The following is a 57,671-nucleotide window of genomic DNA, read 5'->3' as shown; positions in this document are numbered from 1 at the left end:
GCTCGGAAAAAACTTGCTGCGATACAAGGTAATCTAATAATGCGGCTTTATTTGCTTTGAGGTAGTCAACCCATTGTTGGCTGAGTCCTTGCTCACCATGGACAACCTTAAGTTTGTCGCCGTTGGCCCAAAGCGCAATGTTATCCTTTGCAAGTGATTGGCATAAATTCAACATGGTTTAAATCTCTAATTCTTGTGTTTTTTCAGACTGAGTCGTGGTGTGTTCTAGTTGTGTTTCACTTAACTGGGATTGCAGTGCAGCTAGTTGCTCCTGAGAAAGCGAGCCCGCGCCAAAATCGCTAGGGGTGCTTACACCACCGCGCTTTTTCGCCTCAAGCGCCGTATCCAATACATCATGCAGCGCTTGTGTTAAGTGATTAGCGAAGGCATCGGTAAGATTGCCATCTAGTAATGAATCCACTTTGATCCTGAGTTGCTCGCCCTGAACCAGCGCATTGATATCGAGGATCAGATCCGAGCCGTTTTGTGCGGAACTTGTTTCGGTTTGCAGTTGGTTGTCTATTTGCCAAAGCGCATCGCTTTGTCCGCCCATTTGGCCTAGGTAGTTAAAGCTGATATTTGGCAACGTTAAGCTGGTGTCTTGCAGTTGTGCGCTACCAAAACCAAGACCTTTATTCGGGATCTGACGGAGCGCTTCTTTGGCATCAATAATGGTGTCGCTTAGTGTCGTTTGTTGAGTCAGGCGTAGCGGGTACAAGCAAGTGAACCAGCCAAGAGTTTGGTTAATATCAACATCATCACGCCACATTTCACGACCATGACTTTCCAGCGTGATGGCATGTTGAGTTTGCTTAAACGTTTTACTCAATGCTTGGCACAAAGCAGCCAGTAGCAACTCTTCACCTTGCGTATTGAAGCCCGCATTCGCGTCACGTATTAAGCGGGCCGTGGTTTGCGCGTCTAACTCTAACCAAGCGGTTGACGGTGTTGCAGCCATGCAAGGTGGATAGCTTGGTAAGTTGGTTGCTAAACGCTGCCAAAATGCCATTTCTTGCGGGTGTGCTGCTGGGTACGCCTGCATCATTTCTACCCATTGACGATAGCTGGTACGTTTACTCAGTAACTCTCCTTGGGCTAAAAGGGTTTGCAGATCTTGCGCGATGATCCGCCAAGAAACCGCATCGATGATTAAGTGGTGAAGCGCAAAGTGAAGCAGGTCATAGTCTTCACAAAATGCTTCGATATGCGTAACTTGCCAAAGTGGGCCAGTACAAATATCGAACTGGCTTTGTCGCGCGTTGAGCTCAGCTAGTACATCGTGCGACTTGCCGTTAAGGACGTTGAGTGGCGCCATCGTACTAACATCGTTGTATTCTTGCGTAATATGGCCTTCAAATTCCATAAAGGTTGTGCGCAACATATCATGTTGCTCACTTAAACTGTGTAGCGCCTCTTGTAATTGAGTTTGGCTATAGCCGCTTGGGATCCTGATTGCAAATGCTTGATTCCAATGGTTCTCCTCCGCTAGTGCTTTATTGAAAAACCATTGCTGAATTGGCAGAAGGTCAAAACGTCCGCTCAGCAGGCCTTGCTCTTGTATTATCTCTCGTTGAGTCGCTTGTACGCTAATAATGCGTTGACTCAACGCCGCTGCAGTTGGATAGTCAAAGATATCTTTTACTTGTAGTTCAATGCCTTGCTTTCTGAGCAAAGCAACGAGTTGAATCGTGAGAATAGAATCGCCACCGATAGCAAAGAAATCATCTTTGGTACTCACTTGCTCAACACCAAGCAAAGTTTTAAATGCTTCACACAGTTGCGCTTCAGTTTCGTCTTGCGGCGCCACATATTCGCTTTGGCTTACCAGCTCAGGCTCTGGTAACGCTTTACGGTCTAATTTACCATTGCCAGTCAAAGGTATTTCCGCAAGCTCAGTCCACGTTTTTGGCTGCATATAACTGGGCAGCGCTTGACCTACTTGGGCTTTAACTTGGGCAGTTTGGCCATGATGTTCTGGTTTAAACTTGATATAAGCGGCTAGGTAGGGAACATTTTGTAAGGTACGGTCGATAACCACCGCTTGAGCAACTTCTGGCAATTGGTTGATCACGCTCTCGATTTCACCCAGTTCAATACGGTAGCCACGGATCTTCACCTGATTATCGTTACGGCCGATATATTCCAACTCACCATCCGGCAGGCGTCTTGCCAAGTCACCGGTTTTATACAGTCTGGCTCGTCCTTGTTGAATATCTTGTTCGCTTGCATATGGACTGCTAATAAAGCGTTCTTGACTGAGCGCTTCGCGGTTTAAATAACCACGAGCAAGACCTGCACCACCAATATATAGCTCACCGCAAGCTCCAGGTTCGACCAACTGCAATTTGGAATTTAGCACGTACGCTTTCATATCTAATATGGGTCTACCGATATGAGAGGCTTTAGAACTTGATTGTTGCGTGAGTGCTTTATAGGTGACATGCACCGTGGTTTCTGTGATCCCGTACATATTGACCAGCAGCGGTTGCTCATCTCCATAACAATTCCACCAAGGGTTGAGCATTTCGGGGTTGAGTTTGTCACCACCGAAAATCACATACCTCAGTTTGTCAAAATTCAATTTTGCGTTTAGTGCCGCTGCGCTAAATTCATAGAATGCGGCAGGAGTCTGATTAAGCACAGTCACTTGATTCTCTGAGCAGTAGTCTGCAAAGGCCTCAAAATCACGGATCAGGTTGCTGTCAGGAATACAGAGTTTACCGCCATAAAGTAGGGCGCCCCACATTTCCCATACACTAAAGTCAAAAGTATAGGCATGGTAAAGCACCCAGATATCGTGGTGGTCAAAGCCATAATCTTGCTCCGTCGCCGTGAACAATCGAGCGACGTTTTCATGAGTTTGCATCACGCCTTTTGGTTGGCCTGTCGTACCTGAGGTATAAATAATGTATACCAAGTCCTGTGGTGATTGGCTGATGACAGGGGCCGTGTCGCTTTGTTGCTGGGCATTAAGTGGCGTAACTAATGGGCAAGCCACCTCCGCCAAACGGCATTTGTCTTGTGCGGCGGCATACTCTTGCTCGTCGACAATCAACAGGCTTGGGTTGGTATCACTGAGAATAAAGGTTGTTCGCTCGCTGGCATGGTCGGGAGACAGCGGCACATAAGCCGCACCCGCTTTAGTGACAGCAAGAATTGCAATCAGCATCTCGATAGAAGGCTGCATGTACAGCGCAATTAACGTATCGGCAGTGAGGGTTTGTTGATACTGAGACTGATATTGCTCCCGTAAATGCAAGGCAAGGGCGTTGGCTCTGGCGTTAAGGGTTTTATAATCGATAGAGTGTGTTTGGGTCTTAAGCGCGATTTGATCTGGGTGCTTACTTGCCGCTTGTTCAAACCAGTGATTTAAAGTGGTGTCGGAAAAGAAGGTTTCATTATCTTGATTGCTGCGCGCCAAGATAAGCTTCTGCTCTTCTTCATCCAGTACCGGCAGTTCGGCGATATTAAGATCGCTAGAGTGGGTAAGTAATTCAATAAAGCGCGCCTGAATATCGGTGATCCGTGTCATGGCCACGCGAGAAAAGACAGACTTAGCGGCGACCACTTTACGGCAAAGGCCCCCTTCGGTTTCAAAATGCGTAAATTCGATATCAAATTGTGAAACACCGGGCTCAATGGATACCCCTTTGATAATGGTATCTCCCGCTGTGCCCAAGGCAAGTTCGTACCCTTGGCGACCAATCATCAACGGGGTGATCCCTGGGCGAATGCCATTGCTTTTTAGCTTGGCTAAGTAGTTACAGGTGACATTAATATGCTTTGCAGCGTCTTTATTACTATTTCCCGAAAGCAGTAATTGAGTGAGCTGGTTACTAACTTCACTGATAAGCGATGCGCCTGTGTACTGTTCAATATCGCAAATAGAAACCGTTTCAACGTCTGAGTAATGACCTAAGATCGCGCGTGTTTTACGGGTGCGGCGAGCCATCGGGATCCCTATGGTCAAATCGGTTTGCCCAGTGGTATGAAATAAAGTCAAAAAGACGCTGGCAAGCACGACGCTAAAACTCGTGACACCAGCTTGAGAGGCCGTCTGTTTTACTTGCTTTAGTGCCTCTGGGTTTTCTTCACGAAACGCGATGCCGTCATAATGATGCGCTAGCGCCTCAGTATTACTCTGGTAAAAATCAATAGGGTAGAGTTCGCTCTTCTGTGAAGTTTCTGCACGCTCAGGCTTTTCTTCAAACATCACTTGATAATCTAGGGGGCGAGATCAAGTTCAGAGTTATCAAGCACCGATTCTACACATGCGAGTAAATCGCTCATTAATACTTGCAATGCCCACTGGTCACAGTTGATGTGATGCCCTTTGATGGTCAATAGCAACCGAGTTTCTGAGCTACCAGCATAGAATTGAAAGGTCTCTTTAGTGATATCGATGGCTTGCTCAATTAAGGTTTTGGCGGTGATAGAGTCACTAAAAGCGGCAAGCTCATCGGGCACGGCTAATAATTTGGGGGCACTGGGTAGTAATTCGAGTTGTGGTTCGCCTTGAGTCTCATCAATACGACTCGATAACACCGGGTGTCTTGCAAATAGCAACACCAAGGCTTGCTGTAGTGCCTCAGATGTGAGCCCGCCGGTAAACTGTACCGCGCAAGCGATGTTATATACTGGATTTGCCAAATCAAGCTGTTGGGCTTGCCATACGTGAAGTTGCCTCGTTGTCAGAGACTTGAAATTGGCGGAATTGGACAGTGAGTTCATTGTGTGATCCTTGTTTTTTCGCCTTAACACAACGGCTTTTGCCAGTTTGCTTTTTGGTATTTTGTTTGCTGCAAGCGTGCTAGGTGTCGCGCGACCGCGGCGACAATCACCTCACACGCCAGCGTTGGGCGTTGCTGTAAATACATGTGACCACCATCGACATGATGGTACTGAAAATGGTTCTCGCAGTACTCAGACCAAGCTTGGTGTGACTCAGGCGTAACCAAGTGATCTTCTGTGGCGAGGATCAGTTCGACCGGCATCGTCAACGTAATGTCAGTGCTGACTGGTTGCTCGGCCAACATAAAGTCGTCTTTAAACATGGCGGCCACAACCGCTTCTACGTCCTTCGTTAAACGATGTTTAGGCAGCATGTCGAGATGATATAAAGTCGTGAGCAAGTCCGATTCAGTCAATCTTGAGTACTGGGTGGCTGAGGGAACACTTGGCGCGCGGCACCCAGATAAGCAGAGTAAATCCGGCGTTGTCAGTGCGTGTTTAGCAAGGTGATCGGCAAGCTTATAAGCCACCATACCGCCAAGACTGTGACCAAAAAACACGCACAGCCGCTCACTTCGCGGCTGAAGTTGCGTGCTACTACTTAGGTGACTAAGTGCCTCATCCCAGTCCCGTAAAGATTGCATGCCTGCTTTAGTACCACGGCCCGGTAAGTCGATGCCGTGGAGTTGCCAATGCGCAGGTAAATGTTTTGTCCATTCTCTAAAAAACAAAGAAGAGCCACCCGCGTGATGGAAACAGTATAAGTCAACCTGCATCATAGCTTGAGCTCCAGCGTCGGCGTGAATGCGATGGATTGACCGGTGAGCATGGTATTGGTTTTCATAAAGTTGACTAGGTATTCCACCAAGTCTTGATAGCTGTATACCGCAGGTCGTGCACCCAGTACGCCCCCTTTTAAGTTGCGCTTTTGGATTCTCGCAGCTTTGCTATCGGTAGCCAGTAGCGGTAACACAAAACTGTTAACTGCCAGCTTGCTACCTTGATACTCGCGCGCGAGCGTCATCATTAATGCATTATGAGCGTGATTACAGACACTGGCGGTAGCTTCTAACTCGTAGTTTAAGGTGTCTGATTGGGTTAAAAAGACGAGGTTTCCACCACTCACTCTGAGGTTGTCCGCGATGACTCTGAGTGCCGCAAATGCGCTTTCTAGACGTGCAATCACTTGCTCGCCAACGGCAATGTCTTCGAGTAGTTTGCTTTCATCAAGGCGATTGGCACAATGCAGTACCATCACTTCTTGCTGATTATGATTGATTTCAAACCAATCTAGTAATGTACTGGTATTTAACTCCGAGAGGGGAGCGCTAAGTTGGATATGGCTTGCTTCAGGATTATGCGCGAGCACCTCAGCACTTGCATTGATAAGGAGTAACGGATGTTTTTGCGACAGCAAATGGGTAACGAAGTGGCTATCAAACTCACTTGTTGGATAAAGTAAGATAAACGCTTGAGCATTCATACCGCAAGCCCTCCATCCAGACGAAGCACATTTCCGGTTTGGTAGTTCGAGGCGCAAGAAGCGAGATATAGCGTGGCATCAGCAATTTCTTTGACGCTCCCAACACGACCAAGTGCGGTATGTTTAAGCACCGGGTTGATAATGCTTGCGGGGATATCATCAATCATATCGGTTGCAATAAACGTCGGAGCGAGTGCGTTACAGTAAATACCACAGTGACCATATTGCCGTGCAATAGTCCGAGTGAGGCCAATAATTGCGCCTTTTGAGGTCGCGTAGTTGGCTTGACCCTCACGTCCACTGATTCCGCTTTGCGACACCATATTGATAATCTTACCTGCACCTTGCTTAGTCATGACTGGCAATACCGCTTGGCAACACAGCAATGTACCCTTGAAGTTGATATCTAACACGTTATGAAAAGCGTCGTACGACATCTGAGAGAACAAGCTATCATCCGTGATCCCTGCATTATTCACCAAGACATCAACCCGACCCGTGTCGCTTATCGCTTGGCGAATAGTAGAGTTGACGAACTCGCTGTCGGTAATATTGCCGCTTTGTTGAGTGAAACGAGCTTGATACTCAGGTTTGTGTAACTCCACGATGGGGGCTTGTGTGCGACAAATACCGTATACTCGAGCACCACCTTGCAAAAAGGCGAGTGCGATGCCTTTGCCTATCCCTTTGGATACGCCAGTCACTACTACTGTCTTTCCAGTAAACACAACCAAGTTCCTTAATCCGTGTAAACAATCGTGAGTTCGGCTTTTGCAACCAACTCATCTTCAACATGTGCTTGTGCTTTGAAGCGCGCCATAGCACCAAATTCAGTTTCTAATTTTGCCGTTACTTTAATGATTTCGCCGGGGCGAACAGGGCGGCTAAATTTGGCTTTTTCTATGGAAGACAGCATGCCTCCTTTATGCGTGTTGTTGCAGCACAAGCCACTGATCTGCGCCATGGTTTCGATGATTAACACACCCGGGAAAATAGGCTCATCCGGAAAATGTCCTTGAAGGCCTGGCTCGTTATGCGAGACAAACTTCAGTCCAACGATCATCTCTCCTGGTGAGTGTTCGATTATCTTGTCTGCAAACTTAAATGGTGCCTTATGTGGCAAGTTATCAGTGATCATGATTTTTCATCTCCCCAATCAAAGCAGAAGTAAACGATGAGGAAGAACACCACACTGGTGACGCCTAAAATAATCAGTTGACGACTTACCGCAGCCAGCTCAACCCCTTGGTTTGCGACTAAGCGCAGTGCATCCAAAAATGCAGTGGTTGGCAGTAGCGACACTATTTCTCGCAGTAGAGTGGGAAAGTTCGCGGTGTCGAAATAGATGCCCGACAAGAACATCAACGGAAAGTAAAGTAAGTTGGCTATCCCTGATGAGACTTCAACTCGTTGGCTGCGGGCGCCGACTAACACGCCGAGCATACAGATACAAAATGACCCAAGTGCCATTACCGCAATGATATCCAGCACGTTTCCTTGCAGCGTATAACCAAATAAAAAGTGAAATGCGACGAACAGGATCAGCATTTGAAACACCAATAAGAATAAGCGTGCGAGTACGATCCCAATGATGTAATCACGGCGTTTGAAAGGAGAAAGGCGTAGACGCTTGAAAAAGCCGTTTTGTCTGTCCGAAACTAAGCTGTTGGCAATCGACACCAGTGCTAAACCAAGGACTTGTAACACGATGATCCCAGGGATCAACCAGTCAGTGTAGCGATAACCTTTGACGCTAATGACATTGCTTCGCATCTCTTCGCCGTTAGCTTGCGCTTTAAGACGCAATAGATAGTTACGTGCCATTAACGACTCATCGGAGTTATGAGTAGAAAACATAGCGTTGGGGGCAAGGTAGACTTCAGGGCTCACCTCATTTTGCAGCTTACGTAGCACCGAGCCTGGTGAGCTGATCACTTCCGCCAGCTGAGCAGAAGCAAAACTGTCTTCCAGCACAATTGAATCGGTTTGTGAGAGGCGGGTAACGGTAACGAGTGGATCTTCTTCCATCGCTTTTAGCCATTTCTGTTCAATTTGCTCGCCATGCATCACCACCACATTCATAGGTGACATTTTTGGTCCACCGGAGAAGGCTTGGATCAACAATAGGGCGATGAAAATAGGTAAACCGAATGTCCATAGCAATACCGCTTTATCACGGAAAAAAGGTCGAATATTGACCATCATTAATTGCCAAAATGGATATAACTTAGTTTGACTTAACTCAGGCATAACTTTCCCTCTCCATCGTGGAACCTGTGAGTTTCAAAAATACGTCGTTGAGTGTGGCTTTTCTGGGTTCTTTAATCACTGGAGTCTCAAAGGTGCGATTAATAATGTCGCTTGGCGCGCCTGACTCTATGATTTGACCTGAATTAATGATGGCTAAGTTGTCGCATAAGAACTCTGCCTCATCCATGTAGTGGGTCGTTAACATCACACAGGTACCGGCTTCTTTGAGATCTTTAATGATGTGCCAAAATTCCTGACGACTCGTGGGGTCAAGTCCCGTAGTTGGCTCATCTAAAAATACCAACTTGGGCTGGCCAACCACTGCCATCGCCAAAAATACGCGTTGCTTTTGTCCGCCACTGAGTTCACTTAGCCAAGCGTCTTTTTTCTCGCTTAAATTGAAGCGCTCAAGCAGCGTATCAATTGGCGTGTAGCTTGGGTAAAAGCTGGCAAATAGCTCAACGCACTCTTTTACTTTGAGTTTTTCGTAAAGGTTATTGTGTTGCATCACGCCACCCATAAGGCTGCGGAGTTTAGTTTCGTGCTGCTTCCAATTAAGACCGAATAACGTCACTTCACCTGACGTTGCACTACGCAAGCCCTGCAGTATTTCCAACGTCGTGGTTTTTCCGGCACCATTGGGCCCAAGGAGTCCAAAACATTCGCCTTCGCTAACGCTAAAAGAGACGTCATCGACGGCAACTTTTCGTGTTCTTTTGTAGACCTTCCTTAAGTTCTTCACTTCGATCACGGTCGTCATCTTATTTCCTTACTGTTCGTAAAATACATCCCGTCATACTTCCCGCGAGATTAACGCTTAGGAGTAGGGTTTGATCTAACTCGGTATCACCAGCTGGGGTGTTGAGTGCATACATTAGCGCACGTACTGCTAATTCTGTGCTGTGTTGAGGCGTGGCTTGTGGTTGATATTTGATAAGTTGAGCTTGTGGTAAGTGGCTGTCCAAGCTTGCTGCAATGGTGGCAAACGCTGCATCGTGATGAGTGCTTAACACGACATTACCCACTTGGCTCAGCTCTCTAGCATGGCTTGCTAGTAATTTGTCTAGCGCTTGATGCTGCTGCGCATCATTGATCTGAATAAAATCTATGATTTCTGCGAGAGGTTGGTAGCCTGCAGGTAACACTTCGCTGGTTGCTAAGATAGCAGCGCTGGAAAAATGACCGATATTTGCTTGGAATTGATGCGCAGCCCAGACTTGCTGCGAGAGTGCAGTATCGTCTTGCGAGCTACATACCATCGCATATTGGCTGCGGCCCTCACGCATATCAAGCGTTGCGCTCCAAAGCGCATGTAAAAAGTCATTGCCCAAATCGCTGACACAAGTGGCTGAGTTCTTAAAACCGAACCCGAGTGCGAGTTGCCCTAATGTGGCATTGACGACGGTATTGGGGAAATGTGTACTTTTTAGCTCTGCAATGCCCTCTTGAAATGATGCGAGGTTTTTATCTAAGGTTTCCAACGAGCCAATGGGATTAGCATAGTAGGCCGCGAATTCGGCTAGTGGTAATTGAGCAAGATCGAGCTCGCTGTCTTGTAAGGTAAATTGACAGGCACCCAAGGCAAATTGAGCAACACACGGTGTACGGCGCTGGAAAAGTGCAGGGAACTGCTGTTTTAAGTTAAATTCAGCAAAGTGGTCGGTGCTATTTTGTCTAGCATTGTACACTTCAGTATCAGACAGGCTGGTGGCGGCAAGTAGATACACCGGTTTTGGCGCCGTGTTAATCGACGTTTTCTGGTGTTTACTGAGTAGCATGCTGGTGTTGTGACCACCAAACGCTGAGTTAGTCACCGCAAAAACATCAACAACCTGAGGTTTCGCCTGATTGGTCACTAATTGATACGCTTGGCAACAAGATCTTATTGAGTCGACACCCAGTGTTGCTGGTAGAAGTCCTTCATCCTGGCTGACCAAAGTTGAAATAAGTTCTACGGCACCAGCGGCACCAAGGGTATGACCAAAGTAAGATTTACTACTTGAAACCGAGACGTCGCGCATGGCCTGTTCACCAATGGCTGATTGGATCCCTTTTAGCTCTGCGCCATCATTTGCTGGCGTACCAGTCCCGTGGCTGTTGATATATTCAATATCACTTGCTGCAACGGGCGCATAGGACAATGTCTGCGTAAAAGCGCGGCGTACACCATCGCCCTCGGGGTTAGGCGCTGTAGCGTGGTGAGCATCTAAGCTCGACCCCGTCGCGAGTAATTGATATCGCAGCGTTGCGTTGCGCTTATTTGCATGTGTTTGCGATTCAAAGACTAAAAAGCCTGCGCCTTCACCTAAACTTAATCCCATTTTTTCGCTGTACGGAGCACAAGGTTCAGGGCTCAAGGACTGTACCGACTGAAAGCCGCCGTAAACCAGCTCGCTTAGGGCATCTGCACCGCCAGCAATGACGACATCTGCTTGGTCGTTTTCGATAAGTTGCTTAGCAAAAGCAATGGCACTGCTACTTGCGGTACAGGCCGAGGTGAAGGTCATTACGGGACCCTGAATGCCAAAGTGGCGACTGACATCGGTTGCAATTTTATGCGGTGGATAAAACTTAAATCCTAACTGATGTTGACCTTTAAGGCTCTCCATCAATGAAAACATACCGCAATTTGCATTACCGAGAATAAATGCCACACGGGTACTGTCCATCTGAGTTAAGGCTAAGTTTGCATGCTCAAGTGCTTCTGAAACGGCGTGGATAGCGTATTGACTCGCCAAATCCATCTCAAAACTTTCTGTGCTGTAGTTCTCGTAGTTGATGGCGAGCGCCCCAACATTGTGTGTTAGTCCCTGTGTGTCGAAACGATTAATGCGGTCAATACCAGTACGGTTTTCCTTGATGCTAGTTAGCAGTGCTTGGCGATTCTCGCCCGCAGCACAGAGCACACCATAACCAGTAATGAAAGTTTGTTGTTTATTATTCATGTACGCATTCCTGTAGTGCCGAGAGGGTGATTTTGCCGAGCTCGTTTTCTGGAAATTGCGCCAAAAAATGAACCTGCGGCGTGGGTAAATCTTTAAACCAACTTCTGATGTCCTGAAGTGTAGGGGGCAAGATAGTCCTTCGACGAAGGCAACCAGCTCGCCCCTTTATTATTGTTATTGTCCTCAATAAAAAACACGCGATGGCGAAGTCCCACAAAGCGTTCTTGGAGGATTTTTTCTATACTTTGTAGTGAGTAGCGTTTACCTGCATATTTAAATATTTGGTCTGCGCGCCCACCGTGTGTGAATTGGTTTTCATTGCTGAAAATCAGCTTATCTTTGAGCTCAAACGCTTCACAATTAGCCACTAAAAAAGGCGATCTCAACATGGTTTTGTGCTCGGCATTTTGATAAATGTCGACCGCAGTAAACTTAGTAAAGTGCGTTTCGTTGCTGCCTAACGGACGATAACCAATACCGCCGGTTTCAGTGCTTCCAAGTACCTCAAAAGCTTGTATAGAAAGTGACAGAGTAGAGATGAGGTCAGCAAGCTTTTGCTCTTTCTCACCTTTGAATGGTGCACCAGAGCTTATCAAGTAGCAGTGGTTTTGATTTAGCTGGTCAGCTACAAAGTCAAACATAGTTGGCGTTAAGATCACACCGACCTGTTTGTCTTTTATCGGTTGTACGTCCGGTGTAGAGCCAAGTTCGTAACTCACTGGTTTGCCAAGCTGCAGAGGGAGCATAAATGCCCAAATAAAGCCGAACATGTGGCGGATATCAACGCAAGCACAAAAATAATCTACGGCGTTAAATGAGAAAGTGTCAGCAAAGGTGACAGCTTCTGCATGGAGTGAGGCGATGGATTTATGCCAAGTTTGTGGCTTGCCAGTGCTGCCTGATGTTTCAAAGCCAATAGTCTTATCGCTATGGTGTTGTAAAAATGCCGTCATGGAAAGAAACGGAATTTCTACTTCTTGCTTGGTAAGCGAGAGCTCTCGCCAGCTAAACGCATCGGTGTTCGCAGCCGCATTTGCACTCAATACTGGAGTGATATTGTGCGCCAATAACACCATAGTGCTCACAATGATATCGCAGGGCGTGCTGTCTTTGATGAAGCGAACCTGACCGAGGATCTCACAATCTAGACTACGCTGTATCAGTGCGAGTAAATCGGCCTCTTTGAGAGAGGTGCTTTGATCTGCCCATGTCTCTAAGGGCGTTACTTGTTTTTGTTGCGTTAAGTTTAACGCTATTTGGCGTGTCAGTGTCGCCAAAGTTACAGTGCTCAATTCGCCCAAGTCTTTTAATTGGAACGCTTTTTTACATGCAGCAGATAACTGCATAAGGTCGACCGAATCGAGAAACAGTGGCGCCTCAATTAAATTGGCGTCGTCACTTACTACGTTTAGTTGTTCTTTATCTACTTCTAACTCAGCTTCAATCAGTTGCATGAGTGTTGAACGAATGGCACTGTATGTTTGCATGGTGTCCTTCCAAGCGAAAATGGTTACGGTCAGATCAACAAGCTTCAGCTGTTGTTTGTGCTTCAACTTGTTCGTGAACAAAGCTAGCTAAGGTACTGACATTTTTCATTTTTTCTTGAATGGTTTGTTCTGGGTAATCTTTGAACTTAAGGTTGTATTTTTTCTCGATAGATACCACAAGATCGAGCACTTCGATGCTGTCTAAGTCAAGGCCATCACCGATAAGTTGAGCATCGTCTTCGATTTCATCGATGCTATCTACCACTTCTAAATTGTCTACAATGATGTCTTGTTTAATAAATTGTGTTATTGATTCTAAGCTACTCATTTTTATATCCTTTTTAGTTTCTATAGTGTGTAGTTTGCGTCTCATTAGCGGTTTTTGAGCAACAATCAGCCCTAGCTGACCACTGTGAAGCTGTCAGCTATAGCCATAGCGTCATCTCAAAAATGACCTAATGAGGGTTACTGCTCATTAAATAGGGCGTTAACCATATTGTTGATTTCGACATCCATTGGCCTGTCTTCAATGACGGGTTGGAAGTTGCTGCAAATTTCGTCGAAAAACTCGCGAGAAAGTACGTTGAGTTTTTCCGCTTTTGCATCTTTCCCATCAACATAAAATGCTTGGCGGATTGCCATTGCCTGAATAGCAATAACTGGCTTGATAAGGTCGGTAATACGACGAAGGTCACGTGCAGCGATAGTCCCCATGCTGACGATATCTTGGTTTAGTGCTTCTGTTGTGCGCGAAAATACCGACATCGGGCCTGCATTTTTTAGTGCTTCAGCAACAAGAGAAGATGACGTGATTTGCATTGCTTTGAAGCCGTGGTGTACCCAAGCCTTGTCGCCAAGGTCTTCGCGCGCAACTAAGTTATTAGAAATACCACCGTTAAGGCGGTCGTCAACCAAAATACCTAATTCACGCTCTAGTAACGCTCCCATGTTTGCAACGAGTGGCTTGAGGGTGTCGCACACCGCTGCAACGTGACCGCCGTAGAAGTGGCCCGCATTGAGGATAAGGTCATTCTCATCATCGAATAGTGGGTTATCGTTCACTGAGTTGATCTCAGTCGTTAGGATCTGTGACGCCCACATCTCAGCATCAATTAATGGTCCTAACACTTGCGGAGAGCAGCGAATTGAGTAGCTATCTTGTAATCTGAATGTTTCTTGCTTGCCAAACTCAATATTGTCATCGGTACGGTTTCTACGACCTAAGCGCTGATCAACGTTAGTTAGGCGTTCTAGAATTTTCTCTGCGCAGATCTGCTGACCGCGGTGTGGTTTAAGTTCGTGTACGCGTTTGTGGAATGGTGACGCACGACCTTCAATAAGCTCGACATAAAGCGCAATCAGTTTACAGCTTAAATCAATGCCCCGACGGATATCTTTTAGCGCATTCGTGGCGATAGCAGACATAACCGACGTACCATTCATGATAGCTAGGCCTTCTTTTGGCTTAAGCTTGTATGGCGCAATATTCAGCTCTTCTAATACTTCGGCGGTGTCACGTAGTTGTCCTTGATAGTATACCTTTCGCTTACCACCGAGCGCTGCACCGACATAAGAAAGTGGTGTTAAGTCGCCGCTGGCACCCACAGAACCCATTGAAGGGATTGCAGGGATAATGCGGTTGTTTAGGAAGGTTTCCATTTGCGCCAGCAATTCCCAACTAACACCTGAAAAGCCCTTGGCATTACAGTTCATGCGGATCAATAAAGTTGCAGCACAATCAGACTCTGAAAGGTAGTCACCAACGCCACAGCCATGATAAGCAATGAGGTTTTGTTGTAATTCTTCAGAGAGAGAAGTTGAAATACGGTTACTTGCTGAATTACCAAAACCAGTCGTCACGCCGTATATATCTTCTTGATTTGCTAGTTTATTGTCTAGGTATTGACGGTTTTTCTCGATTCTAGCCTTTAGTGCCAATTCGTCTAACTTTACTTTGGACATGGGCTGAGCTGCGTAATCTTGCACTGACTCCAGAGAAAGTGATTGATCTTGCGAGATGAAAACAATACTACCGAGCTTTTTCTCGACCTGAATTGCTTCCTTTTCTGTGTTGTACTGGTTCATGACTTTCCTACTCTGACTAAAATAATGAATTCGATTGTGATTTTCACAATGCTTATATTTTTGTATGACGGGAAATTGTTTAGAAAACCCAATCATACTTGTTAGAGGCGAGTACTACTTAACCAACGTCCCGTGTGTGCCAATCCGTTAACTTGGTCGGCTTTGTCGCGATACTATTGTCGCTATCTTTGTTACAAGATTATTTTGTTTGTAAATAAAAAATATTAAATGTGATTATTTGATTGTTGTGTTTTAAGAACGGCGGCTAGGTTAAGCCTGAGTTTTCAGGGTGTCAACACGAAAAATTTGATATTTTAATGTTAATTAAGTCTAACTTTAAAATAACTGAAATGTTATAAAATTATTTCAGTGTGGGGGTTGTTAATGGCTGTTTTTTATCTCTATGAGATATAAAGAATTAATTAATTTTTAAAGCTAAAACTCTATTTTCATTGGGGCTGGAAAGTTTAATAAAACTGACATTGTGACAAATGTCACTATTTTATCTGGTCGGATCTGAAAATGAATAGAATTGACTTATTTAGGCAAAAATTTGAATTTTTTGTGAATAAAAATTGCGGAATAAATGTAAATCTAGACGGCTAACCGTTGAGGTTGCCGAAATGTCGGCAGCCTCAAAATCGTGATTAATTAGTATTCTAAAACGGTGCTCATTAAGCCAGTCTCACCGACGACGAGTAAGTACGAGCGGTCTAGTGAAGCATTGCAAAGACTTATAACTTCATCATCCATCATAATATCTTGGTTACAGTCATCCACTTGATACCAACTACTGACCTCACCTTTATCAAATTCAACGTCTGAACCGTTAATATTTAATGTCATTGTTTTGGAAGCTAATATCCTCACGGTAAATTTATTATCATGATCATCTTTAGACTTTCTAACTACTTTTATATCTAAGGTATCGTTGCTGTCTTGCATCACAACAAAGTGATAATCCCGATCATTACTTACCTTAATTTTTTCTTGCTCGACCATGCCAAGCTTATTTACTGACTCAGCGTAAAAACTGATTTCACGGTTGGTATTATGTTCGTGTGTTATGCGCACAGGCTCTGAACCTGACGCGAGTACTTTGACGCGATATTTATCATCAGCGACATTTCGCTCATCACCGTCTAGCTCAGTATTAGCAAGGTGAAACGCAATTTCATAATCGGTTGCATTAACCAAGTTATATTGGTTTTTATAGATGTCAGAGCCAAAGTTGGCAGTCTCTACATCTTCAGACGAACATGCAACGGCTAACAGGGATAGGGTGGCTGCAGTTAGGATACGAAAGTTCATAGTTGATCTCCTTTATCAATATTTTGAACATGGGTCTTTATTCAAGCGATTCCGGAGCAAGAGTATAGGATGGAAAAATGAAAGGTTACTTAATGATGTTTATAAGATGTTAAAAAATGTAGCATGTAAGACGTTGTTACAAAATAAGGTACGGAATGAACGAAATTTTACTTTCTAACTAGGTGATTAATATTGGCTTTTGTAATAGGTTAAGTTTTATGACAACTACATTTTTAAACATAAATATAAATCTTCATTTGGATTTATAGTGTAGAGCAAAATGATAACGATAAAATCTCTAAGTAAAAGCTTCTCCAAAGAAGTGCTGTTTGACAATTACTCACAAGAGTTTGACCACAATAGAATTTGTTTAGCGGCGCCGAATGGCGTAGGGAAAACCACCTTACTGAGTATGATTGCGGGGCTTGATGATGCGTTCAATGGCGACATTTTATTACAGGGACAAAAAGTTTATAAGCGTCAAACACTTGTTGCGCTCGCGTCAGACAATATTCCATTTCCTGCTTTTTTGCGTGCAAAAGAGTTACTACACCTCACATCTTCTGCATGGCAATGTGATTTTCCAACTCAGCTTGTCAACGACTTTCAGTTTGAAGCCTTTTTAATGACTCGCTATGCGGACCTCTCCTCTGGTAATAAAAAGAAGCTCCAACTTATTAATGCCTTGATGCGTAACACCCCTTATTTGCTACTTGATGAGCCTACTGCGGCTTTGGACGCAGCAGGCTGCGAGTATATCGTTGAACTCGCGCAAAACCATGCTGGCATGGTGCTGATGACAAGCCATGAGCCTGAACCATTTTTACACGTTGGATTTCATTCTGTTCCTTTAGCACCTAAGCAGGGTCGCTAGTATGCTCTATTACTATCGTTACAGAAAAGCGTCACTTTCCTTATCGCTGCAAGCGATAGGGCAGCAACTTCAGCAATTTGGCTTGATGATAGCTGCCTTGTTTCAAGTTTATCTGTTAGGTTTTATCGCGATACTATTTATGGGTATAGGTAAAATTGTAGAAAGTGATAATCCCGTTGCACAGGTACAAATTGCATGGGGATTACTTGCGGCGCAAAACTTTATTTTATTTGTGTTTCGAGATGCGGTTTTGGACAAAGCGCACAGAAGTTACCACCACACAATCCTCCATCGTGCCATCCATCAAAAAGTGGCAGATGGATTGTCCGTACTGGTTGTTCACCCCTTATTATTGATGACTCTAATTCTCTGCTATTCGATTGGAATTGAGAAAATCACACAAGCATGGCATTTACTGTTTTTTGCGGTGACGCAATTCTTCGTTGCTCTTTGTTTTATTTATCGACCTTTGGGGACCAGTATTGGATTATTGATAACAGCCATTATCAGTTTTGCTGTTGTCGAAATTACTTGGTATTTGATTGCTGTAAACCTAATAGTGTTTGGCTGTGCTGCTTTGCTACCGCGTAAAGTGACGTTATCGGTAATGGTTAAAGGGTTGACGACATTTTGGCTGAGCTTTGCTTACAACCACTATTTTGTGTTGCTTTGGCGCATTGTGATGAGTGTGTTGGTGCTATGGTTTGGCGCGATCTTAAGCGCAGAGCGCCCCGATCTGATGGCAAATTACGTTCCAGGTCTGGTGACGTTAAATCTATTATGGTGGTCGAGCCTTGCCATTGATCTCAAACCTGAAGTCTACGACCGCACTGCATATTGGTTGAGTATAGATCAGCTGCAATTAGCAAAGCAGAGCATCTGGATTATTGTGCTGACGGCTGCTGTCTGTTTTTCAGTGCCTGTCTATATGTTATTAGGACTGAGTGTAGTGAGTCTATTACCCTATGTCTTTCTGCCACTTTTAGTGTTAAGTGCATTAAAAAGTCCACAGCATTTAGCTATGACTTGGCTCAGCACCTTAGTACTGAGCTATACCGGGTATGTGCTTTTGTAATGATAATCGTTAGTTAGCAGTTTCTGGTAGGCGAGTCAGTTTCTTGATATCGCCTTCTACACTTTCCATTTTTGCTATGAGTAGATCCCCAAGCGCGTCTATATCGTAGTGCCAAATCAGGTGGCCGACTTTTTTAAGTGTGGGGGTTTGCTCAGGCATCAATGTGAGTTGCCAAATGTAATCCTCTTTTGACCAAGCGGATTGCCAATAAATGTCATTGCCGCGAATTCTTAAGTTCCTAAATTGATTGGTTTGTTTTTGACTTAGCACATATTTATTTAACGCTTCAGAGTCGCTTTCGAAGAGGGTCTCGTACTCAAGCAGTAAATTTTGTTGCAGCACAAACCAAGTTTGTCTTGCAGGGTGATAAAAGACAAAATCCGGCGCACTGTCATGACTGCTGATCAGCGCCCCAGACAAGCTGTATTGGTTTAATGTCTCACCGTCATAAGCCCATAGTGTTTGCTCATCTATCCAGCCCATGCTTTTGACCGGCTGAGTCAACTGCGAATCGAACTGGGTGAGTGGGCGTTTTCGGTCGTATACCACTAAATCGTTATCACGGTTTGAGGCCAAATAGCTCAGCTCTGGACTCCATACTAAAAAACCAACGTACTCATGCCCCTGATGAAAGGAAAGCTGACTGATTTTATCATCGCGATATAGATACACCTCGCATACGCCGCTGCGCCTCGACATAAATGCCGTTTCTCCCAAGCTGTTGGTCAGTGGTAAATAATCGATGCTTGAGCTTGAAAATAAGGGGAGATCGTCTCTATCTTTTATATTAACTTGAAAACTCTCCAATGCCGCGAATATATCGCCGCGATTATCGCTTGAGAAGCTCGTGTATAAGCCAATTTCCGTTTCTTTGATGGCTTGACTGTCACCGTCTCTAAAGTGTCGTGATAGGCTGCCATATTGACTCGCAATCACGGCTTGATGATAAACATCAAACGCAACCGAAGTGACAGGGGCTGACCACTTCAGATGTACCGTACCATCAAGCGTTTGTAGTCTTGCTAACCCTTGTTTATCTTGAACCAAATAATAGGTTTTATCTTGCCATGCTCGAAGGGCCATTTTTAACTGCTCGTTGGCTGCCAAAGCAAGTGGCAGCTTAACCATTTGATGGGACTCAAGCCGGTAAAGGTGTGCTGCTTTGGCATTATATTGGCCGAACGTTAAGATAAGTTCCTTATCATTTTTCCAAATAGGTTTAGTACCAACCTGGCACGGAAGAATTTGCGAGCTATGAAAAAATTGCCCTGCGGCAGTCATAACATGAAGTTGGCAGCCACTACCTTGATATTGCCAAAAAGCCAATTTGTCTGAGTCAGGACTCCAACTTGGAAAACTGATCCGCGAATCAAAGCGGTGTTCATTTAATAGATAGCCTTGTTTGTTGGCAATAATAAGCTGGGTAAAATCTTTTACATAGGCGATGAGATCTTTGCTTTGGTGGGCATCAACGTCAAATTCAAGGCCAAGCTCATGACTGAGGCTCGAAGTTTCATAGCGCGATGGTGTTTTTTCGGTTGGTGCTTGATTAAAAAAGGCGATTGCGCCAAAGCATAGAACCGCCATAGCGACGGCACTGAGTGAGAAAATACGGGACTTGGTGATTGCTTTTACTGGTTTTGCCGTATGACGAGGCGCTATTTCATGGCTTTTAAGTGGCGCGATAAAGCGATAGCCCCGCTTTGGGATGGTCTTGATGTAAATCGGGCTTTTAGGGTCATCCCCAAGTACTTTTCGCAGTTTAGTCAGTAGCTGATAGAGGCTATTGGGCTCGACAATCGCATGCTGCCACAGCTGCTCGGTAAGCCAATATTTCTCTAGCACTTCGTTATGATGCTCAATAAAAAGCGCGAGTAACCTTGCCATCTGTGGCTCAAGTTTTACGGTTTCTTGGCTTTGCCTATGTGTTAGGCAATCTTGCTGGAGATCAAACTGCCAATGTCCAAAACAAACCATCTCTACTTTTTGTGCCTGCACGCTGAGTACCAATTTCAATAATCAAAACCAATTGTTCCCATAACGTTAGCGTTTCTTAAGATTAAGTCAATGTTTATAAAGGTTAAGTCAGCTTTCTTCAGAAAAAGTTAAGAACTTTTTACGGCAAAGTTTGTTGCAATAGCAGGCATAACTCTGAGGAAAGTATGTATGAATGAAAGCAATAAATTTTGGCTCGGTTTAAGTTATCCCATGATGGCAGGCGCTGTACTTGCGGAACCTATTGTGATTGATGGTAAATTGAATGAAGCGCAGTGGGGTTCTGCCACGCACTTTGAACAATTTGTTCAGGTCGTGCCTGTGACCTTAGCGTCTGCCAATGACAAAATTACGGCAAAAGCCTTTGCAACCGCCGACGGCGTTTATATTGGAATTAAGAACTTCCAGAATAAAGCTGAGCGCAAGCGTCAGTTCAATATTCACGACCGCTTTATGCAAGCCGATTTCAACCGTGTGGTTGTGGACTTTTCAGGCGATGGTAGTAGCGCATATCAATTTTCAGTGACATTAGGTGGCGGTTCGCAGGATGGCGTTGTGACCCCAAGCTTAAAGGTGGACAACGACTGGGATGGGGATTGGCATTATGCCAATCATATAGACGATACGTATTGGACCACGGAATTATTGATCCCTTGGCATACTGTGTCGTTTCAACCAGGAGAAGAGCATGCGCTTGCAAAAATTGGGGTTTCGGTGCAGTTGTATGAGCTTAAAAGTAATTTTATCTATGCAAACCATGAGGATACAACCGCGAATAGTGACTTCTTCCTAACCATGCCAAAGATCACAGCACAAACCCCAGCGCATTCTCAATTGGCATTTGTACCTTACTTTGCGCATCAGGCCCAGTTTGCGCCTGTAGGCACTTCGCCTTCAGAGCGTCAGCATCAGTCCGATGTTGGTTTTGATTTGTTCTACAAGCCCTCTCACCATCAGAAAGTGAGCCTTGCCGTGAATCCTGACTTTGGTCAGGTGGATATCGATGATGTTGATGTGAATTATTCGGCCGTAGAAACGCTGCGCACGGATAAACGTCCATTTTTTACTCAAGATATCAGCCTTTTTGATGTTGCTGCACTTGAAAGCACTAAGCTTATTCATACTCGTCGGATCGGGGCATCAAGCGACGACGGGGCTCGTGCGATCACCCCCATAGATGCGGCGCTGCGCTTTGTACATAAAGGAAAGTCGATACAATTTGGCACCTTTGCTGTGTCTGAGTCGGACTTTTCGGACGATATTGGCAAGCAGTTTTTTGCAGCAAGAGCTAATTATCGTACTGAGGACTGGCAGGCGGGTGTGCTTGCGACCAAGACAGATCGACCTTTTCTTGAGCGCGATGCCATGAGTTATGCCCTTGATGGCCAGTATCGTAGTGATACTTGGTCTTTCAAAGGCGCGCTATTACAAACTGAGGTAGAAACACAAAAGCAACGGATTTCAGGTCAAGGTGTATCGCTAGACGCGGAGTATCAACTTTCTTTACAGACGAAGTTCGCTGCTCGCTACTTTGCTGTGGATGACGAATTTGATAATCGTGATCTCGGCTATATGAAACGCAATGACTGGCAGGTGAGAGAGCTTTATGGAGAATACTCGATGCACCCGAAAAACAGCTGGTTTACCAGATTAAAACAGTCACTCACACTGAGGCATGAACAAAACAATGCTGGAACAGGTTTAGCGGCCAGGCAAGCATATTTAGCGCAGTTTTTGTTGGCAAATGGTGGCCAGCTCAATCTCGGGCTAGATTATTACACTAGCGGTAAACAAGACAACTTAGGGCGAGGCACTGAGGTGTTTGAGATGCCAAGCCGTGTGGAGTCTCGAGTATTTTATCAAAGCCCTTATGTGGGGGATTTCTCTTGGGCTGCGAGTATAGAGCTTGACCAAGAAGGAATATCAGGCTCAGCACAGCAATACGCCGTGGATTTGACTTGGATGCCACATTACAACTGGAACCTTAAGTTGAGTAATTTCTTTAGAAGCGGTGATGGCTGGCTGATGGCGAACGGGCAAAACCGCTTGAGTGAATACGACAGAGATGAGTTTTCCAATAAGTTTGAATTTAATGGCCGGATCACCGACAACCTTGAGCTCAGTGGCTCGTTACAGTGGACGGTACTAGAAGCGCAAAGTAAGACGATTTATCAAATTACCAACGGCGAGCTTCGCGAAGTTCATGGTGACACCAGTTTTGACGACAGGCGTTTAGCAAGCCAGATAAAACTGCGCTATCGCATGGGCGCATATTCAGATATTTTTTTAGTGTATCAACGAGGAGGTGCAAACTTTTCGACACTTGAAAAGTCGCAGGTCGGGCGCAGAGACTGGTTTGGGAGTGTCGCCGATTTATGGCAACAACCAGTGCAAGACTTAGTGACGTTTAAGGTGCGATATTTATTTTAAATCACTAGAGCTGTGTTTCCCCGGCTCTAATCTGCCAAGAAAAAAGGTCAGAAAATTCTGACCTTTATATCCACGCTAATTGCTACGGTAGTATGGATCACACTACCTAAACAAAAATAGTTATGCTGCGTCTGCTTTACTTGATTCCTTGGTTCTTGCTTTACCAGCAAGTAACTCTTCAGGGTCAAAGTCATCAACGTTGATAACGGCAAGACGTTTCGCTTCAACGGCAGTCAATTTAGCTGCTTCGTCTTCGCTCAGTACACCCGCTTCAAGCCCCATTGCTGCCACTTTATCAAGTTGCATAAACGGTAGCTTTTTACCAGTACCACGGCATACCTTTTCAAACAGCGGCTCTACGGCAAGAATGTCTTTTAGCGTTTGTTCTTGCTTACCAAGCAAGCACAGTGGCTCATCTTTTAAGTAGATGTGTGTTGCAAGGCGGTCACGCGTTTCGCTAGGTACTTGAAGTAACTGAGCAAGTTTGTGCTCCATTTTGTCGGTTGGTTTACGAACCGGACGACCAAATGGGAACAGTACCACTTTCAACAGGCCACGTAATGCAGCAGAAGGCATGTTGTTGATTAAGTCAGCAAGGGCACGTTGACAAAGGTACAGGTGCTCCTGACAAGACCACTGCACAAACGGTAAGTCTTCTTTACGACGACCTTCATCGTTATAGCGCTTAAGCGTTGCAGAAACCAAGTAAAGGTAGCTTAATAAGTCGCCTAAACGTGCAGAAATACGCTCTTTACGCTTAAGTGAGCCACCAAATACAGCCATACAAATATCAGACATTAATGCCAATGATGCACTGTAACGAGCGGCATTACGATAATAAACCGCAGTTTCGTCGTTAAATGGCACTTTGGTGAAACGTGCACCGGTTAGCGCTAACCATTTAGTTCTGACTAAATTAGATATAGTGAAACCGATGTGGCCCATCAAGGATTTGTCAAAGCTATCAAGTGCTTCTTGTTTATCTTTGATAGTGCAGGCTTCCAGTTCAGCCAGTACAAAAGGATGGCAACGAATAGCACCTTGACCGTAGATGATCATGTTACGGGTTAGGATGTTTGCACCTTCTACCGTAATTGCAATTGGAGCACCTTGGTAACCACGGCCAATATAGTTGTTTGGACCAAGACATATCCCTTTACCACCATGAATATCCATGGCATGGATGGTCGAAGCACGCATTTGCTCGGTTAAGTGATACTTCAAAATGGCAGAAACAACCGAAGGCTTTTCACCTAAATCTACCGCGCCAGTTGACATAGTCACCGCAGCATCAGAGCTATACGCGTAGCCACCTAGTTTAGCTAGTGCCTCTTCAATCCCTTCCATCTTACCGATAGGAAGTTTGAACTGGCGACGAATGCGACTGTATGCACCGCTTGCAACCGCAAGAGATTTAATACCGCCTGCAGAGTTTGAGGGTAGCGTGATAACACGACCAACCGACAAACATTCAACTAGCATGCGCCAACCTTGTCCTGCCATTTTTGCACCACCGATAATGAAATCGAGTGGTACAAACACGTTTTCACCTTGTGTAGGACCATTTTGGAACGGCACGTTAAGTGGAAAGTGACGGCGGCCAATTTTTACGCCAGGCGTGTTTGTAGGAATAAGCGCACAAGTAATACCTAGCTCTTCTTTATCACCTAATAGGCCGTCCGGGTCGCGCATTTTAAACGCCAGACCAAGTACAGTCGCAACGGGAGCTAGAGTAATATAACGTTTGTTCCACGTTAGGCTAATACCTAATACTTCTTCGCCTTCCCATTCACCTTTACACACAACGCCAAAGTCAGGAATAGATGAAGCATCAGAGCCCGCTTCTGGTGATGTTAGTGCAAAACAAGGGATTTCATCACCCACAGCTAGGCGAGGTAAGTAGTGTTCTTTTTGCTCGTCAGTACCGTAGTGCTGAAGTAGTTCACCCGGGCCCAACGAGTTAGGTACGCCTACGATAGACGATAGTAAAGTTGATTTACTGGTCAGCTTTTGTAGTACACAAGATTGCGCGTAAGCTGAAAACTCAAGACCACCGTATTGTTTTTTGATGATCATCGCAAAAAACTTGTTGTCTTTTAAGTATTGCCATACGTCTTGCGGTAAGTCAGTTAGTTCGTGAGTTGCTTCCCAATCGTTAAGCATGGCACACACTTCTTCCACCGGACCATCCAAAAACGCCTGTTCTTCAACGCTTAGGCGCGGCTTTGGAAACTGATGAAGCTTATCCCAGTTTGGGTTACCACAAAATAGATCGGCTTCCCACCAAGTAGTACCTGCATCAATCGCTGACTTTTCGGTTTCCGACATGGTCGGCGTTACTTTTTTGAACGCTTTAAATGCTGGAGCCACGATGTACTGCTGACGCAAGTTCGTTACTGAAAGTGGTATAACTACCGCTAAGAAAATTAACCAAGAGATAATGCCAAAGGCACCAGCAAAGGTGCCAACTAGCATTGTAACTGCTGCAATACCAATAGCGGTATTCCAGCTTGCGCGATGATAGCTTGCTGCACTGAGCAAGGCTAACAACGCGAGAACAAATATAAGTGTCATGTTGTTCTTCCTTATAAGAGGTCTGACCACCCAGTTAGACTAGCTGGTTAATGCTGATATTTCAAGCGTCTTCATCCCTTCTAGGTGAATTAGTTGATGCCTTGTTGTGACATATTATTTACGTATCGCACTTAATCTGTGTTTTAACCAACGCAAGCTTACCTTTGGCCAGTTTGAAAGTTAACGACGCTGAATCCACTGCGAATATCCGAACTGGGTTTGCAAGTTACTTTGATTAAATCTCAATCTACAACCTAAGAGGATTTTCAACCTCATTAATTATTTATGGATACTTAAGTGTAATGAACGTAGTGCAATGTAGCGAAAATGCACATGAATTTTCTTTAAGCGAAGTGTCTAATTTGTGCATTATAATTGCCAAAACTTCATGTCTGATTTGCATTGAAATACACGTTAATGTTTCTACAATTGGGTTAAGCATAGCCACGAAATGGTGCTTTTAAGAATTGCTAAGGAGTAGCAAATGCAGTCCATTTTTTTGGTCGCTATGTGAGTTAGGATTTACCGCCACGACCCAGTGTAGCGGTCGATATAGCTGTCCACGTTAAGGAGAAACAAGATGCAGCAGAGTATTTTTTATCTAGTCACTATTTTGGCATTTGCCGCCATGTTGTCGGCCTTTCACCTCTTTCCTGAAGCGGTAATTTTTAATGTTTTTAGCAGTTTGTTTGCCGCATTGCTTGGTTACCGTGCTTATACTCGTTGGGCCTTATTACTGTGCTGTATTAATATGTTGGCTATGACGTTTTGTCCTTTACTTGATTCAGGTGGCTGGTTAAGTCTAAAGGGGGCGGTCGTTTTTGTATGCTGTGTGATGTTTTTTGCAATAGCCTTTGGTTGCAATAAAGCGGTGACACAAAATAAAAGGTTTTATTATTAGTCGCCTACCTTGCCATGTTAAACTCGACTCAGGCGATGTGTTATCGCCTGAGTACTCGAGACAATAGGTGACAGGAAACCCGCATGCGAATATTAGCCGATCAAAATATGCCCTTAGTTGAGTCATTCTTCTGCGAAATTGGTGAGGTAACTCGGTTTGATGGCCGTAACCTTCAACCGGACGAGCTAAAAAATGTCGATATTCTGTTGACTCGCTCAGTCACTAAGGTCAATGAGGCCCTGTTAGCACAAGCCGATAAACTGAAGTTTGTGGGGACTGCGACAATAGGGATTGATCATATTGATACCTCATTGTTGGCCAATGCCAATATCTCGTTTAGCAGCGCACCGGGCTGTAATGCGATAGCGGTTGCCGAGTACGTGATAAGCGCTCTACTTGCATACGCACAGGAAACCTCCACACCACTTCAGAGTAAAACGATTGCCATCATTGGTGTTGGTAATATTGGCGAGTGTTTAGCATCAAAGCTGAAAGGACTTGGTCTTACTGTTTTATTGTGTGACCCCGTTAGGCAGCAAGCGGGGACATTAGATTCACATATTGCCTTAGATGAAGCATTGGCTCGCGCGGATATCGTGACATTTCACGTTCCATTAGTTAAGCAGGGCCCGCATAAAACGGTTCATCTACTTGATGCATCGAGGATAGCGGCATTAAAGCCGGGTATGGTGATAGTCAATGCAAGCCGTGGTGATGTTATCGATAATCAAGCGCTTTTACACGCGATAGAGGGTGGGCAAGCGCTTGAGCTGATCTTAGATGTTTGGGAAAATGAGCCGAATATTTTACAGCCGTTATTGCAGTATACTCGCTTTGCATCTGTGCATATTGCCGGCCATTCGCTAGAGGGTAAGGCGCGAGGCACGCAAATGTTATACGAAGCCGTATGCCGAGAATTCGATTTACCAGCCAGCAAAACGATTAGTGATTTTCTCCCCAAACCAAGTGTCACTAGCTGCCAGTTGCAAAGCACAGCTAACGAGCAGGATATAGTCAACTTAGCGCATCTTGTTTATGACATTCGTCGTGATGATGGCATCATGAGAAAACAGCTAAACACATTGGGCTTTGATACCTTGCGTAAAGCATATCCCGTGCGTCGAGAATTTAGTACAATTGCAGTCAATAATGACTCACCAATCAGTGAAAAGCTTTACCAACTTGGCTTTTCTGAGCGCAAGAGTTAAATGCTTTGGTTGGTATATTACAGAATGAGGAAAAATAATGTCGCAAAAATATAATGTTGCGGTACTTGGCGCAACAGGTCTTGTTGGCAAGCAAATTATCGAATTACTCGCGGAACGAAAGTTTCCTGTGGACACACTTTACCCACTCGCGAGTAGCCGAAGCGCAGGTGAAGAAATTGACTTTAAGGGTGAAAAAATCGAAGTCCTGGATGTTGAAGAATTCGATTTCTCTAATGCCCATATCGGTTTGTTTTCAGCGGGTGGTTCCGTGTCGGAAAAGTACGCACCAATCGCCGCTGAAGCTGGCTGCATTGTGATAGACAATACCTCTCATTTCAGATACGACTTTGATATTCCGTTAGTGGTTCCTGAGGTGAATAAAGACAGTCTTGCAGATTTTAGAAACCGTAATATCATCGCTAACCCTAACTGCTCTACAATCCAAATGCTAGTGGCACTTAAACCAATTTATGATGCCTATGGCATTGATAGAATTAATGTCTCAACTTATCAAGCAGTATCTGGCGCAGGTAAAGAAGCGGTAGATGAGTTAGCGAAGCAGACTGCAAACTTAATGAATGCTAGATCGATGGAAAACGAAGTGTTTACCAAACAAATCGCTTTTAACGTCATTCCTCAAATTGATACGTTCCAAGAAAATGGCTACACCAAAGAAGAAATGAAGATGGTGTGGGAAACGCAAAAAATCTTGGGCGATTCGAGCATTTTGGTTAACCCAACAGCGGTTCGCGTCCCTGTATTTTTTGGTCATGCTGAGGCTATTCACCTTGAAACACGCATGCCTTATGATCTTGAACACGTTAAGCAGTTACTTGCTGATGCGCCGGGTGTTGAGCTAATCGAAGACGAAAACGACTACCCAACACCGGTGAGTGATGCCAGTGGTAACGACACCGTCTACGTTGGTCGTGTAAGGCAAGATATTTCACATCCGCTGGGCTTAAACTTGTGGGTTGTATCAGACAACACCAGAAAAGGAGCAGCAACCAATAGCATTCAAATTGCAGAAGCTCTGATAGAAAGCTACCTATAAATACTCATTGGTATCGCAAAGTAAGCAAAGTTTTGCGTAATACTCTGCGTTATGACGGCAAACTTCTGCCAAGAAGTTTGCCGTTAAGTCAAATACTTGACTATTCTTCACCTATATCAGCTATTCCAAAATCAGTAAAAAGCATTATAACCATGTTAACTTTCAATATGTTGCAATGGATATTCCAACATATCTGGTTTATAGTTTGCATTTGGAATAGAGCTTGCTTCAAAGCCATAATAATAAAATGTCGTTTAACGGGTGTTAAACATTTGAGTAAAGGATCGGCATGCGCGGTTTAGCCTTATTTAGTATCTTTGTATTCGCACTGATTGCCACACCGGTATATACCCAAGAAGGGGTGGTGCTAAAAGGCCCAAAGGGGTTGATTATGGGGCGCAAGGTCGGTCAATAGGGCCTATCAGACCTACGGATACATTGTGGCGTATAGCACAAAAAGTGCGGCCAGATGACTCGGTCACCATTTATCAAGTGATGAAGGCGCTTTACGATAAAAATCCTAACTCATTCCTAGATAAAAACCTCAACCATATGCAGGATGGGGCGTACCTACGTATTCCTACCATAAATGAAATTCGTAGCGTTAATCCAGAGTTGGCAAAGCAAAAGTCGGATCAAGATGACAAACTTTGGGAAATGAAGCGTAAGGGGTTATTGAACCCAAATGCGATAGACGAAGCTGAAAAAAAGGTTACACAAGCTCGCAAAGTCGATGTAGAAGAAGCAAAAGAAGACCTGACTAATCAACTGCGTTCTTTGAAGATGGAACAAGACATGCGCCTGATGGACTTGCAAAAAGAGTTCAAATCCTCGGTGCGCAATGTTGAAGAAATCTTGTCCGAAAACAATAAATTAAAGCAACAGCTTGGGGCTATTTCTACCGAGCTTCAAACGGTTCGTACTCAGCTTGGCAAAGACAGTGAAATTCAGCAACAGCTAAAGGCTGTTATTGACTTGCAAAATGAATTGATTGATCAGCAGGCGGCTCAGGCAAAAGCGCAAGAAAGTAGCGAGTTGAGCGCATTCTTTAGCTCGGCAGCTGGAATTGCGTTACTTGCCACATTGCCAGCACTACTGGCAATTGCTGGATTAGTTATGTTCCTACGCCGGAGAAGCCAATCTCAAGCGTCTACAGATGACGACGATTTTCTTCCGCAAACACCCTCCGTGGCTGCAGCGGGAGCTGCAACCGCGGCGACTGCATTTGACCCTGAGCCAGACCCACTTGATATCGGAATGGGCGACGACGAAGATGCCTTGGGAAGTAGTGTACAGCTTGATGATGATATCTTACCTGAAGACGATGAAATTACCTTCGACTCACTTGATGATGACTTCGATGAAGGGAGTGATTCGTTAGATCAAGACGAACTGGATAGCTTACTAAATGAAGATATATCGTTTGGTGATGATCACGACGAAGACTTTATGCAACAGAACTTCGACGAGGCTGGTGATGAGGTTTCGCTTGATGTTGATGATAGCCAAGATATTTTAAGTGACAGCGATCTAGATGATTTGTTCAACGAGTCTCAAGATGAAGAAATTGATGTTAGCGATGATGCCCTTGCTGCCTTGAGTGAGGAACTTGCTGATGAGCAAGCGGGTGCTGTTGCAAACGACGATGATATCGATTCAATTCTTGACGGTGCTTTAGATGAAGACCCCGAATTCAGTGGCAACTTTGATAGTGAGAGTCTAGTAGATACTGATGATATCGATGCGCTACTCGATGCCTCGCAGGATGCTGACGATGATGCACTACCTGATTTTGAGGAACCAAGCAATGAGCTTGCGGGCGATGACATTGATGCCCTGTTAAATGAAGTGCAAGACGATGCGCTAGCTGAAATTGACGAAGAGCCAGGCACGCTTGCTGGTGACGATATCGATGCCTTATTAGACGAAGCGCAACAAGAAGATGCATTGCCGGAATTAGAAGAAGAGTCCGATGATCTGGTTGATGACGAACTCGATGCTTTATTAGACGAAGCGCAAGAAGATACATTGCCGGAATTGGAAGAAGAGTCCGATGATCTGGTTGATGACGAACTCGATGCCTTATTAGACCAAGCGCAAGAAGATACATTGCCGGAATTGGAAGAAGAGTCCGATGAACTGGTTGATGACGAACTCGATGCTTTATTAGACGAATCGCAACAAGAGACATTGCCGGAATTGGAAGAAGAGTCCGATGATCTAGTTGATGACGAACTCGATGCTTTATTAGACGAAGCGCAAGAAGATACATTGCCGGAATTGGAAGAAGAGTCCGATGATCTGGTTGATGACGAACTCGATGCCTTATTAGACCAAGCGCAAGAAGATACATTGCCGGAATTGGAAGAAGAGTCCGATGAACTGGTTGATGACGAACTCGATGCTTTATTAGACGAATCGCAACAAGAGACATTGCCGGAATTGGAAGAAGAGTCCGATGATCTAGTTGATGACGAACTCGATGCTTTATTAGACGAAGCGCAAGAAGATACATTGCCGGAATTAGAAGAAGAGTCCGATGATCAGGTTGGTGACGAACTCGATGCTTTATTAGACGAATCGCAACAAGAAGATACATTGCCGGAATTAGAAGAAGAGTCCGATGATCTGGTTGATGACGAACTCGATGCTTTATTAGACGAAGCGCAACAAGAAGATGCATTGCCGGAATTAGAAGAAGAGTCCGATGATCTGGTTGATGACGAACTCGATGCTTTATTAGACGAAGCGCAACAAGAAGATGCATTGCCGGAATTAGAAGAAGAGTCCGATGATCTGGTTGATGACGAACTCGATGCCTTATTAGACGAAGCGCAAGAAGATACATTGCCGGAATTGGAAGAAGAGTCCGATGAACTGGTTGATGACGAACTCGATGCTTTATTAGACGAATCGCAACAAGAAGATACATTGCCGGAATTGGAAGAAGAGTCCGATGAATTGGTTGATGACGAACTCGATGCTTTATTAGACGAAGCGCAAGAAGATACATTGCCGGAATTAGAAGAAGATTCCGATGATCTGGTTGATGACGAACTCGATGCCTTATTAGACGAAGCGCAAGAAGAGACATTGCCGGAATTGGAAGAAGAGTCCGGTGATCTGGTTGATGACGAACTAGATGCCTTATTAGACGAAGCGCAAGAAGAGACATTGCCGGAATTAGAAGAAGAGTCCGATGATCTGGTTGATGACGAACTCGATGCATTACTAGACGAAACGCCAGAAGAAACGTTGCCGGAGCTTGCAGAGGAAGTCGGTGAACCTGCTGATGACGACCTTGATACGTTATTAGACGAAACGGCAGAAGATGGGTTGCCAGAGCTTGGAGAAGAATTTGACGAGTCTGAACTTGACTCTGAACAGCCTTTAGCAGAGTCAGGGCACTTGTCGGGTATGTTGGATGAAGAGGACGCTATTCCGGAATCATCTGAAGAACCGGTGGAAGATACGTTACAGTCCGATTTAGCCAATGAAGCCGATTTTAGTGAAGACAATGTTCAAGCCGACGAAGACAGTGAATTTGAAGACCCCAATTTAAAAAGTGTTGATGAGCTACTGCAGGAGCTTCAAGCCGAAGAGCAGCTTGAGCTAGGTTCTGAACTTGAAGATGACTTCTCTGACGAGGAAATCGAAATTGAGCTGGGAGACGATCCACTTAATGACGAAGTGGATTTACTGGCAGAAGAAGAGTTGTTTGACGAAGATGACCTACAACCAAGTGCAGAGCTAGATAGTTACCCTGAGCTGGAGCTTAGCGAAGTACTTGAAACTACTGACTCGCAAAGCGAAACCGAAAAAGCATTATCCGAAGCATTATCTAATGACGCTCAATTTGATATCGAGGGGGACTTGATGACGACCTTCTCGACGATGAAATCTCTGGCTTTGATGAAGATGATTTGCCTGAATTTAGTGCGGATGTCGACGAAGATACCTTGCTTGAAGACGAGCCAGAAGTTCCACTCGAAGAAGCTGAAGGCGACACGCTTGAGTCTGAACCTGAACTGGAAGTCGAAGATGAGCCAGAAGTTCCACTAGAAGAAGCTGAAGGCGACACGCTTGAGCCAGAGCTGGAAGTCGAAGACGAGCTGCCAGAATTAAATGCAGACTTTGACGAAGATACCTTGCTTGAAGACGAGCCAGAAGCGCCACTCGAAGCAGCCGAAAGTGATACGCTTGAGTCTGAACCGGTACTCGAAGTCGAAGACGAGCTGCCAGAATTAAATGCAGACTTTGACGAAGAGACTTTGCTTGAAGACGAGCCAGAAGTTCCACTCGAAGAAGCTGAAAGTGACACGCTTGAGTCTGAGTCGGTACTCGAAGTCGAAGACGAGCTGCCAGAATTAAATGCAGACTTTGACGAAGAAACCTTGCTTGAAGACGAGCCCGAAGTTCCACTCGAAGAAGCTGAAAGTGACACGCTTGAGTCTGAGTCGGTACTCGAAGTCGAAGACGAGCTGCCAGAATTAAATGCAGACTTTGACGAAGAAACCTTGCTTGAAGACGAGCCCGAAGTTCCACTCGAAGAAGCTGAAAGTGACACGCTTGAGTCTGAATCGGTACTTGAAGTCGAAGACGAACTGCCAGAATTAAATGCAGATTTTGACGAAGAGACTTTGCTTGAAGACGAGCCCGAAGTTCCACTCGAAGAAGCTGAAGGCGACACGCTTGAGTCTGAGTCGGTACTCGAAGTCGAAGACGAGCTGCCAGAATTAAATGCAGACTTTGACGAAGAAACCTTGCTTGAAGACGAGCCCGAAGTTCCACTCGAAGAAGCTGAAAGTGACACGCTTGAGCCAGAGCTGGAAGTCGAAGACGAGCTGCCAGAATTAAATGCAGATTTTGACGAAAAAACCTTGCTTGAAGACGAGGCAGAGGTTCCACTCGAAGAAGCTGAAGGCGACACGCTTGAGCCAGAGCTGGAAGTCGAAGATGAGCTGCCAGAATTAAATGCAGACTTTGACGAAGAAACCTTGCTTGAAGACGAGCCAGAGGTTCTACTCGAAGAAGCTGAAGGCGACACGCTTAAGTCTGAACCGGTACTTGAAGTCGAAGACGAGCTGCCAGAATTAAATGCAGATTTTGACGAAGAGACTTTGCTTGAAGACGAGCCCGAAGTTCCACTCGAAGAAGCTGAAGGCGACACGCTTGAGTCTGAACCAGCGCTTGAAGTCGAAGAGGCTCTGCCAGAGTTAAACGATGAAGATGACTTGGAAACTCTACTTGCTGAGCCACAAACAGAGTCTGAATTACCCGAGGTCAACGAAGCCGAAATTGAAAAAGAGTTTATGGCTGACTTTACTCAGGCAGACTTCGATGCGTTGCTTAGCGAACTGGACGATCCCAATGACTTTGATGCCGGAAATGCTGATGACTTTGAAGTAGATTTCGACAGTTTATTGCAAGACGAATTGGTAGCAGGAGAAGCCCAAGCGCTACCAACGGACGCCGAAGGCACGGAAGACTACTTAGAAATTGAAGATCTGCTCGAGCAAAGTGACGACCTTGATAGCGATGTTGAACCTTACGTTGGTGCAAATATGGACGTTGGACTTGGCGATTTTGAAGAACTATTGGCGGGCGAAAATACCACGGATGTTGATTTAGAGGATGAAGGGTTCGCTGCTAAATTAGATTTAGCGAAAGCTTATATCGAAATTCAAGATTATGATTCGGCTATATCAACGCTCAACGATGTTATTGAAAACGGCCCAGACTCGGTCCAAGCTGAAGCGGAGTCGCTTAAATCAAGTCTCACAGAGTCTTAACACTCACATCAATTCCACCTACCAAACAGAGTAATAGCCTTGTTTGGTAGGTGTCATAATCTACTTCTTAGCTTAAGCGCTTTAATTCACATCACCAATCGCATAAAATGTCGTTTTTGTTATGGGTTGCGATAGAAAAGTATGCGAGTAGCGTTAGGCATTGAATATAATGGTGCAAATTATAGTGGTTGGCAGAGGCAAAATCATGTTAGCAGTGTCCAAGAAGAAATAGAAAAAGCGCTATCGAATATCTGTAATCATCCCGTTGAGATAACTTGCGCAGGGCGCACTGATGCTGGTGTTCATGCAACAGGTCAACTTGTGCATTTTGACACTGATGCTGCTCGCGACATGAGCGCCTTTACATTGGGAATGAACTCCCAGCTTCCTGATGACATTGCGGTACGATTTGCTAAAGAAGTTGACCCAGAGTTCCATGCGCGCTTTTCTGCTACGGCTCGTCGATACCGTTACGTTATTTATAATCATACCTACAGACCTGGCATTTTACGCAGTGGCGTAACGCATTTTCACCATGAGCTTGATGTTGAAAGAATGAAAGCTGCGTGCCCTGTGATGATAGGAGAGCAAGATTTCACGTCTTTCAGGGCGGTACATTGCCAGTCTAATACGCCGTTCCGTAACATTCATCACTTAGAGGTGGAACGCATTGGCAAATATATTGTCATTGATATTAAGGCGAACGCGTTTTTACATCATATGGTGCGCAATATTACGGGCTGTTTACTTGATATTGGTGTCGGCAAGCAAGACCCCGAGTGGATGGCGGAGCTTTTAGTTGCAAAAGACCGCACGTTAGCCAGTGCCACGGCAAAGCCTAACGGACTGTATTTAGTTGATGTGGATTATCCTGAAAAATGGCAAATAGAAAAGATGCCCCTAGGGCCTTTATTCTTGCCTGAGGAATTAGTGTAACGGTCATATTTATGTAGTACCTTATACTCTTAAGACCAGTTTTTTATATCACCTATAGCTAAATCATGATTTAATTGGGAAAAGATGTCTGTCTTTGCTGACGGAACAGAATAAAGCACGATAGAGAGTTGCAAATGAGTTGGTTAGAAAAGATCTTACCTAAAACCACTAAATCTTCTGGTAAAAAAGAGATCCCAGAGGGGGTTTGGGCAAAGTGTACAGATTGTGATTCAATCCTATACAAAGCGGAATTAGAAAAGTCGTTAAACGTATGTCCTAAGTGCGATCATCACATGCGCATCACGGCACGTAAACGCCTTGAAAGTTTCTTAGATGATGCTGATCGTCAAGAGCTTGGCACAGAGCATGAGCCACAAGACGTATTAAAGTTTAAAGATTCTAAAAAATATTCGGATCGTATCGTTCAAGCGCAAAAGGCAAGCGGTGAAAAAGACGCTTTGGTTGCAATGAAAGGTCGCGTAAAGGGTATTCCTGTTGCTGCGGTTGCTTTTGAATTCTCCTTCATGGGCGGTTCAATGGCCTCGGTTGTAGGTGCTCGATTTGTTGATGCAGTTAACGAGTGTTTAGAACATAACATGCCGTTAATTTGTTTCTCAGCATCTGGTGGTGCACGTATGCAAGAAGCACTGATGTCATTGATGCAAATGGCAAAAACAAGTGCAGCATTGGCCAAAATGAGTGACAAAGGCTTGCCATTTATCTCAGTATTGACCGACCCAACTATGGGTGGGGTTTCTGCGTCATTGGCGATGCTTGGTGATATCAATGTGGCAGAGCCAAAAGCACTTATAGGTTTTGCGGGTCCACGTGTTATCGAGCAAACAGTACGTGAGACCCTACCTGACGGTTTCCAGCGCAGTGAATTCTTATTAGAGCACGGTGCGATTGACATGATCGTTGACCGCCGTGAAATGCGTGATACGTTAGCGCGCATTTTGGCGAAGTTTATGGACTTGCCTTCCACTGAACAAGAGCATAGAGTAGCGTAAATTTTTCAAATTGAGCTACTCAACTTATGACGGTTAAACAGCCTAGCCAATCATCAAGCCTTGATGATTGGCTTTGTTATTTAGAAGCAATCCACCCAGCTACCATTGAAATGGGACTTGAACGTGTAGCGCAAGTTGCCGAGCAAGCAGGGTTACTTGATCCTTTCAGTAAAATCATTCTTATTGGTGGTACCAATGGAAAAGGGACAACAGCCAGATGTTTGGAGTCGCTGTTGCTCGCGCAAGGGTTTTCGGTTGGCACCTATTCCTCGCCACATTTAGTACGTTACAACGAGCGCGTTCGAGTGAATGGAGCTGAGCTTGAAGATCAATATCATATCGATGCATTTAAATTCCTTGACGACACCCGTAAAGATACCCAACTGACTTATTTTGAGTTTGGTACGCTCGGTGCGCTAAGTATTTTCAAGCGCTGTAAGGTTGATTATATTTTGCTTGAAGTTGGTTTAGGCGGGCGGTTTGATGCGACGAATATTGTCTCGCCATTTGCCTCAGTTATCACGACTGTCGACTTAGATCATAAAGAGTACTTGGGTGATACCAGAGAATTGGTTGGCTATGACAAAGCTGGCATTTTCCGCAGTGGTAAACCTGCAATCGTTGGCGATTTGAATATCCCACATACGGTTACAGACTATGGCGACGAAATTGCAGCCGATATGGTGTTATCAAAGCGTGATTTCCATTTCACATCGCTAGACTCTCAGTTTAGATGGCAATATCTTGATTTTGATTGGCACTTCGATAAACCAGCTATTCCAGCACAAAATGCTGCGACAGCGTTAACGGTATTAGCTAAACTTGAGTTACTACCTAGCTATGATGAAGTGAAGGCTTGTCTGGCAAACTTGCAAGTGGAAGGTCGCTTTCAGCAGCTCAATACAACGCCGCTGGTGTATACCGATGTTGCGCATAATCCAGAGTCTGCAAGATATTTGGCAACTAAGTTACAAGAACTCAAGCAAAAAGGGTTTAAAATTCATGCCTTAGTCGCTATGCTTGCGGATAAAGACAAAGCTAGTGTACTGAAAGAAGTTACCCAATATGTAGATAATTGGAGTTTAGCTTCACTGTCAGGACCTCGTGGAGAGTATGCAGAAAACCTCAAGCCACTGCTTGACTCAAGTTGTAACGCCACATTATTCGATAGTGTCAAAGCAGCACTTGATGCTCAGCTCGGTACGCTAACGAGCGAGCAGGTATTGGTGATATTTGGTTCGTTCTTTACCGTTGCTGAGGCAATGGAGTACTGGCGAAAATAGTTACAGAAGATTTAATATAAAGTAGAGAGTAAAGTTGTGAACTCAGTATTTATAAATCGCCTTGTTGGAACGAGTATCGTCGTGGTTGCTGCGGTGATCTTTATTCCTAATATCCTCGATGGTGAAAAGGTCCACTACAAGGAAGGGTTTCAAGCGATCCCTGAAAGACCTGAGTTCAAAACTATTGACCTGCAAGAGAAAGTGGATGCGCAAGCCAAGCTTGCGCCGGAATTGCCCTCTGAGCCGTTGGAAGATATTAGTGCCGATGATGTTAAGCTAGAAGGCGCAGAAGAGGCTACTGTAGTCAGCGCGCAGCAAGCAGATGCAGCATCTGCGCAAGTTGAGGCGAAGCCCGTCGTAACGACTGACAAAGTTGAGGTGGCGCGATTAACGCGTCCTGAGACCGCTAACTTTTCAAAAATGGCCTATGTCATTCAACTTGGTAGTTTTTCGCATAAGTCGAATGTTGATGCACTGACGAAAAAGCTCGCAGACAATGGCTTTAAAACCTTTACTAAACCCGTTAAAACTCCTAATGGTACACTGACAAAAGTGTTTGTTGGACCAGATTTAAATAAAGCTGAACTTGAAGCTAAGTTACTAGAATTAAAGAAGTTAACTAAGTTAAATGGTCGTTTGACACAATTTGAAGTGACAAAATGATCTGGCATTTAGATGCCAAACCTTTTAGAATGCGCCCCACATTAACGACTTATTGGTTACTATGATCTGGGTTGATTACGCCATTCTTGGTATTGTTGGTTTATCGACTATCTTTGGCTTGCTTCGAGGCTTCGTCAAAGAAGCGATGTCACTTGTCGTATGGATCGGCGCTTTTTTCATCTCTAGTATTTTTTACCAATATCTCGCAACCTTCCTAACATTCATTTCAGAACCCCTTTTAAGAAATGCAGCCGCAATAGCCATACTCTTTTTTGCGACCTTGATGTTAGGTGGGCTTGTTAATTATGTCTTGAGTGAACTAGTTCAAAGAACAGGACTCTCAGGCACCGATAGGATCTTTGGGATTGTATTCGGTGGACTTAGAGGTGTGTTGGTCGTTAGCGCCTTACTCTTTTTCCTTGATGCATTTACCAGTGCTCCAAACACGCAGTGGTGGAAAGCATCAAACTTAATTCCTGAATTTGGCTTTGTGATAGAGTGGTTTTTCTCCTATCTTGAACATAACTCGAGCTTTTTAGATTCAGTAAACCGTTAATCGGCGAGGAAATTTTTAATGTGTGGTATCGTTGGGATAGTCGGAACATCTCCTGTTAATCAGGCGATTTATGACGGCTTAACTGTTTTGCAACACCGCGGCCAAGATGCGGCTGGCATTATTACCATTGACAACAATACGTTTAGCTTACGAAAAGCAAACGGTCTAGTGAAAGACGTATTCCATACAAGACACATGAAACGCCTGCAGGGCAACATTGGTCTTGGTCATGTACGTTATCCTACTGCTGGCTCTTCAAGCTCAGCAGAAGCACAACCTTTCTACGTAAACTCTCCATTTGGTATTGCCCTTGCACACAACGGCAACTTAACCAATGCAGAGAAATTAAAAGAGCGTTTGTTTACTCAAGCGCGTCGCCACGTTAATACTACGTCTGATTCAGAGATCTTGCTGAATATCTTAGCTCACGAGCTTGGCAAAACAGACAAGATGAAGTTAGACCCGGAAGACATGTTTACGGCAGTAACAGAAGTTGTGTCTATTGTTTCTGGTGGTTACGCGAGTATCGCGATGATCATCGGTCATGGTATTTTGGCATTTAGAGACCCTCACGGTATTCGTCCGCTTGTTTTCGGTAAGAAAGAAACAGAGCGTGGCATGGAATACATGTTCGCTTCAGAGAGTGTTGCATTGGCAACAGATGGCTTTGAGTTTGTGCGAGATGTTGCACCTGGTGAAGCTATCTATGTGACAGAAAAAGGTGAGTTTTTCTCTCAGATCTGCGCTGCTAAAACGACGCTTGCACCTTGTATCTTCGAGTTTGTATATTTTGCTCGTCCGGATTCAAACATCGATAAGATGTCCGTTTATGCGACTCGCGTGAATATGGGCACCAAGCTCGGTGAGAAAATCGCAACTGAGTGGGGCGATAAAGATATCGACGTGGTTATCCCAATCCCTGAAACATCATGTGATATCGCACTTGAAATTGCTTCCGTGCTTGGTCTTCCTTATCGCCAAGGGTTTGTTAAGAACCGCTACATTGGCCGTACTTTCATTATGCCGGGCCAAGAGCTGCGTAAGAAGTCTGTACGTCGTAAACTTAACGCGATTGATAGAGAGTTTGCTGGCAAGAACGTGTTACTTGTCGATGATTCGATTGTGCGAGGCACCACATCAGCACAAATTGTTGAGATGGCGCGTGAAGCGGGTGCTAAGAATGTGTACTTTGCATCAGCAGCACCAGAAGTAAGATTCCCTAACGTTTATGGTATTGATATGCCTTCTGCGTCAGAGCTAATCGCACATGGCCGTGAAGTGGAAGATATCAATGCAAGTATTGGTTCGGACGGTTTGATCTACCAATCACTAAGTGATTTGATTGCAGCCGTGGGTCAAGAAAATCCAGAGATTGCTCGCTTTGAGACTTCGGTATTTGATGGCCAGTACATCACAGGTGACGTTGACCAAAACTACCTCAATCATATTGATGAGCTACGCAACGATTCGGCAAAGTCCAATCGTGAAGCAGCGATGTCTGCTAGTCTTGAGTTACACAATCAAGAAACGGAAAGCGCAGAAGGCGATTAATACGTTCGATGATGTAAACAAGCATTATGATAATAAAAAACCCAAGTTAAACTTGGGTTTTTTATTTAACTTGAACAAGGGGTTACTTGACCTAAAACTGGTAGACTAATCCTGCATAAGCCAGATCGCTAGTGTCTCTGTCTAATAACGGACTATTGGCAATAACATCATCGAGCTTAGTTCGAGTTATGCCACCAACCAGACTTAGTTGTGTTTTTAACTGATAATGCACGGTCAAGCCTGCCGAATAGTTCACCGCATCATCAGTAGTTAAGTAGCCCAATCGACCACGGCTGATATCGATGTTTTTCCCGCTCACCCCGTAAATGTAATTGACGTAGTCAGACTGCTGCCATTCTACATTACCTACGGCCGATACTTTAAATCCTCGGCCATTGTTGTACAGTGGAATTGATACCGAAAAAGTAGCCGTGGTTGAATCTGAATTATCGGAAATATCGCTGTGACCAGCTAGCGTAAACCACAGGTAGGTAATGCCGTAGTTAACGGTAATATCGCCATCTGGTGCGTCATATCCTTCAAAAACCTCGTCCTCGGATTTCGCATCTCGGAACACACCATCATAGCCGTCTTGGCGATAGCCCAATCCGGAGTAGACAGATAAATCTTCGGTAATAGGAAAGCGATAGCCAATTAAGCTGTCTTTGTTGATAAACCAGTTCCCTTTTTGGATATCTATGATGGGAATTGAGATCAGCTCACTCTCAATGCCTTTCCACGGTAAATCTGCAGCGGCAGCTCCTCCTCCTAAACGAACTTGCCATTCGTCAGATGGAGGTTCAATGGCGTGACTAAAAGAAGCAAAAGCGAGGGTGAAGATGGCAGCAGAAGTAAGTGCCGATTTGATGAGATACATACAGAATTCCTTTCGTAAGTTGAAGATTGCGTGAATTTAGAATGTAATGAGTTTGTTACAAGAGTTGGGGAGTGCTGTTAGAAAGTGTAATAAATTGTCGAGAAGCGTTTTAGAAATAACGATAGCTCCATGCTCCCTATCTATTCGCTACGTCGATGATTGGGTTTATAAAAGTAGCGAGTAGATAGGTGCGGATATAAGGGTCAGTTGGATTGTGATGGCTCAGAATCAGCAAGTAATAAGGTGAGTCCATCCACTAGTTCAAATAGCTCAGGTTCGATATCACTGAGTAATTTTTCTTGTTTTAATCCGGTCTCAATGGTCTCAGCCAATTTCTTTAGAGTTGGTACGCCAGTATAACAACAGGCACCGTGAAACTTATGCACTACTTTGAGCAGCGTCGGTAGATCTTCTGCGTTTTGTGCGGATTCCAACTGCCGCAACGTTTCGGGCACGCTAGAAAGCAGCATGTTGAGCATTTCCAATGCTAAGTCAGGTTTGTTGCCAGCTCGTTGCAGTGCTAACCCCCAGTCTAACATTTGGCTATTAAATGGCGGCACGCTGTGCTGATGACTCTCGTTATTTCTTTGTCTCGCTACTGGTGAAGATGCGCTATGGTCGCAAATAATTTGCTTAAGCATATCTTCATCTATGGGTTTAGTCATATAGTTACTAAAGCCATCTTTAAGCAGCTGCTCTTTTTCGCCAGCAAGCGCATGAGCGGTGACGGCAATAATGGGGGTATCCTCATTTACCGATGACTCTCTAATGCTTCTACAGGCGCTTATCCCGTCCATGATAGGCATTTGAATATCCATAAATATGAGGTCGTATTTTCTGGACTTGCATAAACTTACTGCTTGAGCACCATTATGTGCTGTATCTATTGCTTCTACTTGTTCATCCAACAAAGTACAGATCAACTTCAAGTTAGCATCGTTATCGTCCGCAACGAGCACTTTAAGTGGCAGGCTTGTAGCTTCGATTTCATTGGCACTCATGTCTGGGTGATCTAAACGATACGGTGCTGCAAGCATTTCGCATAGCTTTCTGTGGTTAAGTGGTTTGCTTAAACAAGCGTCTGCGCCACTGCCAATGAGCGCTTCACGCATATTATGAGATACGGTATTAACCATCAAATATAAGTAGTCTGCAGATCCGCGAGCTTGCTTGATGTAACTCTTAACCGTCTGCATTTGGTCGACGCTTGCCATAGAGCCGATTAAACAAATGTCGTAGTTAAAATCCAACCCTAAGGCGGTATCAAACTCTTCTTCTGTTAGACACCGAGTCACCTGCATATCCCACGCTTGTAGCTGAGCCATTACTGCATGATGAGTGTGCTCCTGTGGCTCAAAGTAGAGCACGCGTTTATTTTCCAGCGGCTTGCTTGGTAAATCGTCGTTGTAGAGCCGGTTTGGCAGTGCAAAGACCGCATTAAATGAGAAGCAGGTACCATTTCCAGGGGCTGAGTTAAGAGTAATGCGGCCATTCATCGCCTCAACAATATGTTTTGTGATGATAAGACCAAGACCGGTGCCGCCAAATTTACGGGTGATGCTAGTATCGGCTTGGGCAAACGGCGTGAATAACGCGTCTTGTTTATCCTGCGCAATGCCGACCCCGGTATCACTGACAGACACTAACAACGAGGATTGAGATTCATCCATCAAGCGATGGTTGATATCCACTTTGACTGAGCCTTTTTCCGTGAACTTGATGGCATTACTAATTAGATTGGTCAACACCTGCTTAAATCGAGTAGGATCGCCAATTAAGTTGTCGGGCACTTGACGATTAACTGAAATCGAAAATTCGAGCTGTTTATCATGAGCGCTTGGCGCTAATAAGGTCATGACCTCATTGACGGCGTCGCGTAATTCAAACTGGATATTCTCCAGCTCCATCGCGCCGGCTTCTAGTTTTGAGAAGTCCAAGATGTCACTAATGATGGTAAGCAGGCTATTTGCAGATAGCTCTATGGTATCTAAATAATCTTTCTGGTGTTTATTTAATGGTGTTTTATAAAGTTGACGGGTAAAGCCTATGACCCCATTGAGTGGTGTTCTGAGCTCGTGACTCATCTTAGCCAAGAAATCTGACTTTACGCGGTTAGCGTCTTGTGCTTCTTTTTTGGCAATATTGAGCTGAATATTCTGCGTTTCATACTGCTCAAGCGTTTCGCGATAATCACTAGTTGCCTGATCAATGTGTTTTTGCATTTCGTCTTTTTGATTTGCCATCTTTCTGCCAATGACAATCAAGCCTTGGCGCAGTAGCTCAAATTCGCCACGCATCGGTTCATTGATAGCGATGTCTTGTTTGCCTTCATTGAGTTTGTCTGTGGCCAAAATCAAACTGGCAATCGGCTTGGTCAGCATGCGTGACAACCGCATCGCGAGCATGACACTGAGTAAAAAGGAGAAAATAATAACAATAGCACTCAAGATCAGCGCGCGCTGCTGCGATATAAGCGCTTGATCTTTACTGATCTCTACAACTAATACGGCGAGCGTAGCCGGCTCTGCACTGTGCCAATCGGTTTTTTTGGCTAAATGATTTTTAACTGGTGAATAAAACACAAACGTATTTTTTAGCGTAGTGACTTCGGTGGTTTGTAGTTTTTGCACATCACCAAAGTAATGTAATTTGTCGAACTCACTATGATAATTACTGGTAAGAATAAGCTGGTTTTGCTTATCAAACAGTGCGATGCTTTTTACCAGTGGTGCGTGTTTATTGTGCGCTTGGCTTAAAATGCGGTGCAAGTGCGCTTTATCTTGTTTTTCTATTGGGTATTCAACTGACATGGCCAGTGAATCTGCAATGCGATTTCCCTGACTTATCAGAATTTCCTCAAGCTCTACGTAGCGGTTTATAGTAAAATAACCACCAAGTAGCACGCCAACCAATAGGGTTGGCAAAAGAGTGAGTAGTAAAATACTGTCACGCAGGTTTAATTTTGTCATAGGGTCAAAAAAGTGCAGAGAAATCTGTAACTAAGATTATCTTTTACCGACGTGATAAGCAAACAAATGAGGAACCCAATGGCACAGATTTTTCGTGCTAAGAAAGCTGCTAAGCCGTCAAAGCAAATAGAATTACACATAGAGTCAATGGATCATCAGGGGCGAGGAGTTGCTCGCCATGAAGGCAAGGTCTGTTTTGTGACTGGCGCCCTGACTGGCGAGCGAGTGAGGGCTCAGGTCGTACAGGCTAAGTCTAAACTGTTGGAAGCGAAGGTGATCAAAGTGCTAAACGCCTCCAAAGAGCGTGTTAAACCGTTTTGTCAGCATTACCAGCAGTGTGGTGGCTGTAGCTTGCAGCATCAAAGTGTTGAGGGGCAGCTCAATGAAAAGCAGCATGCAGTTGAAAAACTTTTTGCGCGTTTTGCCAACATCGCTCAGTTACCTTGGCAAACGCCGATTACTTCCATGCCGCTTCACTATCGTCGTGCAGCTCGTTTGGCATGTATTTATGATAAACAAAGCAAAAGCGTGAAGTTAGGCTTTAGAGCAAGTCAGTCGAAGCAGATTGTTGAAATAGAACAGTGTGGTGTATTGGTGTCGCCCTTTGATAGTATTTTTAACACACTAAGTGCGCTTGCGCAGTCACTGAGTGAGTTTAAGCTAATTAGCCATATTCAGCTTTGTCAGGCGGACAATCATAATTATGTACTGTGTCGTCATACAAAGCCATTGTCGGCCTTGACTCGCGAAACGTTACAAAGCGAGCTAGAGAATTGTCAGGTCCTGTTTGACGATGGTGAAACGCCCGTTGTGTATTCCCAGTTGCCGCACTATCGCCTTGGTGAATTTGGCTTAACACTTGAATTTAGATTGAACAACTTTATTCAAGTGAATCAATCAGTAAATGAAGCAATGTTGCGTCAAGCGACAGACTGGCTACAGCTGAGTAACGATGAAAGTGTCCTCGATCTTTTCTGTGGAGTGGGAAATTTCTCCTTAGTGCTCGCAAAACAAGCAAAAAATGTGATTGGTGTAGAAGGTGAAGCGCAATCGGTTGCAATGGCTCAGCAAAATGCGCAAACTAATCAAATCAGTAATGTTCAGTTTCACCGTTTTGATCTAACCCAGTCGATTGCAGAGGCCGCTTGGTTCGACGCAAATTTAGATGTGTTAGTACTGGACCCTTCAAGGCCGGGTGCACTTGAGGTACTGCAGCAATTACCGTTGACGCAGTTTACCCGTATTTTATACGTGTCATGCGACCCGGTTACGCTGGCGCGCGACTCTTTGGTGATAGCGCAGGCAGGCTTTGAACTAGAAAAGCTTGGCTTAATGAATATGTTTGTCCACACGGGACATATCGAAACCATGGCGCTGTTTGAAAAACAGCGTAAATAATCTGAGCTCTGAGGCCGCTGTTGCCTGAGCTGCAGGTTAGATAATTTACCCGAAAATGAGGCGGGTAAGTAATTTTCAGGAGGTATCATAACATGGTTGCTACTCGGCAGTCGCATCAAACCACTTTGCCACTAGAGTTTGATGCGCGACTCACTATCTTAAACTTGTCTAAGGATCAAAGAGCATGGCTACAAAAAGCCTATGAACTCTGTCCCGCGGATGAGTCAACGGAACATCTCAATAATGCCATCGAAATGGTAGAGATCCTTGCAGACTTAAATTTTGATAGCGAATCTTTAGCAACTGCGTTTTTAACTCCTTATTTTGTCGCTGGAAAATTATCCCTTGATCAAGTAGAGGAAGCGCTTGGCAAAAATATCTCTCTGCTTTTAAGAGGGGTGGAGAATATGGAAACCATCAGCACTTTGGCACATCAGAGCTCGGGTAAGGTACAAGTCGATAATATCCGCCGTATGTTACTCGCTATGGTGGAAGATGTTCGTGCCGTAGTGATTAAGCTTGCTGAGCAAATCTGCCATTTGCGCGCGGTTAAAAAAGCATCGGAAGAAGAAAGAGTCGTTGCTGCAAAAGCGGCTGCCAATATTTTTGCACCGCTTGCGAATCGTTTGGGGATTGGTCAATTAAAATGGGAACTTGAAGATCTCTCGTTTCGTTATTTGCATCCAGATACGTACAAGTCTATTGCTAAGAAGCTTTCTGATAAACGCCTAGACCGTGAAGCTTATATGGAAAATATGGTTAATTCGGTGGCACAAAAACTTGCAGATGCAGGCATTAAAGCGCAAGTCTACGGTCGTCCTAAGCATATTTACAGTATTTATAAAAAGATGGCGCAGAAAAGCTATGAATTCGAACAGTTGTTCGACATTCGTGCGATGCGTGTGGTGGTAGATGAAATTCAAGATTGCTACGCAGCTTTGGGCATTGTGCACACCAGCTGGCGGCATTTAAACAAAGAGTTTGACGACTATATTGCCACGCCTAAGCAAAACGGCTATCAGTCTATTCATACCGTGGTATTTGGTCCTGAAGGAAAAACCGTAGAAATCCAAATCCGCACTGAGGCTATGCATCGAGATGCGGAGCTTGGGGTGGCGGCACATTGGATGTACAAAGAAGGTGCGTTGCCGGGCAGAAACTCAGGATACGAGCAAAAAATTAGTTGGCTACGCAAACTGTTGCAGTGGCAAGAAGAAGTGGTGGATGGCAGTGAAATAGCAGATGAGCTAAAGAATCAGGTTGTCGAAGACCGTGTTTATGTATTCACGCCCAAGGGCGATATCTTTGATTTGCCGCTAGGTTCGACGCCGCTCGATTTCGCTTACTACATTCATTCCAATGTTGGGCATCGCTGCATTGGGGCAAAAGTGTTTGGTAAAATAGTGCCTTTCACTTATACGCTACGCACTGGCGATCAGGTAGAAATTCTGACCCAGAAAAATGCTTCACCAAGTCGCGATTGGTTAAACCCGTCGCTGGGATATATTCATTCTTCAAGAGCGCGTAGTAAGATCCATCACTGGTTTAAGCAGCAAGATAGAGACAAAAATCTTCAAGCGGGTAAAGAAATTTTAGATAGCCATCTGCAAAAGCTAGATATTACCTATAAAGATTTAGAGCCCGCGATTGACCGCTTTAATTTTAAAGAGCTCGACGATTTAATGGTGGCGATTGGTGCCGGTGATATTCGTATCAACCAATTCCTAAACTATGTACAAGATAAACCTGAGGATACACCTAAGTTAAAAATCTCCTCGCCAAAACACACTAAAGGCGACAAAAACGCAGTGGTCGTTGATGGGGTTGGCAGCTTGATGAGTCATATGGCGAAATGCTGTGAGCCGGTACCAGGGGATGAAATTGTGGGTTACATCACGCAAGGGCGAGGTATTGCTGTGCATCGCTCTGATTGTGAGTCATTTGCTCATATTACGGATGTACATCCGGAGCGTGAGATTGCGGTCAGTTGGTCAGATGATGTTAAAGCGTCGTACGCCATTACATTAAAAATTGAAGCACACGACCGCCAAGGGCTCATTAGAGACATTAGCGCTGTGCTCGCCAATGAAAAAGTCAATGTTCTCAATATGAATGTACAAACACAAGACGATAAAAACGTGGCGGTATTTATGATGAAGGTAGAGGTGGATGACCTTTCTGCTATGCATCGCTTGTTGACTAAACTGATGCAAATCGAAGGTGTTTTTGATGCCAAGCGACTCTAAGCCTTCGGCAACAATGGGGATAGAGCAGCTGCTAGAGATTATGTCGCAGCTGCGTGACCCAAGCACAGGGTGTGACTGGGATAAGAAGCAAACCTTTAAAACCATTGTCCCTCATACGTTAGAAGAAGCGCATGAAGTTGCCGATGCTATCGAACAAGGCGATTTTGCTCACTTAAAAGAAGAGTTGGGGGATTTGCTGTTCCAAGTGATTTTTTATGCTCAACTTGGAAAAGAGCAGGGGTTGTTTGACTTTGCTGACATAGTGCAAACTCTCAATGATAAATTAGTGAGACGTCACCCTCATGTTTTTGAAAAACAGGAAAGCTTAAGCGAAGCAGAGCTTGAGCAGCAATGGCAGACCATTAAACAGCAAGAAAAACAAGCGCAAAAAACAGGCGCGTTCGCAGCGGATATCCCGAGCAGCTTGCCTGCATTATCAAAAGCCTACAAAATCCAAAAGCAAGCAGCCAAACTTGGATTTGACTGGCCAAGTTACCACGGTGCGTGGGATAAAGTGCAAGAAGAAGTCGCAGAGGTGAGCGAGGCGCTGCAAGTAGATCCACTCTCTGAACATACTGCGGAGGAGGTGGGAGATTTGTTGTTTGCAACTGTGAATGTGAGCCGACATATTAAACGAGATCCGGAGCAGCTGTTACGCCAAGCCAATGAGAAATTTAAAAATCGCTTTGTGCAAATAGAAGCCGTTCTGAATGAGTCCTCACTGTCACTTAAAGATGCAAACTTAGAGGAGATGGATGGTGCTTGGGAGACCGTGAAACGTCGTCAACGAAGTAAAAACTGAGTCCGATTTTACGGTTTGGTCGTTAATTAAAACTACCCTCTGATAAAATATATTACTACACTAAGTCATTTTTAGCTGGAATGACTTAGGTGCTTTTGCTATACTATCGCCCCGTCTTGATTCTTATTTAAATTCCAATTTTCCTGAAATTTCTAGGGTTCGCATGAGTACAAAATTTATCTTCGTAACGGGCGGAGTAGTATCCTCCTTGGGTAAAGGTATTGCAGCTGCTTCTTTAGCCGCTATTTTAGAAGCACGTGGCTTGAAAGTCACGATTCTAAAGCTGGATCCTTACATCAATGTTGACCCTGGGACCATGAGCCCTATCCAACACGGTGAAGTATTCGTAACCGAAGACGGCGCGGAAACCGACCTTGATCTTGGTCACTACGAGCGTTTTATTCGCACTAAAATGACCAAGCGTAACAACTTTACGCAAGGCCGTGTATTTGAAGACGTGCTGCGCAAAGAGCGCAGAGGTGAGTACTTAGGTGCCACTATTCAGGTTATTCCTCACATCACAAACGACATCAAGCGTCGGGTGCTTGAAGGCGCGGAAGGCCATGATGTTGCTATCGTAGAGATCGGTGGTACGGTTGGTGATATCGAGTCACAACCTTTCCTAGAAGCAATTCGTCAGCTAGGCACTGAGCTTGGGCGAGAGAGCGCTTTGTTTATGCATCTAACGCTGGTGCCTTTCTTAGGTCCTGCGGGCGAAGTGAAAACTAAGCCAACTCAGCACTCAGTGAAAGAGCTTCGTTCAATTGGTATTCAACCTGATATTTTGATCTGTCGTTCAGATCGTAAACTGCCAGCGAATGAGCGCGCGAAGATTGCACTATTCACTAACGTTGAAGAAAAAGCGGTTATCTCACTACAAGACGTAGACAGTATTTATAAGATCCCTGCGCTATTGAAGTCGCAAGAGCTTGATAACATCATTTGTCGTCGCTTCTACCTTGAGTGTCCAGAAGCGGATTTATCTGAGTGGGAGCAAGTACTTTATCAAGAGTCAAATCCTACAGGTGAAGTGACAATTGGTATGGTCGGTAAATACATCGAATTACCGGATGCATATAAATCAGTCAACGAAGCTTTGAAACATGCTGGTTTGAAAAACCGTTTAACGGTGAATATTGAATATGTTGACTCTCAAGATATCGAGAGCAAAGGCACAGAGTTACTGGATCACCTTGATGCTATCTTAGTACCTGGTGGCTTTGGTAATCGTGGTGTTGAAGGTAAAATTTTAGCTGCAAAGTATGCACGTGAAAACAAAGTACCATACCTAGGTATTTGTTTAGGGATGCAAGTTGCGCTTATTGAATATGCGCGTAACGTTGCAGGCCTTACTGGTGCTAACTCGACTGAGTTTGATCTTGAAAGCCCACACCCAGTTGTTGGTCTTATCACAGAGTGGTTAGATGCTGACGGTAAGATTGAAGTACGTGACCACGATTCTGATCTTGGTGGCACCATGCGTCTTGGTGCGCAGCTTTGCCACCTAAAAGAGGGTTCTAAGGTACGCGACGTTTATGGTAATGCTGAAATCGTTGAGCGTCACCGTCACCGCTATGAAGTAAACAACAACTATGTTGCTGAGCTTGAAAAAGCAGGCCTGCAATTTACTGGTCTGTCAGAAGACAAGAAGCTAGTTGAAATTATTGAGAATAAAGATCACCCTTGGTTTATCGCGGCTCAGTTCCACCCTGAGTTCACGTCAACGCCTCGTGATGGTCATCCATTATTTGAAGGCTTTGTTGCGGCGGCGTACAGCTACCAAAAAGCATCTTCATAATAAGAAAAAGCCGTGCTCTTGCACGGCTTTTTTGTTGCAGAAGGTTTTGCAATAGGCGCTAAGTGTAGTGTTTATCGCCAAACTTTTCTTATCTGCCGGCGCGTCAATGTGATACGTGTAAAATCTTCACTTTGCGAAGCTACAGAGATAAGGCAAACTTTAAAGCGGGTTTATTGACCCTGAATTCGCCTGCGATAGAGCAGTGCAACACACACCACTTTGGGAATAAGAGGAATCAAGATGTCAAAAATCGTTAGAGTGATTGGCCGTGAAGTTATGGACTCACGCGGTAACCCAACAGTAGAAGCGGACGTACACCTAGAGTCAGGTGCATGGGGCCGTGCATGTGCACCATCAGGTGCATCTACGGGTACCCGTGAAGCACTAGAGCTACGTGACGGTGATAAGTCTCGTTACTTAGGTAAAGGTGTATTGACTGCGGTAAACTACGTAAATAACGAAATCGCGGCAGCACTTGAAGGTCAAAATGCGCTAGAGCAACGTGCAATCGACCAAATCATGTTGGACTTAGACGGCACTGAAAACAAAGAAAAACTAGGTGCGAACGCAATCCTTGCGGTATCTCTAGCAACAGCAAAAGCAGCGGCACAGGACAAAGGCGTTGCGCTATACGAGCATATTGCAGACATCAACGGTACAGCAGGCCAGTACTCAATGCCAGTTCCTATGATGAATATTATCAATGGTGGTGAGCACGCGGATAACAACGTTGATATTCAAGAGTTTATGGTTCAGCCTGTCGGTGCAAAAAGCTTCCGTGAAGCACTACGCATGGGCGCTGAAATCTTCCATAGCCTGAAAAAAGTACTGAAGTCACGTGGCCTGAACACGGCGGTTGGTGATGAAGGTGGTTTTGCACCAGATCTTAAATCGAACGAAGAAGCGCTGGAGGTGATTGTTGAAGCGGTTGCAGCTGCGGGCTACGAAATGAACAAAGACGTCACGCTTGCACTTGACTGTGCAGCGTCTGAGTTTTACGTAGATGGCAAGTATGACCTGAAGGGCGAAGGTAAAACATTCGACTCGGAAGGTTTTGCAGACTTCTTGGCCGATCTTGCCGCACGTTACCCAATTGTATCAATTGAAGATGGTCTAGACGAAAGCGACTGGGCTGGCTGGAAAATCCTAACAGATAAAATTGGTGATAAAGTTCAGTTAGTCGGTGATGACCTCTTTGTTACTAACACTAAGATCCTAAAGCGCGGTATTGAAGAAAGCATTGGTAACTCAATCTTGATTAAATTCAACCAGATTGGTTCACTGTCTGAAACGCTTGATGCCATCAAAATGGCGCAAGATGCCGGCTTTACTGCTGTTATTTCACACCGCTCTGGTGAGACAGAAGATGCAACAATTGCTGATTTAGCAGTTGCTACAGCGGCTGGTCAAATTAAGACGGGTTCACTTTGTCGTTCTGATCGCGTAGCTAAGTACAACCAGCTATTACGTATTGAAGAAGCGCTAGGTGAAAAAGCAGTATACAAAGGTCGTAGCGAAATCAAAGGTCAATAATTCGCGGTACTCGATTTTTAGTAAAGACGCCAGTTTAGATACTGGCGTTTTTGTTGCTAACGTTCGTCATCCCAAATTTCACAATTAGCTTGGCCATTTCGGAACGTCCAACAAACTTGAAGTGAATTACAAGCGTCATCCATCGTTGCAGGGCCATTACCTCCAGCAACGGCTGGCGTCATCTTGGTAGTAAGTGTTTTGTTCACACTGAGTTCTTTAATCGATTTTTTGTTGAATTTTAATTTCACTGTCGTTTCCTTCTATAAAAATATAAATATTAACCAAATCTATACAAGATGTTGGCTGTTTTACATTTGTACTTTTTGTACAAAAAGTCAACAGTTGTTTTTTTAAGCACCAAACTCTTGTGCCAATATCGATTGGGTAAAGTTGATTTTTAAATAAAACCCTCTTGGTAAAGTTTGAATAATTTTACCGTTTGGTCCTATGGCGTCGGTAACCGCTTTGGCATTAGCAGCCTTTGGCCTTATCTGCATAACTTCTCCAAGATGCCCTGAGATTAGGTCTACGTGACCAGTCGCGATTAACTCTATTTGCTCTTCCCAGTCTCTTCGTAATAGCTGTTCTTGATTTGCATCTGGTTGCCATAAGAAGCCGTGTCCGATAACCCGATTAATTAAAGGAATGTCTCGCTCGGCTAAAATGGGTAGCCAGAGCACGTGAGCTAGTTTCTTTTTAACACTCGATGCTTCCCATGTTAATCCGGTTAACTGAGTAAGCGGCACGACAGACACATAGGTTGTCTCTAGCGGTTTACCTTGATAGCTTATTGGTAAAGTCTTGAGTTCAACACCAATATGTTCAAAATCTGGCACAGGCTTTGAGCCCGCAGTGGCACCTAAGGCCGCTTCGATGAGTTGCCCTACCCAACCTTTTTCTCTGAGTAAGTCTTGTGGCGTTTTAAACGAAAGCTGCTGAGCGAGTTCACCGAGTGTTAAACCTGCTATGTTTTCGACACGCTGCATAAGTTCTCCCACGGAATGTGGTGGTGTAACTGATGGCAAGCGATACTCCTGAGTCTATCTACTAAAAACACGATTATAAAAGAAATCATGTGGTGAAGTAAGTTGGTTATTTTGCACTCAACTTAAGTGGGGGTTGTACTTGCAAGATTTGGGTAAAGTAATAACTTTATTATCTATATGATAAATATGAAGTTATTTTTATTTTATTACAGGCAAACCTCCTCGGAAATATTATAGCTTTGGATAAATACAAGGCTATAAACACAATTATCCACAGATTATGTGGAAAACCTGAGTTGTGAAGTGTGTAATTGTGGATTTGTTCGTAATTTGAACTGAAAAATACCAAGTTATGCACAAGTTGTGGGTAACTTGAGAGTATGCTGAGATAATTTAGGTATAGAATGGAATTAAATTTGCCGTGACGCGGGAGTTGTGGAACAATCATTAAAAATCGACTTATAAATGAGGCACTAAGGTGATTGATGCCGAAGGGTTTCGTGCCAATGTCGGAATAGTGATTTGTAATAATCAGGGGCAGGTTTTTTGGGCCCGTCGTTACGGACAACACTCTTGGCAATTTCCCCAAGGCGGAATAGATCAAGGGGAAACACCTGAGCAAACGATGTATCGTGAACTTCATGAAGAAGTTGGACTTAGGCCAGAAGATGTTGAAATAGTAGCAAGTTCTAAACATTGGTTACGTTACAAACTACCAAAAAGGTTAATTAGACGAGATTCAAGCCCAGTTTGTATCGGGCAAAAGCAGAAATGGTTTTTATTGAAACTTAGGTGTAAAGATGAAGACGTAGACTTATTACGTACGCATCACCCTGAGTTTGATGATTGGCGCTGGGTAAGCTATTGGTATCCAGTACGTCAAGTTGTATCATTTAAGCGCGATGTCTATCGTCGAGTGATGAAGGAATTCGCTCCGTTTGCGATGCCATTTGGTAAGCGTGAACCGCAAGGGCAGAAGGATTTCTGGCGCACGAAACGATAAAAAACAAAGGAGCAGCAGGTGTTAGCAACGTTAAGATCGATTGCTGAGTCAGTGGCGCAGCAAAGTGACCTACAAAGCGCGTTAAATTGCTTTGTTACTATGGTCAAAGATGCTATGCACACTGAATGCTGCTCAGTTTATTTTGCCGATTACAGTCAAGATAATTTTATCCTGATGGCAACCGATGGCTTAAATCCTAAAGCCATCGGGAAATTCCGAATGGGATTTACGGAAGGCCTAGTCGGTCTTGTTGCCCAGCGTGAAGAGCCAATTAACGTTGCCCACGCCCAATCACACCCAAGATTCAAACTTTCACCCGAGGTGAATGAAGAAGGCTACAATGCTTTCTTATCAGTACCCGTTGTACACCAGCGCAAAGTGCTTGGGGTTATTGTAGTGCAGCAAAAGCTTGCTCGTGTATTTAGCCATGATGAAGAGTCCTTTCTTATTACGCTTTCAGCGCAATTGGCTTCACAGCTAGCAAACACAGAGATCCAAACCTTACTTCAACAAGATGCAAGCAGCCATAGAACCTCGGTGTTAAAAGGGGTATCGAGTGCACCAGGTATCGCCTTAGGTGATGGTTATGTGGTGTTACCCCATATTGATTTTGCGAGTATTGAGCCCCAGCATAGTGACAATATTCAGCAGCAGATTCAGCTGTTTCATCAGGCGGTAGCTGCGACTCGGCAAGAATTTCATATTTTAGCCAAAACCCTGAGTGATGATATTCCAAAAGAAGCGGTAGCCGTGTTTGAGGTTTACCAACAACTTTTGGATGCCAAGAGTTTAGGTAAACAAGTGGAGACTGAGATACAACAAGGCTGGAACGCAAAAACGGCGCTAAAGCTTGTTATTGAAAAGCTTGTGGCTCAGTTTGATATGATGAGCGACCCTTATATCAAAGAGCGCGCGATTGATGTCAATGATATTGGTCTTCGCGTGCTCCAGCATTTAGTCTCTACCGAACAAGCCGTTAAACACTATCCAGATAATACCATTCTCATCGCCCATACCTTGACCCCAACTATGCTAGCGCAAGTACCAAAAGAAAAGCTCAAAGGGGTAGTCAGTGTACATGGCTCAGCCAACTCTCATGCCTCAATTCTTACTCGTGCGATGGGCGTCCCCGCCATTTGGGGTATAGAAGACATTCCATTATTACAGTTTGATGGCAAGTCCATGATCATGGACGCGTATTCTGGACGGCTTTATATTTCGCCTTCGCAAATGTTGGTCAATGAGTACGTTGAAATCAAGCGCAAAGACAACATACTGCATGATAAGTTTGAAGCGGAACATGATTTGCCTCCTATTACACTTGATGGTGAGCGTATAAATTTACTCTTGAATGCAGGGCTTGATCTATCAACTGAAACATTAAGCGCCAGTTATTGCGATGGGGTAGGCCTTTACCGTACCGAGTCTTGGTTTATGCAAAAAGGCCAGTTCCCTACGCAATCGGAGCAAGAAGTCTGGTATCGCGAGGTGCTATCACGCTATCACCCTGAGCCCGTAGTGATGCGGACTTTAGATATCGGTGGCGATAAAATTCTAGATTACTTTGATATAAAAGAAGAAAACCCATTTTTAGGATGGCGGGGCATTCGTGTATCGCTGGATCATCCCGAGCTTTTCTTGGATCAAATCAAAGCCATGATCAAAGCCAATGCGGGTCTTGGCAACTTACAGATCATGTTGCCTATGGTGGGCCATAGTGAGGAAATAGATGAAGCGATGGCGCTCATAGAGCAGGCTTGTTTTGAGTTGCAAGACGAGTGGGCTGATCCTTTTTATACCATTGACCGGCCAGAAATTGGCGTAATGCTTGAAGTACCGTCTAGCGTGTACTTGCTACCTGAGTGGTCGAAAAAAATCGATTTTTGTTCTGTTGGCAGCAACGATTTGACGCAGTATTTATTGGCTGTAGATAGAACCAACGCACAAGTGGCGGATCTTTTTGACCCCTATCACCCCAGTGTATTACGAGTGTTAAACCAGATTGCACAGCAGTGTGAACTGCATGAGCTGCCTTTTAGCCTGTGTGGAGAGTTAGGTGGTGAGCCTGAGGGAGCAATTTTGCTTATTGCCATGGGATATCGCCGTTTGAGTATGAATATCTCATCACTGAACAAAGTGAAATGGGTGCTACGCCGACTCAAAGTAACGGATATGGAGGCTTTACTTGAAAGTTGTTTAGCGCAACCTTCATCTAAGCAAGTGCGCCGAATTATTAAAGAATTTATGATAGAACATAATTTTGCAGAATTACTCTATACCAGCCACCAAGCAAAGGGTGCTTCTTAAGGCTATTTACGCTACCATTACGGCGCTATAAGAATAAGAGCTTGTTGATGGAAACTATTATACTCATCGTTGTACTTTGCGCTTTGCTAGGCTGTGCAGTTGGCTTTTTGGCCGGTCTGCTTGGTATCGGCGGCGGGCTACTGATAGTCCCCATTTTATCTGTCATCTTGACCAAATTTGATATTATACCCACAGATCAGGTGGTGTTGGTTGCAATTGCGACGTCACTTGCCTCCATTATCTTCACTTCGACATCTTCAGCCAAAGCGCATCATAAAAATGACAATGTTCCATGGCACATTGCGCCATGGGTGATGTTAGGTGTGGCAGTCGGCGCGCTGGGTAGTGGCTTTGCCGCAGTGATGTTGCCTGAAAAACTCGTTAGAATTATTTTTGTGGTTAGTGTTGTGGGTATTGCTTTGAAAATGGCGTGGAGTTCCAGAAGACCGCCACAATCAACCAGAGTCATACCACAAGGTCCGGTACTTGCGATGCTAACCTCAGTAACGGGGCGTTGTCTGCAATGATTGGTATTGGCGGTGGGGCGCTAATCGTCCCACTACTGACATTTTTCTCTGTTGATATGAAAAAAGCGATAGGATGTGCGTCTGCCAGCGGTATCATTATTGCTATATTTGGCTCCTTTGGCTATATCGCCTCTGGCAGCCAACATGTGGATATTGAACATGGATTTTTAGGTTTTGTCTATTTACCGGCTTTGTTTGGTATAGTAGCAACTTCATGGTTTATGGCGCCTATTGGTGCTAAAGCTACGCACCACTTACCAGTTACAACGATTAAGAAAGTGTTTGCGGCGTTACTCATTGTTATCGCTGGCAATATGTTAATGAATTAAGGAAAGGCTATGGCTTTGCAGTTTCCACAGATAGACCCTGTGATTTTTTCCATCGGACCGCTTAGTGTTCACTGGTATGGATTAATGTACTTAATCGGCTTTATGTTCGCCATGTGGTGGGCAGGAAAAGAAGCAAAAAAACCAAACTCTGGTTGGAATAAAGACCAAGTTGGCGATCTGGTCTTTTACTGTATGCTCGGCGTGATCTTGGGTGGGCGAATTGGTTACGTGCTGTTTTATCAATTCTCTCATTTTATTGAAAACCCGCTTTATTTGTTTAGGGTGGACCAAGGCGGTATGTCTTTCCATGGCGGAGCATTGGGCGTTATCACGGCGATTATCGTGTATGCGCTTAAAAACAAACGTTCGATTTTATCGGTAGGTGACTTTGTCGTTCCTATGGTGCCTGTTGGGCTTTTTGCGGGTCGTATCGGTAACTTCATTAATGGCGAATTATGGGGTCGCGTAACGGATGTTCCTTGGGCATTTATTTTCCCTACGGGCGGACCACAGCCGCGCCACCCATCACAACTTTATGAAGCGTTTTTTGAAGGGTTGGTATTGTTTGTGATGTTGGTATGGTTTAGGAAAAAACCGCGCCCAGCGGGCAGTGTAGCAGGTCTATTTTTAGCCGGTTACGGTGTCTTCCGCTTCTCAATCGAGTATTTCCGTGAACCAGATGCACATATTGGCTTATATGGT

At 44.6% G+C, this 57,671-nt stretch carries 43 protein-coding genes and 1 pseudogene (2 of these 44 running past the window's edge); 24 read left to right on the top strand and 20 right to left on the bottom strand.

What is annotated here, in order from left to right; genetic code table 11:
* The 14 genes from B1L02_RS11460 to B1L02_RS11400 all read right to left on the bottom strand — a co-directional run.
* On the bottom strand, positions 1-175 hold the beginning of the coding sequence (locus B1L02_RS11460; RefSeq protein ID WP_088531115.1) for a non-ribosomal peptide synthetase. It extends 7,685 nt beyond the left edge of the window; the window shows 175 of its 7,860 coding nt (coding positions 1-175); it begins with the start codon at positions 173-175; its stop codon lies beyond the left edge, outside the window.
* A 3-nt stretch (positions 176-178) separates the two neighbouring features.
* Positions 179-4,213, bottom strand: coding sequence for a non-ribosomal peptide synthetase (locus B1L02_RS11455; RefSeq protein WP_232003182.1), 4,035 nt, complete (start codon positions 4,211-4,213; stop codon positions 179-181).
* Between the two features lie 11 nt (positions 4,214-4,224).
* Entirely contained in the window at positions 4,225-4,731 is a 507-nt protein-coding gene (locus tag B1L02_RS24465) for a condensation domain-containing protein (protein ID WP_232003072.1), read from the bottom strand.
* Positions 4,732-4,754: 23 nt separating this feature from the next.
* A complete protein-coding gene (locus B1L02_RS11450; RefSeq protein ID WP_088531114.1) occupies positions 4,755-5,510 on the bottom strand; it encodes a thioesterase II family protein in 756 nt (251 codons plus the stop codon).
* Complete coding sequence (locus B1L02_RS11445; RefSeq protein WP_088531113.1) at positions 5,507-6,214, bottom strand: hypothetical protein; 708 nt, start codon at positions 6,212-6,214, stop codon at positions 5,507-5,509. Before B1L02_RS11445 ends, B1L02_RS11450 begins: the two co-directional genes overlap by 4 nt.
* On the bottom strand, positions 6,211-6,942 hold the full coding sequence (locus tag B1L02_RS11440) for an SDR family NAD(P)-dependent oxidoreductase (RefSeq protein ID WP_088531112.1): 732 nt from the start codon (positions 6,940-6,942) through the stop codon (positions 6,211-6,213). Before B1L02_RS11440 ends, B1L02_RS11445 begins: the two co-directional genes overlap by 4 nt.
* An 11-nt stretch (positions 6,943-6,953) precedes the next feature.
* Positions 6,954-7,352, bottom strand: coding sequence for a 3-hydroxyacyl-ACP dehydratase FabZ (gene fabZ / locus B1L02_RS11435; protein ID WP_010369411.1), 399 nt, complete (start codon positions 7,350-7,352; stop codon positions 6,954-6,956).
* Positions 7,349-8,464, bottom strand: coding sequence for an ABC transporter permease (locus tag B1L02_RS11430; RefSeq protein WP_010369409.1), 1,116 nt, complete (start codon positions 8,462-8,464; stop codon positions 7,349-7,351). The genes fabZ and B1L02_RS11430 overlap by 4 nt, the downstream gene beginning before the upstream one ends.
* The gene (locus B1L02_RS11425; protein WP_010369407.1) at positions 8,457-9,224 is read right to left on the bottom strand and encodes an ABC transporter ATP-binding protein; all 768 of its coding nucleotides are present in this window, start codon (positions 9,222-9,224) and stop codon (positions 8,457-8,459) included. Before B1L02_RS11425 ends, B1L02_RS11430 begins: the two co-directional genes overlap by 8 nt.
* A 1-nt stretch (position 9,225) precedes the next feature.
* Entirely contained in the window at positions 9,226-11,409 is a 2,184-nt protein-coding gene (locus B1L02_RS11420; RefSeq protein ID WP_088531111.1) for a beta-ketoacyl-[acyl-carrier-protein] synthase family protein, read from the bottom strand.
* A gap of 92 nt (positions 11,410-11,501) precedes the next feature.
* The gene (locus tag B1L02_RS11415; protein WP_232003071.1) at positions 11,502-12,896 is read right to left on the bottom strand and encodes an AMP-binding protein; all 1,395 of its coding nucleotides are present in this window, start codon (positions 12,894-12,896) and stop codon (positions 11,502-11,504) included.
* 34 nt (positions 12,897-12,930) lie between these two features.
* The gene (locus B1L02_RS11410; RefSeq protein WP_010369398.1) at positions 12,931-13,224 is read right to left on the bottom strand and encodes a phosphopantetheine-binding protein; all 294 of its coding nucleotides are present in this window, start codon (positions 13,222-13,224) and stop codon (positions 12,931-12,933) included.
* A 137-nt stretch (positions 13,225-13,361) separates the two neighbouring features.
* On the bottom strand, positions 13,362-14,981 hold the full coding sequence (locus B1L02_RS11405; protein WP_088531110.1) for an HAL/PAL/TAL family ammonia-lyase: 1,620 nt from the start codon (positions 14,979-14,981) through the stop codon (positions 13,362-13,364).
* Between the two features lie 651 nt (positions 14,982-15,632).
* Positions 15,633-16,292, bottom strand: a complete 660-nt coding sequence (locus B1L02_RS11400) for a hypothetical protein (RefSeq protein ID WP_088531109.1) — start codon at positions 16,290-16,292, stop codon at positions 15,633-15,635.
* 280 nt (positions 16,293-16,572) lie between these two features.
* Here B1L02_RS11400 and B1L02_RS11395 point away from each other — a divergent pair, with 280 nt between their 5' ends.
* A complete protein-coding gene (locus B1L02_RS11395; RefSeq protein WP_088531108.1) occupies positions 16,573-17,166 on the top strand; it encodes an ABC transporter ATP-binding protein in 594 nt (197 codons plus the stop codon).
* A gap of 1 nt (position 17,167) precedes the next feature.
* Positions 17,168-18,241 carry a DUF6136 family protein gene (locus tag B1L02_RS11390; protein ID WP_088531107.1) on the top strand — a complete coding sequence of 358 codons (1,074 nt, stop codon included), beginning with the start codon at positions 17,168-17,170 and terminating at the stop codon, positions 18,239-18,241.
* Positions 18,242-18,250: 9 nt separating this feature from the next.
* Here the strand turns inward: B1L02_RS11390 and B1L02_RS11385 are convergent, their stop codons facing one another.
* Positions 18,251-20,257, bottom strand: coding sequence for a winged helix-turn-helix domain-containing protein (locus B1L02_RS11385; protein WP_232003070.1), 2,007 nt, complete (start codon positions 20,255-20,257; stop codon positions 18,251-18,253).
* Between the two features lie 150 nt (positions 20,258-20,407).
* On the opposite strand from B1L02_RS11385, the gene B1L02_RS11380 reads away from it, so the two are divergent.
* Positions 20,408-22,666, top strand: a complete 2,259-nt coding sequence (locus tag B1L02_RS11380) for a DUF5916 domain-containing protein (protein ID WP_088531106.1) — start codon at positions 20,408-20,410, stop codon at positions 22,664-22,666.
* Positions 22,667-22,786: 120 nt separating this feature from the next.
* Here the strand turns inward: B1L02_RS11380 and fadE are convergent, their stop codons facing one another.
* The gene (gene fadE / locus B1L02_RS11375; protein WP_088531105.1) at positions 22,787-25,240 is read right to left on the bottom strand and encodes an acyl-CoA dehydrogenase FadE; all 2,454 of its coding nucleotides are present in this window, start codon (positions 25,238-25,240) and stop codon (positions 22,787-22,789) included.
* Positions 25,241-25,820: 580 nt separating this feature from the next.
* On the opposite strand from fadE, the gene B1L02_RS11370 reads away from it, so the two are divergent.
* From B1L02_RS11370 to purF, 12 genes are all read left to right on the top strand, one after another.
* Positions 25,821-26,141 (top strand): DUF6419 family natural product biosynthesis protein, encoded by a 321-nt coding sequence (locus B1L02_RS11370; protein ID WP_088531104.1) that lies wholly within the window; start codon positions 25,821-25,823, stop codon positions 26,139-26,141.
* Positions 26,142-26,224: 83 nt separating this feature from the next.
* The gene (locus B1L02_RS11365; RefSeq protein WP_088531103.1) at positions 26,225-27,349 is read left to right on the top strand and encodes a 4-phosphoerythronate dehydrogenase; all 1,125 of its coding nucleotides are present in this window, start codon (positions 26,225-26,227) and stop codon (positions 27,347-27,349) included.
* Positions 27,350-27,386: 37 nt separating this feature from the next.
* Positions 27,387-28,403 (top strand): aspartate-semialdehyde dehydrogenase, encoded by a 1,017-nt coding sequence (locus B1L02_RS11360; protein ID WP_088531102.1) that lies wholly within the window; start codon positions 27,387-27,389, stop codon positions 28,401-28,403.
* Between the two features lie 289 nt (positions 28,404-28,692).
* Positions 28,693-28,818: a hypothetical protein gene (locus B1L02_RS25000; protein ID WP_257790089.1), complete on the top strand. Its 126-nt coding sequence runs from the start codon at positions 28,693-28,695 to the stop codon at positions 28,816-28,818.
* 44 nt (positions 28,819-28,862) lie between these two features.
* The gene (locus B1L02_RS11355) at positions 28,863-32,465 is read left to right on the top strand and encodes a FimV/HubP family polar landmark protein (protein WP_232003069.1); all 3,603 of its coding nucleotides are present in this window, start codon (positions 28,863-28,865) and stop codon (positions 32,463-32,465) included.
* Between the two features lie 1,250 nt (positions 32,466-33,715).
* Positions 33,716-34,195 carry a FimV/HubP family polar landmark protein gene (locus B1L02_RS25100; protein WP_335682209.1) on the top strand — a complete coding sequence of 160 codons (480 nt, stop codon included), beginning with the start codon at positions 33,716-33,718 and terminating at the stop codon, positions 34,193-34,195.
* A gap of 141 nt (positions 34,196-34,336) precedes the next feature.
* Positions 34,337-35,131: a tRNA pseudouridine(38-40) synthase TruA gene (gene truA, locus B1L02_RS11350; protein WP_088531101.1), complete on the top strand. Its 795-nt coding sequence runs from the start codon at positions 34,337-34,339 to the stop codon at positions 35,129-35,131.
* A gap of 134 nt (positions 35,132-35,265) precedes the next feature.
* Positions 35,266-36,141 carry an acetyl-CoA carboxylase, carboxyltransferase subunit beta gene (accD, locus tag B1L02_RS11345; protein WP_088531100.1) on the top strand — a complete coding sequence of 292 codons (876 nt, stop codon included), beginning with the start codon at positions 35,266-35,268 and terminating at the stop codon, positions 36,139-36,141.
* A 26-nt stretch (positions 36,142-36,167) separates the two neighbouring features.
* Positions 36,168-37,424 (top strand): bifunctional tetrahydrofolate synthase/dihydrofolate synthase, encoded by a 1,257-nt coding sequence (folC, locus tag B1L02_RS11340; RefSeq protein WP_088531099.1) that lies wholly within the window; start codon positions 36,168-36,170, stop codon positions 37,422-37,424.
* Positions 37,425-37,460: 36 nt separating this feature from the next.
* On the top strand, positions 37,461-38,087 hold the full coding sequence (locus B1L02_RS11335) for an SPOR domain-containing protein (RefSeq protein WP_088531098.1): 627 nt from the start codon (positions 37,461-37,463) through the stop codon (positions 38,085-38,087).
* A 61-nt stretch (positions 38,088-38,148) separates the two neighbouring features.
* A complete protein-coding gene (locus B1L02_RS11330) occupies positions 38,149-38,643 on the top strand; it encodes a CvpA family protein (RefSeq protein WP_088531097.1) in 495 nt (164 codons plus the stop codon).
* Positions 38,644-38,661: 18 nt separating this feature from the next.
* Positions 38,662-40,194, top strand: a complete 1,533-nt coding sequence (gene purF, locus B1L02_RS11325) for an amidophosphoribosyltransferase (protein WP_088531096.1) — start codon at positions 38,662-38,664, stop codon at positions 40,192-40,194.
* 91 nt (positions 40,195-40,285) lie between these two features.
* Here purF and B1L02_RS11320 read toward each other — a convergent pair whose 3' ends face one another.
* Together B1L02_RS11320 and barA are read right to left on the bottom strand one after the other, a co-directional pair.
* Positions 40,286-41,071, bottom strand: a complete 786-nt coding sequence (locus tag B1L02_RS11320) for a MipA/OmpV family protein (protein WP_088531095.1) — start codon at positions 41,069-41,071, stop codon at positions 40,286-40,288.
* 203 nt (positions 41,072-41,274) lie between these two features.
* Positions 41,275-44,040 carry a two-component sensor histidine kinase BarA gene (barA, locus tag B1L02_RS11315; protein ID WP_088531094.1) on the bottom strand — a complete coding sequence of 922 codons (2,766 nt, stop codon included), beginning with the start codon at positions 44,038-44,040 and terminating at the stop codon, positions 41,275-41,277.
* 78 nt (positions 44,041-44,118) lie between these two features.
* On the opposite strand from barA, the gene rlmD reads away from it, so the two are divergent.
* The 5 genes from rlmD to eno all read left to right on the top strand — a co-directional run bounded on the left by rlmD (position 44,119) and on the right by eno (position 51,817).
* On the top strand, positions 44,119-45,438 hold the full coding sequence (gene rlmD, locus B1L02_RS11310) for a 23S rRNA (uracil(1939)-C(5))-methyltransferase RlmD (protein WP_088531093.1): 1,320 nt from the start codon (positions 44,119-44,121) through the stop codon (positions 45,436-45,438).
* 92 nt (positions 45,439-45,530) lie between these two features.
* Entirely contained in the window at positions 45,531-47,684 is a 2,154-nt protein-coding gene (relA, locus tag B1L02_RS11305; RefSeq protein ID WP_088531092.1) for a GTP diphosphokinase, read from the top strand.
* Positions 47,668-48,486: a nucleoside triphosphate pyrophosphohydrolase gene (mazG, locus tag B1L02_RS11300; RefSeq protein ID WP_088531091.1), complete on the top strand. Its 819-nt coding sequence runs from the start codon at positions 47,668-47,670 to the stop codon at positions 48,484-48,486. The genes relA and mazG overlap by 17 nt, the downstream gene beginning before the upstream one ends.
* A 163-nt stretch (positions 48,487-48,649) precedes the next feature.
* The gene (locus tag B1L02_RS11295; RefSeq protein WP_088531090.1) at positions 48,650-50,284 is read left to right on the top strand and encodes a CTP synthase; all 1,635 of its coding nucleotides are present in this window, start codon (positions 48,650-48,652) and stop codon (positions 50,282-50,284) included.
* A 240-nt stretch (positions 50,285-50,524) separates the two neighbouring features.
* Positions 50,525-51,817, top strand: coding sequence for a phosphopyruvate hydratase (gene eno, locus B1L02_RS11285; RefSeq protein ID WP_088531089.1), 1,293 nt, complete (start codon positions 50,525-50,527; stop codon positions 51,815-51,817).
* Between the two features lie 56 nt (positions 51,818-51,873).
* On the opposite strand, the gene B1L02_RS11280 is transcribed toward eno, so the two are convergent.
* Positions 51,874-52,065: a hypothetical protein gene (locus B1L02_RS11280; RefSeq protein WP_088531088.1), complete on the bottom strand. Its 192-nt coding sequence runs from the start codon at positions 52,063-52,065 to the stop codon at positions 51,874-51,876.
* A gap of 102 nt (positions 52,066-52,167) precedes the next feature.
* The gene (gene mutH, locus B1L02_RS11275) at positions 52,168-52,842 is read right to left on the bottom strand and encodes a DNA mismatch repair endonuclease MutH (protein WP_088531087.1); all 675 of its coding nucleotides are present in this window, start codon (positions 52,840-52,842) and stop codon (positions 52,168-52,170) included.
* 439 nt (positions 52,843-53,281) lie between these two features.
* On the opposite strand from mutH, the gene rppH reads away from it, so the two are divergent.
* From rppH to lgt, 4 genes and pseudogenes are all read left to right on the top strand, one after another.
* Complete coding sequence (rppH, locus tag B1L02_RS11270; RefSeq protein WP_088531086.1) at positions 53,282-53,806, top strand: RNA pyrophosphohydrolase; 525 nt, start codon at positions 53,282-53,284, stop codon at positions 53,804-53,806.
* Positions 53,807-53,824: 18 nt separating this feature from the next.
* A complete protein-coding gene (gene ptsP, locus B1L02_RS11265) occupies positions 53,825-56,113 on the top strand; it encodes a phosphoenolpyruvate--protein phosphotransferase (RefSeq protein ID WP_088531085.1) in 2,289 nt (762 codons plus the stop codon).
* 47 nt (positions 56,114-56,160) lie between these two features.
* Positions 56,161-56,969: pseudogene (locus B1L02_RS11260) on the top strand (sulfite exporter TauE/SafE family protein).
* A gap of 9 nt (positions 56,970-56,978) precedes the next feature.
* Positions 56,979-57,671 carry the 5' portion of a prolipoprotein diacylglyceryl transferase gene (gene lgt, locus B1L02_RS11255; protein WP_088531084.1) on the top strand. Its footprint extends 120 nt past the window's final position, so only the first 693 of its 813 coding nucleotides appear in the window; it begins with the start codon at positions 56,979-56,981; its stop codon lies off the right edge, out of view.

Origin of the sequence: Pseudoalteromonas piscicida (assembly GCF_002208135.1) — a bacterium.
Taxonomy (GTDB): Bacteria; Pseudomonadota; Gammaproteobacteria; order Enterobacterales; family Alteromonadaceae; genus Pseudoalteromonas; species Pseudoalteromonas piscicida_A.
The sequence above is the reverse complement of the archived record's forward strand: the minus strand, read 5'-3'. Positions and strand labels throughout refer to the sequence as shown.

What these genes read in the sequence shown, in the direction of transcription:
- B1L02_RS11455 (WP_232003182.1), bottom strand. Translation starts at nt 4,213, where the DNA reads ATGTTTGAAGAAAAGCCTGAGCGTGCAGAAACTTCACAGAAGAGCGAA.
- B1L02_RS24465 (WP_232003072.1), bottom strand. Translation starts at nt 4,731, where the DNA reads ATGAACTCACTGTCCAATTCCGCCAATTTCAAGTCTCTGACAACGAGG.
- B1L02_RS11450 (WP_088531114.1), bottom strand. Translation starts at nt 5,510, where the DNA reads ATGATGCAGGTTGACTTATACTGTTTCCATCACGCGGGTGGCTCTTCT.
- B1L02_RS11445 (WP_088531113.1), bottom strand. Translation starts at nt 6,214, where the DNA reads ATGAATGCTCAAGCGTTTATCTTACTTTATCCAACAAGTGAGTTTGAT.
- fabZ (WP_010369411.1), bottom strand. Translation starts at nt 7,352, where the DNA reads ATGATCACTGATAACTTGCCACATAAGGCACCATTTAAGTTTGCAGAC.
- B1L02_RS11430 (WP_010369409.1), bottom strand. Translation starts at nt 8,464, where the DNA reads ATGCCTGAGTTAAGTCAAACTAAGTTATATCCATTTTGGCAATTAATG.
- B1L02_RS11425 (WP_010369407.1), bottom strand. Translation starts at nt 9,224, where the DNA reads ATGACGACCGTGATCGAAGTGAAGAACTTAAGGAAGGTCTACAAAAGA.
- B1L02_RS11420 (WP_088531111.1), bottom strand. Translation starts at nt 11,409, where the DNA reads ATGAATAATAAACAACAAACTTTCATTACTGGTTATGGTGTGCTCTGT.
- B1L02_RS11415 (WP_232003071.1), bottom strand. Translation starts at nt 12,896, where the DNA reads ATGCAAACATACAGTGCCATTCGTTCAACACTCATGCAACTGATTGAA.
- B1L02_RS11410 (WP_010369398.1), bottom strand. Translation starts at nt 13,224, where the DNA reads ATGAGTAGCTTAGAATCAATAACACAATTTATTAAACAAGACATCATT.
- B1L02_RS11405 (WP_088531110.1), bottom strand. Translation starts at nt 14,981, where the DNA reads ATGAACCAGTACAACACAGAAAAGGAAGCAATTCAGGTCGAGAAAAAG.
- B1L02_RS11400 (WP_088531109.1), bottom strand. Translation starts at nt 16,292, where the DNA reads ATGAACTTTCGTATCCTAACTGCAGCCACCCTATCCCTGTTAGCCGTT.
- B1L02_RS11395 (WP_088531108.1), top strand. Translation starts at nt 16,573, where the DNA reads ATGATAACGATAAAATCTCTAAGTAAAAGCTTCTCCAAAGAAGTGCTG.
- B1L02_RS11390 (WP_088531107.1), top strand. Translation starts at nt 17,168, where the DNA reads ATGCTCTATTACTATCGTTACAGAAAAGCGTCACTTTCCTTATCGCTG.
- B1L02_RS11380 (WP_088531106.1), top strand. Translation starts at nt 20,408, where the DNA reads ATGAATGAAAGCAATAAATTTTGGCTCGGTTTAAGTTATCCCATGATG.
- fadE (WP_088531105.1), bottom strand. Translation starts at nt 25,240, where the DNA reads ATGACACTTATATTTGTTCTCGCGTTGTTAGCCTTGCTCAGTGCAGCA.
- B1L02_RS11370 (WP_088531104.1), top strand. Translation starts at nt 25,821, where the DNA reads ATGCAGCAGAGTATTTTTTATCTAGTCACTATTTTGGCATTTGCCGCC.
- B1L02_RS11365 (WP_088531103.1), top strand. Translation starts at nt 26,225, where the DNA reads ATGCGAATATTAGCCGATCAAAATATGCCCTTAGTTGAGTCATTCTTC.
- B1L02_RS11360 (WP_088531102.1), top strand. Translation starts at nt 27,387, where the DNA reads ATGTCGCAAAAATATAATGTTGCGGTACTTGGCGCAACAGGTCTTGTT.
- B1L02_RS25000 (WP_257790089.1), top strand. Translation starts at nt 28,693, where the DNA reads ATGCGCGGTTTAGCCTTATTTAGTATCTTTGTATTCGCACTGATTGCC.
- B1L02_RS25100 (WP_335682209.1), top strand. Translation starts at nt 33,716, where the DNA reads ATGGCTGACTTTACTCAGGCAGACTTCGATGCGTTGCTTAGCGAACTG.
- truA (WP_088531101.1), top strand. Translation starts at nt 34,337, where the DNA reads ATGCGAGTAGCGTTAGGCATTGAATATAATGGTGCAAATTATAGTGGT.
- accD (WP_088531100.1), top strand. Translation starts at nt 35,266, where the DNA reads ATGAGTTGGTTAGAAAAGATCTTACCTAAAACCACTAAATCTTCTGGT.
- folC (WP_088531099.1), top strand. Translation starts at nt 36,168, where the DNA reads ATGACGGTTAAACAGCCTAGCCAATCATCAAGCCTTGATGATTGGCTT.
- B1L02_RS11330 (WP_088531097.1), top strand. Translation starts at nt 38,149, where the DNA reads ATGATCTGGGTTGATTACGCCATTCTTGGTATTGTTGGTTTATCGACT.
- purF (WP_088531096.1), top strand. Translation starts at nt 38,662, where the DNA reads ATGTGTGGTATCGTTGGGATAGTCGGAACATCTCCTGTTAATCAGGCG.
- B1L02_RS11320 (WP_088531095.1), bottom strand. Translation starts at nt 41,071, where the DNA reads ATGTATCTCATCAAATCGGCACTTACTTCTGCTGCCATCTTCACCCTC.
- barA (WP_088531094.1), bottom strand. Translation starts at nt 44,040, where the DNA reads ATGACAAAATTAAACCTGCGTGACAGTATTTTACTACTCACTCTTTTG.
- rlmD (WP_088531093.1), top strand. Translation starts at nt 44,119, where the DNA reads ATGGCACAGATTTTTCGTGCTAAGAAAGCTGCTAAGCCGTCAAAGCAA.
- relA (WP_088531092.1), top strand. Translation starts at nt 45,531, where the DNA reads ATGGTTGCTACTCGGCAGTCGCATCAAACCACTTTGCCACTAGAGTTT.
- mazG (WP_088531091.1), top strand. Translation starts at nt 47,668, where the DNA reads ATGCCAAGCGACTCTAAGCCTTCGGCAACAATGGGGATAGAGCAGCTG.
- B1L02_RS11295 (WP_088531090.1), top strand. Translation starts at nt 48,650, where the DNA reads ATGAGTACAAAATTTATCTTCGTAACGGGCGGAGTAGTATCCTCCTTG.
- eno (WP_088531089.1), top strand. Translation starts at nt 50,525, where the DNA reads ATGTCAAAAATCGTTAGAGTGATTGGCCGTGAAGTTATGGACTCACGC.